At 62.2% G+C, this 56,320-nt stretch carries 53 protein-coding genes, 1 tRNA gene, 1 pseudogene and 1 riboswitch (1 of these 56 cut by a window edge); of the genes and pseudogenes, 27 read left to right on the top strand and 28 right to left on the bottom strand.

The annotated features are described in order from the left end of the window. Together A6V37_RS15190 and A6V37_RS15185 are read right to left on the bottom strand one after the other, a co-directional pair. Window positions 1-461, bottom strand: partial view of a mechanosensitive ion channel family protein gene (locus A6V37_RS15190; protein ID WP_064286109.1) — the 5' portion only. It extends 352 nt beyond the left edge of the window; the window shows 461 of its 813 coding nt (coding positions 1-461); the start codon lies at window positions 459-461; the stop codon falls past the left edge of the window. 223 nt (window positions 462-684) lie between these two features. Then, window positions 685-1,059 carry a hypothetical protein gene (locus tag A6V37_RS15185; protein ID WP_064272531.1) on the bottom strand — a complete coding sequence of 125 codons (375 nt, stop codon included), beginning with the start codon at window positions 1,057-1,059 and terminating at the stop codon, window positions 685-687. Window positions 1,060-1,461: 402 nt separating this feature from the next. On the opposite strand from A6V37_RS15185, the gene A6V37_RS15180 reads away from it, so the two are divergent. Further along, window positions 1,462-2,424 (top strand): SphA family protein, encoded by a 963-nt coding sequence (locus A6V37_RS15180; protein ID WP_064272530.1) that lies wholly within the window; start codon window positions 1,462-1,464, stop codon window positions 2,422-2,424. 183 nt (window positions 2,425-2,607) lie between these two features. Here the strand turns inward: A6V37_RS15180 and A6V37_RS15175 are convergent, their stop codons facing one another. Continuing rightward, window positions 2,608-3,984 carry a DUF1214 domain-containing protein gene (locus A6V37_RS15175; RefSeq protein ID WP_064272529.1) on the bottom strand — a complete coding sequence of 459 codons (1,377 nt, stop codon included), beginning with the start codon at window positions 3,982-3,984 and terminating at the stop codon, window positions 2,608-2,610. Window positions 3,985-4,096: 112 nt separating this feature from the next. After that, window positions 4,097-5,110, bottom strand: a complete 1,014-nt coding sequence (locus tag A6V37_RS15170; protein WP_064272528.1) for an AraC family transcriptional regulator — start codon at window positions 5,108-5,110, stop codon at window positions 4,097-4,099. 158 nt (window positions 5,111-5,268) lie between these two features. Between A6V37_RS15170 and A6V37_RS15165 the strand changes: the two genes are divergently transcribed. Genes A6V37_RS15165 through A6V37_RS15140 form a run of 6 tightly spaced genes read left to right on the top strand, consistent with a single transcriptional unit; the run spans window position 5,269 to window position 11,789 of the window. Then, on the top strand, window positions 5,269-6,825 hold the full coding sequence (locus A6V37_RS15165; protein WP_064272527.1) for a long-chain-fatty-acid--CoA ligase: 1,557 nt from the start codon (window positions 5,269-5,271) through the stop codon (window positions 6,823-6,825). A gap of 36 nt (window positions 6,826-6,861) precedes the next feature. Next, the gene (locus A6V37_RS15160) at window positions 6,862-8,046 is read left to right on the top strand and encodes a lipid-transfer protein (protein WP_064272526.1); all 1,185 of its coding nucleotides are present in this window, start codon (window positions 6,862-6,864) and stop codon (window positions 8,044-8,046) included. Between the two features lie 15 nt (window positions 8,047-8,061). Further along, entirely contained in the window at window positions 8,062-9,261 is a 1,200-nt protein-coding gene (locus tag A6V37_RS15155; RefSeq protein WP_064272525.1) for an acyl-CoA dehydrogenase family protein, read from the top strand. Window positions 9,262-9,277: 16 nt separating this feature from the next. Next, window positions 9,278-10,396 (top strand): acyl-CoA dehydrogenase family protein, encoded by a 1,119-nt coding sequence (locus A6V37_RS15150; RefSeq protein WP_064272524.1) that lies wholly within the window; start codon window positions 9,278-9,280, stop codon window positions 10,394-10,396. 12 nt (window positions 10,397-10,408) lie between these two features. Then, the gene (locus tag A6V37_RS15145; RefSeq protein ID WP_064272523.1) at window positions 10,409-10,861 is read left to right on the top strand and encodes a MaoC family dehydratase; all 453 of its coding nucleotides are present in this window, start codon (window positions 10,409-10,411) and stop codon (window positions 10,859-10,861) included. 34 nt (window positions 10,862-10,895) lie between these two features. Then, complete coding sequence (locus A6V37_RS15140) at window positions 10,896-11,789, top strand: SDR family NAD(P)-dependent oxidoreductase (RefSeq protein ID WP_064272522.1); 894 nt, start codon at window positions 10,896-10,898, stop codon at window positions 11,787-11,789. Window positions 11,790-12,117: 328 nt separating this feature from the next. Here the strand turns inward: A6V37_RS15140 and A6V37_RS15135 are convergent, their stop codons facing one another. The 4 genes from A6V37_RS15135 to A6V37_RS15120 all read right to left on the bottom strand — a co-directional run bounded on the left by A6V37_RS15135 (window position 12,118) and on the right by A6V37_RS15120 (window position 16,846). After that, a complete protein-coding gene (locus A6V37_RS15135; RefSeq protein WP_064272521.1) occupies window positions 12,118-13,239 on the bottom strand; it encodes a porin in 1,122 nt (373 codons plus the stop codon). A 254-nt stretch (window positions 13,240-13,493) separates the two neighbouring features. Next, window positions 13,494-14,240 carry an SDR family NAD(P)-dependent oxidoreductase gene (locus A6V37_RS15130; protein WP_064272520.1) on the bottom strand — a complete coding sequence of 249 codons (747 nt, stop codon included), beginning with the start codon at window positions 14,238-14,240 and terminating at the stop codon, window positions 13,494-13,496. Window positions 14,241-14,395: 155 nt separating this feature from the next. Continuing rightward, complete coding sequence (locus A6V37_RS15125; RefSeq protein WP_064272519.1) at window positions 14,396-15,634, bottom strand: thiolase family protein; 1,239 nt, start codon at window positions 15,632-15,634, stop codon at window positions 14,396-14,398. A 90-nt stretch (window positions 15,635-15,724) separates the two neighbouring features. Then, a complete protein-coding gene (locus A6V37_RS15120; RefSeq protein ID WP_064272518.1) occupies window positions 15,725-16,846 on the bottom strand; it encodes a CaiB/BaiF CoA transferase family protein in 1,122 nt (373 codons plus the stop codon). A 256-nt stretch (window positions 16,847-17,102) separates the two neighbouring features. Here A6V37_RS15120 and A6V37_RS15115 point away from each other — a divergent pair, with 256 nt between their 5' ends. Then, window positions 17,103-17,891: an enoyl-CoA hydratase/isomerase family protein gene (locus tag A6V37_RS15115; protein ID WP_064272517.1), complete on the top strand. Its 789-nt coding sequence runs from the start codon at window positions 17,103-17,105 to the stop codon at window positions 17,889-17,891. A gap of 61 nt (window positions 17,892-17,952) precedes the next feature. Then, a complete protein-coding gene (locus A6V37_RS15110) occupies window positions 17,953-19,305 on the top strand; it encodes a DUF1214 domain-containing protein (protein ID WP_064272516.1) in 1,353 nt (450 codons plus the stop codon). A 175-nt stretch (window positions 19,306-19,480) separates the two neighbouring features. On the opposite strand, the gene A6V37_RS15105 is transcribed toward A6V37_RS15110, so the two are convergent. Continuing rightward, window positions 19,481-20,185, bottom strand: a complete 705-nt coding sequence (locus A6V37_RS15105; protein WP_082902938.1) for a TetR/AcrR family transcriptional regulator — start codon at window positions 20,183-20,185, stop codon at window positions 19,481-19,483. A gap of 297 nt (window positions 20,186-20,482) precedes the next feature. Between A6V37_RS15105 and A6V37_RS15100 the strand changes: the two genes are divergently transcribed. Together A6V37_RS15100 and A6V37_RS42345 are read left to right on the top strand one after the other, a co-directional pair. Continuing rightward, the gene (locus tag A6V37_RS15100) at window positions 20,483-21,628 is read left to right on the top strand and encodes an acyl-CoA dehydrogenase family protein (RefSeq protein ID WP_064286108.1); all 1,146 of its coding nucleotides are present in this window, start codon (window positions 20,483-20,485) and stop codon (window positions 21,626-21,628) included. 52 nt (window positions 21,629-21,680) lie between these two features. Further along, a pseudogene (locus tag A6V37_RS42345) lies at window positions 21,681-21,837 on the top strand (MBL fold metallo-hydrolase); the annotation flags it as partial. Between the two features lie 72 nt (window positions 21,838-21,909). Here A6V37_RS42345 and A6V37_RS15095 read toward each other — a convergent pair. The 9 genes from A6V37_RS15095 to ydfG form a co-directional block, all read right to left on the bottom strand. Next, window positions 21,910-21,985, bottom strand: a tRNA-Lys gene (locus A6V37_RS15095). Window positions 21,986-22,165: 180 nt separating this feature from the next. Then, the gene (ybgF, locus tag A6V37_RS15090) at window positions 22,166-22,915 is read right to left on the bottom strand and encodes a tol-pal system protein YbgF (RefSeq protein ID WP_064272514.1); all 750 of its coding nucleotides are present in this window, start codon (window positions 22,913-22,915) and stop codon (window positions 22,166-22,168) included. Window positions 22,916-22,934: 19 nt separating this feature from the next. Further along, window positions 22,935-23,444 (bottom strand): peptidoglycan-associated lipoprotein Pal, encoded by a 510-nt coding sequence (gene pal, locus A6V37_RS15085; RefSeq protein WP_035552920.1) that lies wholly within the window; start codon window positions 23,442-23,444, stop codon window positions 22,935-22,937. Window positions 23,445-23,476: 32 nt separating this feature from the next. Further along, a complete protein-coding gene (gene tolB, locus A6V37_RS15080; RefSeq protein ID WP_064272513.1) occupies window positions 23,477-24,769 on the bottom strand; it encodes a Tol-Pal system beta propeller repeat protein TolB in 1,293 nt (430 codons plus the stop codon). Window positions 24,770-24,908: 139 nt separating this feature from the next. Further along, complete coding sequence (gene tolA / locus A6V37_RS15075) at window positions 24,909-25,922, bottom strand: cell envelope integrity protein TolA (protein WP_064272512.1); 1,014 nt, start codon at window positions 25,920-25,922, stop codon at window positions 24,909-24,911. Beyond that, a complete protein-coding gene (tolR, locus tag A6V37_RS15070; RefSeq protein ID WP_064272511.1) occupies window positions 25,919-26,365 on the bottom strand; it encodes a protein TolR in 447 nt (148 codons plus the stop codon). Before tolR ends, tolA begins: the two co-directional genes overlap by 4 nt. A gap of 10 nt (window positions 26,366-26,375) precedes the next feature. After that, a complete protein-coding gene (gene tolQ, locus A6V37_RS15065) occupies window positions 26,376-27,053 on the bottom strand; it encodes a protein TolQ (RefSeq protein ID WP_007584943.1) in 678 nt (225 codons plus the stop codon). 156 nt (window positions 27,054-27,209) lie between these two features. Beyond that, window positions 27,210-27,689 carry a tol-pal system-associated acyl-CoA thioesterase gene (ybgC, locus tag A6V37_RS15060; RefSeq protein ID WP_064272510.1) on the bottom strand — a complete coding sequence of 160 codons (480 nt, stop codon included), beginning with the start codon at window positions 27,687-27,689 and terminating at the stop codon, window positions 27,210-27,212. A gap of 82 nt (window positions 27,690-27,771) precedes the next feature. Then, the gene (gene ydfG, locus A6V37_RS15055; protein WP_064272509.1) at window positions 27,772-28,518 is read right to left on the bottom strand and encodes a bifunctional NADP-dependent 3-hydroxy acid dehydrogenase/3-hydroxypropionate dehydrogenase YdfG; all 747 of its coding nucleotides are present in this window, start codon (window positions 28,516-28,518) and stop codon (window positions 27,772-27,774) included. A gap of 238 nt (window positions 28,519-28,756) precedes the next feature. Further along, a riboswitch (ZMP/ZTP riboswitch) is annotated at window positions 28,757-28,865 on the top strand. Window positions 28,866-29,031: 166 nt separating this feature from the next. On the opposite strand from ydfG, the gene glyA reads away from it, so the two are divergent. From glyA to A6V37_RS15020, 7 genes are all read left to right on the top strand, one after another. Next, a complete protein-coding gene (gene glyA / locus A6V37_RS15050; RefSeq protein ID WP_064272508.1) occupies window positions 29,032-30,279 on the top strand; it encodes a serine hydroxymethyltransferase in 1,248 nt (415 codons plus the stop codon). Between the two features lie 6 nt (window positions 30,280-30,285). Further along, entirely contained in the window at window positions 30,286-30,768 is a 483-nt protein-coding gene (gene nrdR, locus A6V37_RS15045) for a transcriptional regulator NrdR (protein ID WP_064272507.1), read from the top strand. Between the two features lie 198 nt (window positions 30,769-30,966). Continuing rightward, on the top strand, window positions 30,967-31,533 hold the full coding sequence (locus A6V37_RS15040; protein ID WP_064272506.1) for a GspH/FimT family pseudopilin: 567 nt from the start codon (window positions 30,967-30,969) through the stop codon (window positions 31,531-31,533). After that, window positions 31,530-31,976: a type IV pilus modification PilV family protein gene (locus A6V37_RS15035; protein ID WP_064286107.1), complete on the top strand. Its 447-nt coding sequence runs from the start codon at window positions 31,530-31,532 to the stop codon at window positions 31,974-31,976. The genes A6V37_RS15040 and A6V37_RS15035 overlap by 4 nt, the downstream gene beginning before the upstream one ends. Continuing rightward, entirely contained in the window at window positions 31,973-32,776 is an 804-nt protein-coding gene (locus A6V37_RS15030) for a PilW family protein (RefSeq protein WP_278185313.1), read from the top strand. Before A6V37_RS15035 ends, A6V37_RS15030 begins: the two co-directional genes overlap by 4 nt. Before the next feature lie 98 nt (window positions 32,777-32,874). After that, window positions 32,875-33,384 (top strand): pilus assembly PilX family protein, encoded by a 510-nt coding sequence (locus A6V37_RS15025; protein ID WP_064272504.1) that lies wholly within the window; start codon window positions 32,875-32,877, stop codon window positions 33,382-33,384. Between the two features lie 11 nt (window positions 33,385-33,395). After that, on the top strand, window positions 33,396-33,824 hold the full coding sequence (locus tag A6V37_RS15020; RefSeq protein WP_423213174.1) for a type IV pilin protein: 429 nt from the start codon (window positions 33,396-33,398) through the stop codon (window positions 33,822-33,824). Between the two features lie 51 nt (window positions 33,825-33,875). Here the strand turns inward: A6V37_RS15020 and A6V37_RS15015 are convergent, their stop codons facing one another. The 3 genes from A6V37_RS15015 to A6V37_RS15005 form a co-directional block, all read right to left on the bottom strand. Then, complete coding sequence (locus tag A6V37_RS15015; RefSeq protein ID WP_064272502.1) at window positions 33,876-34,361, bottom strand: DUF3318 domain-containing protein; 486 nt, start codon at window positions 34,359-34,361, stop codon at window positions 33,876-33,878. A gap of 121 nt (window positions 34,362-34,482) precedes the next feature. Next, window positions 34,483-34,869 carry a phage holin family protein gene (locus A6V37_RS15010; RefSeq protein ID WP_064272501.1) on the bottom strand — a complete coding sequence of 129 codons (387 nt, stop codon included), beginning with the start codon at window positions 34,867-34,869 and terminating at the stop codon, window positions 34,483-34,485. Between the two features lie 132 nt (window positions 34,870-35,001). After that, window positions 35,002-35,304, bottom strand: a complete 303-nt coding sequence (locus A6V37_RS15005) for an ElaB/YgaM/YqjD family protein (RefSeq protein WP_064272500.1) — start codon at window positions 35,302-35,304, stop codon at window positions 35,002-35,004. A gap of 340 nt (window positions 35,305-35,644) precedes the next feature. Here A6V37_RS15005 and A6V37_RS15000 point away from each other — a divergent pair, with 340 nt between their 5' ends. Then, on the top strand, window positions 35,645-36,283 hold the full coding sequence (locus tag A6V37_RS15000; protein ID WP_064272499.1) for a peroxiredoxin: 639 nt from the start codon (window positions 35,645-35,647) through the stop codon (window positions 36,281-36,283). A 137-nt stretch (window positions 36,284-36,420) separates the two neighbouring features. On the opposite strand, the gene A6V37_RS14995 is transcribed toward A6V37_RS15000, so the two are convergent. Next, window positions 36,421-37,611 (bottom strand): acyl-CoA dehydrogenase, encoded by a 1,191-nt coding sequence (locus A6V37_RS14995; RefSeq protein WP_064272498.1) that lies wholly within the window; start codon window positions 37,609-37,611, stop codon window positions 36,421-36,423. 82 nt (window positions 37,612-37,693) lie between these two features. On the opposite strand from A6V37_RS14995, the gene A6V37_RS14990 reads away from it, so the two are divergent. Next, window positions 37,694-38,479, top strand: a complete 786-nt coding sequence (locus A6V37_RS14990; RefSeq protein ID WP_064272497.1) for an IclR family transcriptional regulator — start codon at window positions 37,694-37,696, stop codon at window positions 38,477-38,479. Between the two features lie 50 nt (window positions 38,480-38,529). On the opposite strand, the gene A6V37_RS14985 is transcribed toward A6V37_RS14990, so the two are convergent. Next, complete coding sequence (locus A6V37_RS14985; protein WP_064286106.1) at window positions 38,530-39,363, bottom strand: EAL domain-containing protein; 834 nt, start codon at window positions 39,361-39,363, stop codon at window positions 38,530-38,532. A gap of 305 nt (window positions 39,364-39,668) precedes the next feature. Between A6V37_RS14985 and hmgA the strand changes: the two genes are divergently transcribed. Beyond that, the gene (gene hmgA, locus A6V37_RS14980; protein WP_064272495.1) at window positions 39,669-41,015 is read left to right on the top strand and encodes a homogentisate 1,2-dioxygenase; all 1,347 of its coding nucleotides are present in this window, start codon (window positions 39,669-39,671) and stop codon (window positions 41,013-41,015) included. After that, a complete protein-coding gene (gene fahA, locus A6V37_RS14975) occupies window positions 41,012-42,313 on the top strand; it encodes a fumarylacetoacetase (protein WP_064272494.1) in 1,302 nt (433 codons plus the stop codon). Before hmgA ends, fahA begins: the two co-directional genes overlap by 4 nt. 26 nt (window positions 42,314-42,339) lie before the next feature. Here fahA and A6V37_RS14970 read toward each other — a convergent pair whose 3' ends face one another. The 3 genes from A6V37_RS14970 to A6V37_RS14960 form a co-directional block, all read right to left on the bottom strand. Next, on the bottom strand, window positions 42,340-43,500 hold the full coding sequence (locus A6V37_RS14970; protein WP_064272493.1) for an MFS transporter: 1,161 nt from the start codon (window positions 43,498-43,500) through the stop codon (window positions 42,340-42,342). 79 nt (window positions 43,501-43,579) lie between these two features. Beyond that, a complete protein-coding gene (locus tag A6V37_RS14965; RefSeq protein WP_064272492.1) occupies window positions 43,580-44,746 on the bottom strand; it encodes an MFS transporter in 1,167 nt (388 codons plus the stop codon). A gap of 190 nt (window positions 44,747-44,936) precedes the next feature. Then, on the bottom strand, window positions 44,937-45,761 hold the full coding sequence (locus A6V37_RS14960; protein WP_064272491.1) for a crotonase/enoyl-CoA hydratase family protein: 825 nt from the start codon (window positions 45,759-45,761) through the stop codon (window positions 44,937-44,939). An 89-nt stretch (window positions 45,762-45,850) separates the two neighbouring features. Here A6V37_RS14960 and A6V37_RS14955 point away from each other — a divergent pair, with 89 nt between their 5' ends. Next, complete coding sequence (locus tag A6V37_RS14955) at window positions 45,851-46,468, top strand: plasmid fertility inhibition factor family protein (RefSeq protein WP_064272490.1); 618 nt, start codon at window positions 45,851-45,853, stop codon at window positions 46,466-46,468. Here A6V37_RS14955 and A6V37_RS14950 read toward each other — a convergent pair. Next, complete coding sequence (locus tag A6V37_RS14950; protein ID WP_064272489.1) at window positions 46,465-47,463, bottom strand: 2-hydroxyacid dehydrogenase; 999 nt, start codon at window positions 47,461-47,463, stop codon at window positions 46,465-46,467. The two genes, A6V37_RS14955 and A6V37_RS14950, sit on opposite strands and share 4 nt — an antisense overlap. A gap of 526 nt (window positions 47,464-47,989) precedes the next feature. Between A6V37_RS14950 and aspT (A6V37_RS14945) the strand changes: the two genes are divergently transcribed. The 4 genes from aspT (A6V37_RS14945) to A6V37_RS14930 all read left to right on the top strand — a co-directional run bounded on the left by aspT (A6V37_RS14945) (window position 47,990) and on the right by A6V37_RS14930 (window position 54,667). Then, the gene (gene aspT, locus A6V37_RS14945) at window positions 47,990-49,672 is read left to right on the top strand and encodes an aspartate-alanine antiporter (RefSeq protein WP_064286105.1); all 1,683 of its coding nucleotides are present in this window, start codon (window positions 47,990-47,992) and stop codon (window positions 49,670-49,672) included. Window positions 49,673-49,811: 139 nt separating this feature from the next. Continuing rightward, window positions 49,812-51,494, top strand: coding sequence for an aspartate-alanine antiporter (gene aspT / locus A6V37_RS14940; protein ID WP_064272487.1), 1,683 nt, complete (start codon window positions 49,812-49,814; stop codon window positions 51,492-51,494). 142 nt (window positions 51,495-51,636) lie between these two features. Continuing rightward, window positions 51,637-53,301 (top strand): bifunctional aspartate transaminase/aspartate 4-decarboxylase, encoded by a 1,665-nt coding sequence (locus A6V37_RS14935; RefSeq protein ID WP_064272486.1) that lies wholly within the window; start codon window positions 51,637-51,639, stop codon window positions 53,299-53,301. A gap of 142 nt (window positions 53,302-53,443) precedes the next feature. After that, window positions 53,444-54,667, top strand: a complete 1,224-nt coding sequence (locus tag A6V37_RS14930; protein WP_064272592.1) for a pyridoxal-phosphate-dependent aminotransferase family protein — start codon at window positions 53,444-53,446, stop codon at window positions 54,665-54,667. A gap of 867 nt (window positions 54,668-55,534) precedes the next feature. Here the strand turns inward: A6V37_RS14930 and A6V37_RS14925 are convergent. Next, on the bottom strand, window positions 55,535-56,320 hold a 786-nt coding region (locus A6V37_RS14925), incomplete at its 5' end, for an MFS transporter (RefSeq protein WP_157447877.1).

The raw sequence follows: 56,320 nt of genomic DNA, 5'->3' as shown, positions 1-56,320 counted from the left end.
GTCGTGACGTTGTCCGGCGTCACGATGGTGGTGCCGAACAGGCCGAGTTCCGAGACCGTGCCGGTCACGCCGCCCGCCGTGACAAAATCGCCCACCTTGAACGGCCGTAGCACCTGCATGAAGACACCCGCCGCGAAATGGGCGAGCAGGCCGCCCCAAGCGGTGCCGATCGCGAGGCCGAGGCCGCCGAGCAGAGCGGCGAACGACGTGGTCTGCACACCGAACACTTGCAGGATCGCGAGGATCAGCAGCAAGTTCAGCAGTGCGCCGAGAATCGAGCCGAGATAATGAGCCAGGGTTGGATCGACCTTGCCGTTACGCGACAGCACCTTGCGTAGCAAGCCCGTGATCAGCCCGATGAGCCAGCGGCCGACGATCCACAAGACGATCGCCCCGAGGACCTTGGTGCCGAGGTCGATGCCTCGGGTCATGATGAAGACGCGTACGGTTTCGAGATCCAAAATGTTCCTCGTTAGGTGAGTTGCCTTCGACTGATTGAGTGGCGGTAGCGCAATACAGCGGCAAATGCCCGGGGAGGGCGCAAACGGTAACACTTGATCTTCGGAAGTTATAGGCGACGGCGCGAGCATCCGCAAGGACCGTTCCAGTTGCGTCGGCGGGTTGCCTGGCGGGCGAAGCAGACGGCGTGGCGCAGATATGCGAGGCGATTGCGATTACCGCGATCTACATCGGCAGATGCGACTTCGAATACGGCGAGGTCTGGATGGCGAGCGATTCACCGGGACTGGCTTTCGCGGGGTGCGAGCGGCGTGCAAGTTGGCGCCAGGCGAAAGCAGCAAGGATCGCGAGCAAGTAAGCGCCAGCGCGCTCGAAAAATGCGGTGGGCGTGCTGAACTGGCCGTATTGGCTGCGCGCGTCGGCGAATACGAGAAAGGTCAGCGCGGCATCGAGCAGGAATGCGGTCAACGCCAGCACCGTGAAAACACGCACACCGTTAAGTGATGCATCGGGCATAAGAATATTGCACAGATGGCATGCGGCCAGCACGAAGGCCAGCAAAGCCAGGTTCGAGAAGAGATCGAACAGAAAGTTGGTCATGTCGATGGAATGAAAGCGCAGGGGCTGCGGTGTTGCCAAGGCGTCCGCTTACGCGGAGTCGCAGCGTGTTTCGCTGGACCGGTGGCGATCATTGCACGTCTTTATGTCTCAATAAATGTTCCGATCCGGAGTTCGTTGTTTGTTGTTTATGGCGTTCGGTTAGGTATGCGAATATTCTGAACGAGTGTGAGAAATGGACGGAAGCCCTGCGAGAACATTCTGTGGAGGTGTCGAGATATTCAGCGATTTGAGGAATCGCCATTGTCCGGCGATCTACATAATAAAAAGTCCTACGAAAAGCTGGCAATGATCCCGCGTTACACATACGATCACGGTTACGTTTTAGGCCGCAGTGCAAAGCCGTGACGTTTTTCTGAAATGCCGTAATCCCACGACCTGACCATGGTGCTGATAGTGCTTAAGCGAATCGTTGGTGCTTCCGTTCTCATATTGACGCTGGGATTGCCGTTCGCCGCACACGGCACCGAAGGTGCATTGGGCCGCCCCATCTCCGGTACGAGTGTGATACCGGACGTGGGTGTCGTACCGCCGGAACCAGGGTGGTTCGTGAATCTGGCCGAGATCTACTACGACGGCTCTATCAGTGCGGGACGCCCGGTACCCATTGGCGGGAAGACTACGCTAGGACTCGACGGGCAGATCTCGTTCACTCTGGCAACCTTGCTGAAGGTCTGGGACACCGGCCCTGGACCATGGAACTTCGCGTCGAGCGTCACGCTCCCGTATGCCTGGACCAGCGTTAGCGCGGCACTTGGAGTCGGCAACCGGACAGGAAGCGTCAGGCAGGATGCGTCCGGTCTGTTCGATTTGACCTTCACACCACTAATTGCCGGCTATCATTTTTCGAAGACCGAGCACATATCTTTTAGCGTCAACGTCTGGGCGCCGACTGGTAAGTACGATCCGGGCAACCTCGCCAACGTCAGCCTGAACAACTGGACGTTTATTCCTACGGTGTCCTATACCAAAATCGTGCCGTCGATTGGGATGGAATTCGACGTTACCGCCGGCGTGCAGTTCTACACACGCAATTCGGCGACTGACTACCAGAACGCCCCACTTTTCACGCTGGACATGATGGCGCTGAAGCGCTTCGGCAACGGGGTTGGCGCGGGCCTGATCGTCGGCACGGTCCAGCAGATCGGTAATGATAGCGGGCCTACGGCGGACAAGCTCAATGGCTTTCGGGGCTTTGACTGGTCGATCGGTCCGATCTTGACTTACGACACCAAGATCAAAAAGACCCCGCTCAGCATGACCCTGCGCTGGGTTCCAACCGTGAGTAGCAAGAACCGGCTTTCGAGCACGTCGACAGTGATGGCAACAGCAACCGTGGCTTTCTGATGTTTTCAGATTGATCATCGCAAGCGACAGTCAGGTCGGAACCTGTCCATCGCTTGCATAGGCGCGCAATCCAGTCCAATTGATGCACAACCGCCGTAGTTGCTCAACTCGCAGGCTGCGCCTCTGGGAATTTCCTCATTCAGGTCGTTCTATGTGGACGCCGCATTTCGCGGCGGGAATGCATCACTGCACTTCGGTAACGGCAGGCGGTGCCCATTTACCTTGCTTGACTATGTCCTTCGGCACGTAGGTTCTGAATGTCAACGACAAGCGCTTGCCAGGATCGGTAGGTAGCCAGTTCGTTTCCGGAACGCCCTTGACTGGTTTCGGCCCAATGGCGATTGTCAGCGAACCGTCGCGCTCTTTCGTCAGGTTGGAATAGCTGTTGAAATTGAAGCGATTCAGCGAATTAGGTACAACCCGATAATCTGGAACGCCGACCAGAATCACCGACCAGTAACCGTTGACAACACTGGACGGCAGTCTGTCGGCAGGGAAGCGCATGATGTAACTTTTGCTGCCGTCCAGTGGTTGATTGTTTGCGTCGCCTGCTGGAACAAAGTAGATCACCTCATCGGTCACGTTCGCCCAGATACCCGCGTAATTGGCAACGGTGCGAAGCGAGTAGTTGCTGCCGTAGTTACCGGTTGGCGCGCCGCCAACCCAATGATTGTGAATGGGCCCGCTCCTCGCAAGGGCGTTCTGGACGAAGTCGGGGTCGATCTTGTCGCGCAGGAGCCGGTCAATTTCGGCGCGTGCTTGCGGGCTCGACGCGGCATAGCTGGCAACGTAACGGGCCTGCTGCTGCATTCGCGCGGCAACAGGCGATACGTCCAGTGCGCTCGAGAACACCGCGTCCAGATTGTCAAACGCTTCGGCGCCCAACAGTTTCGCGTTGTCGAAATCGGGGACGTTTGGCGCCGTGGACACGGCGATATTGCCCAAAGGCGTCAGCTTGAACTGTTTCTGTAGTGCGAGTGCGCCATCGCGATCACCTTTTATCTCCACTCGTGCAAGCAGCTTCGCTTTGCTCGAATGAAGTTCTATACGTGCCGCGTCGGGCGGAATCGCCACGTTCGATCCGGGTTTGACCAGAGCGAATTTTCCGTAGGGTTTAGACGGGAACGTTCGCTCGTTAATGTTGGCGATCACCTCACCCCACTCGTCGAGTATCTGCGCGGTGTAGTAGCGTCCCTTGATTTCAGGGACTTCCAACAGTACCCCGGCATGGTCGTCTGTCGCGATCCACGCTTCCAGATAGGCTACGTCGAAATTCGGATTGACGAAATCCGCCGAGCCGAGCGGGTTGTATTTGATCGAGTTCCAGGCAAAGGCGGGCGCTTTGCGATCCATTTGCTCCTGTCGGATCACAAGCAGACGGCCGAGAACATAAACAAATGTGTCGGATACTGTCTGCTCGTCAGGCTTCGCGACGACCGCGGTCTGTTCCTGTGGCACGGCGGCGGTCGCGCCCGGCATGCTTGTCGTAGTCACGGAGGAAGCTACTACAAGGCTGGCGAACACTCGCCGGGCAAAAACATAGTTATGCATAATTTTCATTCAATAGTTGGGGGTGTCATCGCTTTTTAGCCCGACGGAGCATTGTTGGAACTTTTTGAGGAAATGGCAAGCTTTGAAAGCTCGACTCACTGCTGGCAGCGAACGGCCGGAGTTAGCGGCGCCGATAGCAACTTGGCGTACTGCCGGTCCAAAGCTTGAATGCGCGATTGAACGCCGTGGCATCCGCAAAGCCAAGCTCGACCGCCAATTGGGCAACAGGCACTTTGCCGGTGGTCAGTCGCTCGATGGCGAGGTCACGTCGCAATGCGTCTTTCAATGACTGAAATGACGTGCCTTCCAAAGCCAGCCGCCGCTGCAAGGTGCTGGCCGAAACGTGGATACATTTGGCCACCCCATCCAGGTCGAGCCAGTCTGGCGAGCTTTGCTCCAGAATGACCTTCACACGGTCACTGCATGCGTATTCTCCTGGCCGAGGCAGGATGACGTTACCCGGAGCCTGTCGTAGCGTGGCACGTAAGTCGTCTTCGGTCCGCCGTGCCGGTGCCAGAAGGGCGCCGGCGTCGAACCAGACCGCGGTGCATGGCTGATCGAACTGCAGGGGCGCAGGAAATATCACGGAATAGTACGCCGCATAGGCTGGCTGCTCAAATCCGAAGTCGATGCGTTGGATCGGCAGCCGGCCCCGGTTCAACCAGGCCAGCATCAGCCAGAATATCCGCACGAGCATCTCAAGCAGGAAGGTCTCACGGCCGGCCTCGGAATTCCTGGCTTCCAGCGCAAATCCGGATAGTTCGCCATGCTTGACGCAGTGCATGGCGAGATCATGCTGCAGCAGCCGAAACGTATGCGCGCCGCGTCGCAGTGCCACGTCCAGCGAGGGCGCGCCTAGCATGGACCGGCCGATTAGCGCAAAGCTTCCCCGTTGTAGTGGGCGGGAGAGAAAGCCAATACTCTCATCACCCAGTTGCTCGATGAGCAGAGCGCATAGCGCTTCATATTGCTTGGCCGTGATTCTCGCGCCGCTTTCCGCCAGCAGCGCCAGCGGTATTCCGGCCGCGCCGACCAGCGCGGAGATCGCCTCGTCTGACATGGCGCCGCGCTTGCGCGCGCCTGCCAGCGTGCGATGAACAACCAGTATGGGCAGGGTAGGGGGCGTGGTCGGCATGCCGGATATTAGAGCTGATCCGTCGCAGTCTGTCGATCCGGGCCGTCGCGACGAAATGCGGTAATCCACAAAGAATCTGACGTGATTCGCTCTCGCGGTTTGCCGCGCCTCTGGCCTAACATTGGCTCAAGGACAGAATAGATCATTGGAGACACGCCGTGTACTTGACCCAATACCTGCACCGCGCGTTGCAGCAGTATCCCGAGAAGGTCGCGGTGCGGTTTGGCTCGCGCCAGCGCACATTTCGTGAGTTTGCGGACCGCGTCGCCCGCCTCGCCGGCGCCCTTCAGCGCGTTGGCATGGGCGAAGGGGATCGCGTGGCCATGCTGGCACTGAACTCCGATCGTTACCTTGAGTATCTGATGGCGGTTCCCTGGGGTGGCGGCGTGCTCAATCCGTGCAACACCCGCTGGTCAGTTCCAGAACTGGTCTACGCCCTCGAAGACTCCGGTTCCGCCATCCTGCTGGTCGACGACGCATTTGTTCAGGCAGCCGAACAACTCCAGCGCGATGCTGCATGCTTGCGTCAGATCATATATTGCGGAGAAGGGCAGGCGCCTGCCGGCATGCTCGACTATGAAACGCTGGTGCGTGAAACAGAGCCGGTGGACGACGCGGTGCGGCGCGCCGAAGACCTGTTGGGCATCTTCTATACGGGCGGCACGACAGGCTTTCCCAAAGGGGTCATGCGCAGTCATATCAGTATTGGCATCTCTGCACTATCGTTGCTATCGATGGGGCTGTCCGAAGCCGGAGATACGTATCTTCATGCTGCACCAATGTTTCATGTAGCGGACTTTGGCGCGGCGCTGCCTCACTGGATCGTCGGCAACACGCATTCGATCATTCCCGGCTTTCAGCCGGAAGCCGTTCTCAAGGCCATCGAAGCGCATCGCGTGACGAGCACTTTGCTGGTGCCGACCATGATCCAGATGATGGTCGATCATCCGGCAAGCCAGGGGCGCTATGACCTGAGCAGCCTGAAAACCATTGCTTATGGCGCATCGCCTATTTCCGGGTCGGTGCTGGAGCGGGCGCAGCGAGTCTTGCCTGGAGTCGGGCTCGTGCAAGTCTATGGCATGACGGAGATTGGGCCGCTCACCGTGAATCCGCCCAACTACCGGCCCGGGCTGCTTCCGTCGCCCAGCAAATTGACCGCGGCAGGATGCACGGGCAACTGCGTGGAGCTCAAAATAATCGACATACACGGCCAGGAAGTTTCCCGTGGCACCGTCGGAGAGATCGTCGTGCGCGGCGACATGTTGATGCAGGGCTACTGGAACAAGCCGGAGCAGACGGCCGAAGTGATTCGCAATGGCTGGTACTACACCGGCGACGGTGGATACCTTGACGAGGATGGCTATCTCTTCATTGCCGACCGCATGAAGGACATGATTGTCAGCGGCGGGGAGAACGTCTACTCGGCCGAAGTCGAAAGTGCAATTTCAAGGCATCCGGCCATCGCGTCCTGCGCGGTGATCGCGGTTCCGCATGTGCAGTGGGGAGAGGCCGTGCACGCTGTGGTAGTGCTCGCGCCCGGTCAGACGCTTACGGCCGCTGAACTGATCGCGCACTGCAAGACGCTGATTGCGGCTTACAAATGTCCCGCCAGCGTAGCCTTCGTCGAGGCACTGCCTATCTCAGGCGCTGGCAAGGTCCTCAAAGCCACGTTGCGCGAACCCTACTGGAAAGACGTGACGCGCAGCGTTGCGTGAGGTGCCCCTATTCATGCAGTTTTTGCAGAGACTCCCATGAGCCAGAATGTTTATGTTGCCGGCGTCGGTATGATTCCGTTCACCAAGCCCGGTGCCAGTGAGGCGTATTACCAGATGGGCGCGAAGGCGGCTGTTGCCGCGCTCGATGACGCCGGTGTCGGTTACGACCAGATCGACCACGCCTACGCCGGCTTTATGTATGCCGACTCCTGCGCCGGACAGCGCGCATTGTACGAAGTGGGCATGACGGGGATTCCTGTTTTCAACGTCAACAACAACTGTGCGACCGGCTCTACCGCGATATACCTTGCGCGGCAGGCGATCGAGGCTGGCGCCGCCGAATGCATACTGATGGTGGGATTCGACCAGATGGTACCGGGAGCGCTCGAAGTGCAGTTCAAGGATCGCCCTTCGGTGTTCGACCGCTTCTACGCCGCGATCGACGAGAAGCTGGGGGCCAGCGAGGTGCCCGGGGCGCTGCGTATCTTTGGGTCGGCAGGGCTAGCGCATATGGAGCGCTTCGGCACCAGGCTCGAAACCTTCGCAAAGATTCGCGCCAAGGCGAGTCGCCATGCCGCCAATAATCCGCTGGCCGTGTTTCGCAACGTCGTGAGCACCGAAGAGGTGATGGCCTCGCCTATGGTCTGGCCCGGTGTCATGACCCGCCTGATGGCGTGCCCGCCGACCTGCGGCGCGGCGGCAGCGGTGTTGTGCTCGGAGGATTTCGCCAGCCGCCACGGCTTGAAGCGCGATGTCCGGATAGCTGCGCAAGCGATGACAACCGACCGGGCAAATGCCTTCGACGGTGTAGACATGCGCGAAGTCGCGGGATTCAGCATGTCTCGCACTGCTGCGCAGAAGGTCTACGAGCAGGCCGGCGTCGGTCCGCAGGACATCGATGTGGTCGAGTTGCACGACTGCTTCGCTCAAAACGAGCTGCTTACGTATGAGGCGCTTGGGCTGTGCCCGGAAGGTGGCGCAGAGAAGTTCGTCGACGACGGCGACAATACCTACGGTGGCCAGGTCGTCACCAATCCGTCCGGCGGGCTACTCTCGAAGGGTCACCCGCTCGGTGCGACCGGGCTGGCGCAATGCCACGAGTTGGTCAGCCAGCTGCGCTGCAAGGCCGCAAAGCGGCAGGTAGAAGGTGCGCGACTGGCTTTGCAACACAACATCGGCATAGGTGGCGCCTGCGTCGTTACGTTATACGAACGAACCTGAAGCGGGAGATCTCCTATGAACTTTCAACCGGACGCGGGGCTGCAGGCCTTTCGCGCGGAGGTGCGCGCGTTCCTGCTCGAGTACCTGCCAGCGTCATTGCGCGGACAGACGCTGGGCGTGCGGTCCTCGTGCGACGCGATGGCGAGATGGCAGCGCATCCTCAATGACCATGGGTGGGGTGCGCCCTCGTGGACCAGCGAGCACGGTGGCACGGGATGGGACGCTGCGCAATTGCAGGTCTTCGACGAAGAGTGTGCGGCCCTTGGAGCCCCGAAACAGGATGTCTTCGCACACCGCCTGCTTGGCCCGGTCATGAATGCGTTTGCCAGTTCCGAGCAGAGGGCCGAGCACATGCCCGCCATCCTGCGTGGCGAGCGCTTCTGGTGCCAGGGCTTCTCCGAGCCCGGAGCAGGTTCGGATCTGGCGTCGCTGCGCACGCAAGCCGTGCGCGACGGCGACTACTACGTCGTCAACGGCCAGAAGACGTGGACCAGCTATGCCCACGAAGCGGACTGGATATTCCTGCTGGTGCGTACCGATCCCGCGGCGAAGAAACAGGCCGGTATCAGCTTTTTGCTGGTGGACATGAAGACGCCTGGCATCACGGTGCGTCCCATCATCACCATCGATGGCTGCCATCACCTGAACGAAACGTATTTCGACAACGTCCGCGTCCCGGTCGGGAACAGGATCGGTGCGGAAGGCGACGGCTGGAAGGCGACCAAATTCCTGCTGAATAACGAGCATGCCGCCACGGCGGATCTGCCGTCGCTGCTGCGCTATATGCAGGTGCTCAAACGGCTGGCTACCTCCCAGTTCGTAGGCAGTGTGGCGTTGGCGCAGCGGCCCGAGTTTGCCCTTCGCCTGGCACAGATGGAGGGCGAGTTGCGCGCACTGGAAGTGATGGTGCATCGCGTGGCCGAGCTGGAGCGGGAGCAGAGCCCCGTCACGCACGTCATGGGCTCGCTGCTGAAGATCCGGGGCACCGATCTGCAGCAGCGCATGACGGGGCTCCTGGTCGAGTCACTGGGCGACTACGGCGCCGTGGCTTATCTACCTGCCCATGATCATGCTGTCGGCATGGAACCGCTGCCGTGGCAGCAGATGGCGCAGGGCATTGCCACGGAGATGTTCTTCCGTCGCGCATCCACCATTTATGGCGGGACAAGCGAAGTGCAGCGAGGGATTGTCGCCAAGCTGATGTTCCAACTTTGATGCGGGGATACCAGCAATGAAGTTCAAACTCGACGACGAACAGCAGATGCTGCAGGACAGCGTGCGCCGCTTCCTCGACAAGGCGTACACCTTCGAGGCGCGCGTCGCCGCGCGCAAGGGCGGCGCCAGCGCGGGGAATTGGCAAGCTTTTGCCGACAACGGCTGGCTGGCAGCCGCCATACCCGAGGCCTACGGTGGCCTCGGCGGCAGCATCGTCGATACTGTCCTGATCGCCCAGGCATTCGGCCGCAGCCTGGTGGTGGAGCCCTTCCTGGGCTGCGCAGTGCTCGCGGCGCAAACCTTCCTCGTCGGCGCTGGTGCTGCACAGAGGGAGGCGCTGTTGCCCGCGCTGGCCGATGGATCACAGCTTCTGGCGCTCGCATACAGCGAGCCGCAGGCACGCGGCAACCCCGCCGTGGTGGCTGCGCGCGCAGAGGCGATCGGGCCCGGCTTTGTGCTGAGCGGCTGCAAGACGCTTGTGCTCGGCGGCGTGTCTGCCGACCGTTACCTTGTGTCGGCCGCGATCGCGGGCACGCCGGGCGTTTCGCTGTTCCTGGTGGACAAGGCCAGTCCCGGTTTGCAGGTGCGGGCACTGCCTCTGCATGACGGCAGCGAGGCCGCGGAACTGGTCCTCGGCGCCGTGCCGGCGTCACTCGTGGGCGTTGCGGGCAATGGGCTGCAAGCCCTGCGGCACGGGCTCTCGCATGCAGTCGCTGCGCTGTGCGCGGAACTGGTCGGCGCCATGGAGGCCGCCATCGACATGACGGCCGACTACCTGAAGATCCGCCAGCAGTTCGGGGTCGCGATCGGGAGCTTTCAGGCTCTGCAGCACCGACTGGTTGACATGGCCGCCGAAATGGAACTGTCACGGTCGATGCTGTATGCCTTGCTGGCATCGCTGGAGAACGACGGGACGGCTCAGCAGGAGGTGGTCGTGTCGCAAGCCAAGTCGCTGATCGGCCGCCTTGCCAAAAGCGTGTGTGGGCAGGCAATCCAGTTGCACGGTGGCATCGGCATGACGGACGAATACGTCGTCGGCCACTACTTCAAGCGCGCGGTCGTTGCCGACGTGCTCTTCGGCAGCAGCGACCAGCACGACGCCGCATGCGCCGCGGCTCATCAACCGGTGCGATGAATGGAAGCCCCCATGAACAGCTTCGAAAATATCTCCGACCTGCAGCCGTTGGTTGGCCAGTCCATCGGCACCAGCGACTGGCTCGTGGTTGATCAGGCGCGCGTCAACCAGTTTGCCGACGCCACCGGCGACCATCAGTGGATCCACGTCGACATGGAGCGCGCCAAGGCGGGCCCGTTCGGTGGCCCTATCGCCCACGGTTTTCTCACGCTCAGCCTGCTGCCCGGGTTCTTCGCCACGGCGTTCCACATTCGTCATTGCCGCAGAGGTGTCAACTACGGACTGGATAAGGTGCGCTTCATGACGCCGGTGCCTGTTGGCAAGCGGGTGCGCGCGCACTTCCAGCTGCTGGCCTGGGACGCGCTCGAAGGCGGCGCGCAGATGAAGATCGAGATGACAGTCGAACTGGAGAACGCGGCCAAACCTGCCTGTGTGGCCGAGTCCATCATTCGCCAGTATTCCTGAGCATATCGTCAAAGTCGATTCGACAAGGCAAGACATGAGCATCCGATTCGACGGCAAGGTCGCCGTCATTACCGGCGCGGGCGCCGGCTTGGGGCGGCAGCACGCGCTGGCTTTCGCGGCACGTGGTGCCAAGGTGGTAGTGAATGATTTTGGCGGCGGCAGCGGTTCGTCGGCCGCAGCGCAGGCGGTGAGCAAGGAGATCCGTGAAGCCGGTGGCACGGCAATCGCCAATGGCGCGGATGTGGCGGACTACGAACAGGTGCAGGCAATGGTGGCGCAAGCCATGAGGGAGTTCGGCCGGGTGGACATCCTGGTGAACAACGCCGGCATCCTGCGCGACAAATCCTTCTCCAAGATGGACATGGCCGAATTCCGCATGGTGCTGGATGTTCACCTGATGGGCTCCGCGCACTGTTCGAAGGCCGTGTGGGACATCATGCGCGAGCAGAACTACGGCCGCATCGTTATGACCACGTCTGCGGCAGGCCTGTACGGCAATTTCGGTCAGGCCAACTACGGCGCGGCCAAGCTGGGCCTGGTGGGTCTGATGAACGTGATGCATCAGGAAGGCTACAAGAAAAATATCCGCGTCAATACTATCGCTCCTGTTGCAACGACCCAGATGACGGCGGAGCTGTTGCCGGAAGCTGTGCACGCCGCGCTTCAGCCGGAACGGGTCACGCCGGCCGTGCTGTTCCTGTGCAGCGAAGATGCCCCTGCCAGGACGATCGTCTCGGCTGCGGGAGGATCTTTCGCCGTCGCGGCGATGATGGAAACCGCACCGGTGCACTTCGCCAGCGACGCGCTGACACCGGAAGCGATTGCGGAGCGCTTCGCCTCGATTGCCGATTGGAGTTCTGCCCGTTCATACGAGAGCGCCTCGCAGGAAATCCAGCAATTCATCACGCAAGTCACGGGCGCTGCCTGAGCTGCGAAGGCCGTGACGCTGGGGACACGCGCTTCGCTCGGGCCGTGCCGTGTGCCGGTCGCCCCAGCCTCCCGGCGCGTTCGTCGACGAACGCATCGTCGCGCAGGTCGAGTACATGCATGGCGGCGGGCTCCTCAACGCGAGCCGGCTCCCGGCCGTTATGTGGCGGAACGCCTGACGTAACCGCTGACGGGACCACCGCACCACAAAGGACAATTCAAAGGATTTCGGTGGCGCCAGCAGCGTGTGAGGCGCACTGATCGGAGTGTGTCACGCGCTGGCGGCCTCCCCCATCGGAAGGCCGCCACAAAACAAACTCGGGTGAGTATCAGAAGCGGTGCGTCATGCCGACGACAACGAGCGTTTGCGAAGCATCAGGCTCCGTCACTGAAATGCCCGGCCAGCTCGTCGTCGAGCTGCCATTGTTCTTCATGTAACCAGCCCGCGCGTAGAAGCTGGTTCGCTTCGATATATTGTGATCGACACCGAGCTGGAAGCCGACTGCGTTGTCATGGGCGCCGCGCACATTGCGGTGGACGACTGCGGCCTCGATCGAGTCGGCGGCCGTCGCCTGGATGGTCGCACCAAGCTCCGCGGTGCTCAGCGCATGTCCTGCGCCGAGTAGGGCCGCCATCGACCCTGGCGCCGCATTGGCCGGGCGCGTGTACCCATAGTTGAACTGGAGGTTCACGATACCGATCCGATACGCGACTGCGCCGGTGAAATGCTCGGTGCGAAGCAGGTTGAGCGAACGCGGCAGACCCGCGATGGTCTCCTCTCCTGACTGCTGGTTCATGTAGGCCATGGCCGCGTAAAGCCCAGCACCTTGCCAGGTCAGCGCGATATCCATCATGTTCCCGGACGTGGATGGGATTGGCTGTGTGGCTGTTGCCGCGAAACCGTACATTGCATAGAGCTTCGCGCCCGCGACGTCCGGAGATTGATACATCAGCGTATTGCTGATGCGCCCCGGCACAAACTGAGTCGCGAGCGTGTTGTGGTCGGTGGCCGCGGCAAGAATGATCGCCGAGAGTGGCGAGAGCACTTCGTTGCCGCGGAATGGATCGGTTGGATAAACGGCCCAGAAGCTCGGCTGATATTGACGTCCAAAGGTAAGCGTACCGTATTTGTCTTGCTTTAACCCTACCCAGGCCTGGCGATAGAAGAGAGTGGACGAATCGGCGAACAAGCCACCGTTGTTGATTGTAAAGCCGCTTTCCAGGTCGAACACACCCTTCAGCCCACCGCCCAGATCCTCCGTGCCCTTCAAGCCCACCATCGAACCCGTCGAGCCGCCGCTTCGCTCGAAAACCGAACTCTTCCCGCCATTGTTCAGATACTGGATGAACACGTCGGCCACTCCGTACAACGTCACGCTCGACTGTGCGGCGGCGCTGCCCGCAGCGAGCGCCATGGTCGCGGCGAAAATGCTTTTGCTAATAGAACGCATGCATGTCTCCTCTGTGTGTATGCCGCATCCGACAGACGCGGGGTAATGCGAAATCAGGCAGATTCTTCTTAATAGTCGAAACGAATTCTCCTTTTATCGAGAGCATCGAGAATTTTTATATTAAGAGGAATCCTTATAAATTAGATGGCTTATTGTTATCTTGATTGATGCGACGCCAAACTTTCTACTTTGTCTGAATTTTTAGCGAAAACGATAATGACATGTGGGGCATGGCGCGTTGCGCACCACGACGACTAACGCGTTCCGCACTCGATGTCGAAAGTTGTCGCGTTCAGATAGGCGTTTTCGACGATATGCTGGACAAGTCTCGCGAATTCGTCGGGCTTGCCCATACGTTGCGGGAACAGTAGTTTGCCGACGATCGTGTCGGACACTTTCGTCGGCATGCCTGCCGACATGCCCGATTCGAACAGGCCCGGTGCTATCGATACAACGCGAATGCCGTACTCGGCGAGATCGCGTGCTACAGGAATCGTCATGCCGATCACACCGGCCTTGCTTGCGCTGTATGCCGCCTGCCCCATCTGCCCCTGACGCGCCGCGCCTGACGCCGTGTTGATAATCACGCCGCGTTCGCCGGTTTCCTCCGGCTCGTTGGCCGTCATCGCGAGCGCTGCGTGACGGAGCACGTTGAAGGTGCCGGTCAGGTTCACCGACAGCACGCGGTTCCACAGATCGGATGGAAAAAGCTGTCCTTTGGAGATGGTCTTGCCTGGTCCGAGAATGCCTGCGCAATTGACCGCCACATGCACGGCCCCATACGTGCGTACGACGGCATTGATCCCTGTCTTGACACTCCCTTCGCTGGCTACGTCGACCGCGATGCCTTTGATATCCGGCCCGAGTGTTTCTTCGAGCGTCGTGCCGTCGAGGTCGAAGCCGACTACTTTTGCGCCCGCTGCGGCAAGCGCCCGGCAGGTGGCGAGGCCGAGGCCAGATGCTGCGCCAGTGACGATTGCAACTTTGTTTTGCAGATTCATGTTCTTGCCCGGTTGCTGGTTTGATGTGTAAGAGAGAGGTGATCGGCCTCGCGCAGGTGTCGGACTGCGCGCCACTGGCCCTCCCAAAATTTGCCGCGAATCTTGTTTGGGAAGATTTTGAAGTCGCCGCTGCGATCCGCCCCCCCCGTGATGCGTCAGCGCGCCAGAATCGTGATGCAGGCCACCGCTTCCTCAACGCCATACAGGCCGCCGCCGTTCTCTGCGACAGCGATCCGCGCGTTGTCGACCTGACGCGGGCCTGCTTCGCCGCGCAACTGGGTGACGAGCTCATGCACCTGTCCGAGACCCGTCGCGCCGACCGGGTGTCCCTTCGATTCCAGGCCGCCCGACGGGTTGACCGGGATCCGGCCGCCGATTGACGTGTCGCCGCGCTCAGAGATCGGGCCGCCGTCGCCGAAGTCGCAGAAGCCGAGATTTTCGATCTGGACGATCTCGCCCATCGCGGTTGCGTCATGCACCTCTGCTACCGACACGTCCTTCGGACCGACGCCAGCCAGCTCGTACGCGCGCCGCGAAGCCCGCGCGGTGACATGCTGCTCGATGTCGTGGGGGGAGCGGTCCGTTCCGCTCTGGACGACCGAGGCCAGCACGTGGATCGCACGCTTCGCATCGATGTTCAGACGCTTGAGCGCGTCGGCTGTACACAGGATGGCAGCCGCAGCGCCGTCGGACACAGGCGAGCACATTGGCAGCGTGAACGGGTAGGTAATGGGCGGCGCGGCCAGCACCTCTTCCACGGTGTAGGCCACCCGGTATTGTGACAGCGGGTTGTGCACGGAATGACGATGGTTCTTCGCTGACACGGCGGCGATCTGGCGCTGTGTAGTGCCGAAGCGTCTCATGTGCGCGCGGCAAAATGCTGCGTACACGTCCATGAAGACGCTATAGGGCTTTGACGAGGTCGAGCCAGCCGGAATTTCCATGCCTTCGCCGATACGCAACAACTCGGCGTGAATTTCATTCGCGCGCGAAACGTCGAGTGCGCTGTCGAACACGGAGAACATGCGTTCACGGTCTTCCGAGAACATTTTTTCGGCGCCCACGGCCAGCGCAACGTCCCCGGCGCCCGAGCGCAGATGGTTGAGCGCCAGCACAAATGCACTGCTGCCGCTCGCGCACGCATTCTCGACGTTCACTACCGGAATGCCGCCGATACCCATGTCGCGCAGCGCGATTTCACCACGAATCATGTGCTGACCATCCATGTGGCCCTGCGATGCATTGCCATAGAAGGCGGCTTCAACGGCGCTCTTTTCGACGCCGGCGTCCTTGAGGGCCGCTTCGGTGGCGGTGCGCACCAGCGCTTTGATGCTCTGATCGAGCAGCCGGCCGAACCGCGTCATGCCGACTCCGACTACATAGACATCCTTCATGTTGGTTCCCAGATTGTTTAAGGATTGACAATTCGATCGACTAATTCTACTTGTGAGTAGAAATATAGTCGATTGAGTAGAAGTTCATGTTTACCCGGCGTTTTTCGCATTCGCGGAGCACGCGAGCAACTCCGCGTCATGCTCGCCGACATCAGGCACCCCGCGCGTAGGTCCCGGATGCACGCCGTTGAAGACGAGTGGCTGCGCAACGTGCCAGGCGCGACGCCCGCCGCGTTCGTTGACCTCGCGGAACATGCCGCGCGCGCGGAAGTGCGGGTCATTCACGACTTCGTCGAGGCTGTTCACCGGCCCCCAGGGCACGCCCGCCTGGTCGAGCAGCGGTGCCCATTGAGCACGAGGCTTGCGGCGGAGCGCTTCGGTAACGCGGGCGCGAAGTTCCGCTTTGCGCGGAGCGCGTTCCGCGTTCTTCACCTGCGCAATGTCGGTGAGGCCGAGAAGCTCGCATAGGGAAGTCCAGAACCAGTCTTCGTGCGCAATCGACAGTGTCAGCAGAAGGCCGTCCTCGCAGCGGAACACTCCGTAAGCGGGTTGGGCGTTGATTTCAGCCATGCCGAGCCGTCCGCCGTTCATCGCCGGAGAAAGGAACACGCTCATCCACGACACGAGGCCGTCCGTCATCGACACGTCCACGCATTTGCCGAAGCCGGTGCGGGTGCGCTCGAGCAGTGCGGCAAGGCAGCCTGTGACGGCGAACATGGCCGCGGAGAGGTCGCCGATCGCGAGTTCGGGCGGCGCTTCGATCTGGCCGCTGGCCGCTTGGCGGTGCAGCAGGCCCGCAATGGCCTGATACGAGAGGTCGTGCGCGGGCCGGTTCCGATACGGGCCGTTCTGGCCGAAACCTGAAATCGACAGATAGACGATGCGCGGATTGAGCTTCGCGACGTCGTCATAGCCGAAGCCGAGGCGGGCCATCGTGCCGGGGCGGAAACCTTCCATCAGCACGTCCGCGCAAGCGATCAGTTCGCGCAGCGCCGCGCGCCCTGCGTCGGTTTTCAGGTCGACGCCGACCGAGCGTTTGCCGCGGTTGAGCGCGGCGTGAAAGTCGGGCAACTGACGGGCCGGGTCGCCAGCCGGCGGCCGCTCGATCAAGACCACGTCAGCGCCCAGGTCGGCCATTACGAGCGTGGCGAAGGGGCCGGGATACTGTTCGGCAAGACTGAGGATGCGCACACCCTCCAGAGGCAAACTCATGCGTGTCTCCTGTGTCGACCGGAGTTGGCGCTTGAGCGCGTACTTCGGTCGCGTGCGAGGTGGTTGTGTAGCGACCCAGCGGCTCGCGCAATCAATGCGCGTGCGAGTGGCCTGTCGATGCGTCGCGCCGAGGTTTGCTGACGCGCTATATTGGCATATTTTCTACTCGCGAGTTAATATATGTACTTGAAATTTAACGTCGCCTTGAAATTGAGATCCGGCGGCTTGAGCAGAGACGTTTCAGGAGGAAGGCACCATGCAGGAGATGCCCGTTATCGCCGAAGTACGGCAAGGCGCGTTATGGATCACACTGAATCGTCCCGCGGCGATGAATGCGATTACTCCCGACGTGGTTCGGGGAATCGAGTGGGCGCTCGACGAAGCCACGAAACGCGACGATGTACGCGTGGTTGTGCTGACCGGAGCGGGCCGTGCGTTTTGCGCCGGCGCCGATCTGAAATTTGTGCGTGGTGAGCGCGACGGAGACCAGTCGGGTGGGAGCCGGTTCCTCGACGCACTGCTCGCTCTGCTAAACCGTCTGGAACGCTTCCCACGACCTGTCATTGCCGCCGTGAACGGCATGGCGCTCGCGGGCGGCCTCGAACTGGTGCTGTGCTGCGATCTTGTGATCGCGGGGAAGTCGGCGCGGTTCGGCGACGCGCATGCGAACTATGGGTTGCTGCCCGGCGGCGGCGGCTCGGTCCGCCTGCCACGCAAGATTGGCGCGACGCGCGCGAAGTATCTGATGTACACGGGCGAATTTGTTACGGCCGAGGCGATGGAGTCGGCAGGACTCGTCAACCAAGTCGTCGAGGACGCGCAGCTTCGCGCGAGGGTTGACGCGCTTGTGCAGACGATGGCAGCCAAAAGTCCGCTCGGCCTGAGCCGGATGAAGCTGCTTGTGAACGACGGCCTCGAGCAGCCTGCCGAGGTCGCGCTTCGTCAGGAACTGCTGATGATCGCGCTCCACGAACACAGTGAGGACCTCCGCGAAGGACTTGCCGCGTTCCAGGAAAAACGTTCGCCCCAGTTTACCGGCCTCTAATCTGGCCCGGCGGCCGCTTTCGCTGGTACGCTGCGGCCGCCCGCATTTGACGGAGACTAGAATGCACAAGCTTTTTCGCACGGGTGCGGCGATGCTGCTCGCGCTGACCCTGCTCGCGGGCGTCGGAGGTTGCAAGAGCGTGTCGGCTGAACAGCCGCCGGCCGCTGCGATTGATCAGGACGCCGGAGCCAGCGTGAGCGACGCCGACATCGTTCACGCTTACCACTATCTGCTCGGGCGGTTGCTGATCTTGCGCCAGCAACGTCTTGACTTCGAGAAAGACGGATTCCAATGGAACCGCGTCGTGTACCGCAGGCCAGGCGGCGTGCAATGGGCGAACCCAAATCTTGACGTAGTCTATGCCGAAGCGTGGGTCGCACTCGACGAGAAGACCTGCGTGCTGGCCGATATCCCACGTATCGAAGGACGCTACTACACATGGCAGATGCTGGACGGCTGGGGCGAGACGGTGCTCAATATCAACGAGCGCACCTTTGCGCAACGGCCTTATGGCCGCTACGCGCTGTGTTTGAAGGGCGCACACGCGACGCCACCGGCCGGCGCATTACGCATCGATCTGCCGGTCCGGACGTTGCGGATGCTCACGCGTATCGAGTTGGGCGATGACCCGGCGCAGGCTCAGCGTCTTCAGCGCGAATTCCGCTTAACGCCGCTCGGCGAGCCGAAGCTCGAAGCGCCCATCGAGGTGCCGCTCTTTACGAATGCACAGCTGCCGCACGTCGAGGCGTTCGCCTTCGCTGCGCAAATTCTCGACGGCCAGCCGGATCTCGCGCCGCGTATGGACGAGGTTCGTGCGCAGGTCAGGGCGGTCGCTGCGCTAGTGCAATCGGGAGCGCCGGGGCGCGCCCGGGTCGACAGCGTCATCGAACGCGAGGCATTGCCGGCGCTCGCACGCCGGATGAAAGCGCTCGGTCCGGCCGGTAATGGCTGGATTCGGCCCTCGACCGTCGGTCAGTACGGAAGCAACTACCTCGATCGGACGGTCGTTGATCTCGCCGGCATCTGGGCGAATAACCCGGATGAAGTGATGTACTACGCCATGCTGCATCTGGACGGCAGTGCGACCTATACACAAACGTATCCGAAGGATGCGCTGCCGCAGAGTCTCGCTCGCTATTTCTGGTCGGTCACCGAAGTCGACTCGACGCAATATAGGGTGGTGCCGAATCCGCTCGGCCGCTTTCTGCTAAACCGGCAGTCGCGCGTGCAGCCCAACGCGGATGGCTCCGTCACGCTCGCGTTCGGTCCCGCGCGTCCTGACGGCGTCCCCGCAACGAACTGGTTGCCCACGCAGCGCGGCACCACTTACAACCTCACGTTCCGATTATATGGCCCGACGACCGAGGTGGCGGCAGGGCAGTATTTCCCGCCACCATTCGTCCGGCAGCCTTGAGGCGACCCTCGAAGGAAATCACGCGCACGCGGAATTCGACTTCCCTTGAATTGTCCGCGGCATTCGCGTTCGCGCTTTTTCAAGGGGAGGCGCGACATGGATAAATCGGCTCGCTGCCGGCACGTGCACGCAGGTGGTTGGATGCGCGCTGGCTGCAAGGTTGTCTATGGAATGCCTAGGTGGCTTCACTTGAGGACTTGCGCGGGCGGCCGCGGACCTTCGCGGATCCCGCTGCGAGTCCGTGCGATATGAAGTTGACGAACACCTCCGCGATTGCCTCGGGGCCGTACTCGCCTTCCGGATTGAACCAGTTAGGAATCCAGTTGATTGAACCCATCAGCCACGCAACGGCGAGCTTGGGCTCGCAAGGCGCGATCGAACCGTCGTTGATGCCGTCCTGCACGAATTCTCTGATACGCAGATCGAAAGCACGGCGGCGCTTGCGAATGATGTCCTGATGCTCGGGCAGCATGTCGTCAAGCGTGGACACGAAAGAGTGCGAAATGAAATCCCTTGCCATCAGCACGATGAACCGGCCGATTGTCCGCTCGAGCTTTTCCAGACCGGTCTTGCCGTGCTGGCCTTCCTCCAGCGCGGCGTCACCCATTTCGAGCACGAGCATCTGCGTTTCGAACAATAGCTCACGCTTGCCCTTCACGTAATAGTAGAGCGCTGCCTTGGTGACATTGAGCGCCTCGGCCACTTCGTCGAGCGAGGTGTTGTGGAACCCCTTCGTCTTGAATGCTCGACCCGCCTCGCGGATCAAGGCGGTTTTCTTCAACTGCTGCAGGTCTTCGCGCGACGGTAGCGCGTCTTTCCAGCGTGTGGACGACTCTTTCGATTTTCGGGTGCCGGGAGATTTGCGCGCCGTCGATGCCATCGTGGACTATCCCATTATTGATTCAGTGAATCTTACCACGCGGTCGAACCGATGTTGATCGCGCTCTTGCCATGACCGGGAAGGCCCGGTAACGGTCCAGCCCGCTACCGGGCAATGCCTTTTCAGTCAACGAAAGGAAGTTTCAGATTGACAATTTGACTTCGCGGTATAAAAATTTACTCGAAAGTAGAAAGTGCGTTGCGCAGCATGGATTGGTAGCGCGCCACAGGCAGCTGCGACGTTGCGGAACGAGAATTCAGCACGGCGATTGACGCCCCCGGAATACGGAGACAACCCATGGCAGATACATCCGCAGTATTTCTCACCGAGCAACAGATCATGATTCGCGACTCGGCGCGCCGCGTCGCTGCGGAGGTGATCGCGCCGACCGCTGCGGAGCGCGACCGCACGTCGGCCTGGCCGCATACCGAACTGAAGCAACTCGCGGAGCTTGGCTTTCTTGGCATGCTCGTTCCTGAAGAGTATGGCGGCGTGGGTGCGGGCGTTGTCGAATTCTGCCTTGCGCAATATGAATTCGCGGGTGCCGATGCAGGCCTTGCGACGATTCTGCACGTGCATAACTTCACGGCGCTGTGCATCGCGATCCACGGCACGGAGGAGCAAAAGCGCCGCTATTTGCCGGCGATGGCATGCGGCGAGTCAATCGGCGCGTTCCTGCTGAGCGAACCGCAAGCCGGCTCTGACACCGCCGCGCTGCGCGCGACTGGCCGCCGCGACGGCGACTACTACATTCTCGACGGGGCGAAACAGTTCATCTCGAACGGCAGCCAGGCGGGTGTCGCAATTGCCTTCGTTCTGACGAGCAAGGACGCGGGCAAGCGCGGCGCGAGCACCTTCATCATCGACCCGAAGCAGCCGGGTTACACGATCACTCGCATCGAAAACAAGCTTGGCCAGCACACGGCGCACACGGCAGCAATTTCGCTCGAAGGGTTTCGCGTGCCACGTGAGAACCTGCTGGGCGCCGAAGGCGAAGGCTATTCTCTCGTTATGTCCGGGTTGTCGGACGGTCGCATCGGTATCGCCTTTATCGCGGCCGGCGTCGCACGTGCTGCGCTCGACGCTGCTGTCGCGTATGCGAAGGATCGCGAGGCCTATGGCCGCCCGATTGCGGAGTTGCAGGGCGTAAGTTTCGATCTCGCGGACATGGCCGCTCAGGTCGAGATCGCGTACCAGTACTCGCTGCACGCCGCTCGTCTGTGCGCGGAAGGTATCGAATGCTCGAAGGAGGCGTCGATCGCCAAGCTCTTTGCGAGCGAGATTGCAGAAAAGGTGTGCTCGGAGGCTATCCAGATTCATGGCGGTTACGGCTACCTGACGGACTTCCCGGTCGAGCGCTATAGCCGCGATGTGCGTGTCTGCAAGATCTACGAAGGCACGAGCCATATTCAGAAGCTGATCATCGCCCGCAGCCTGATGTAAGGCCGATGCGAAGCCCGCATTGAGGCGCCTCTAAACCATGGGCAGCGATTCGATGTGTGTAGAACCTGACACGCGTTCGCTGCTTGTTTGTCTGCGCGGCGACGCGTCAGCGCCAGGCGGCGCCCGCGAGATCAAGCCCGGCGGTCATCTGGCTGCGCATGCCAATGCCGTTCTCGTTGGATCACATCATCCTGTGGGCGGTACGTGATGCGTGATGGCGCGGGAAAAACAAAGCCCCTACGGCAACCAGTACCGTAGGGGCTTGTTTTTACTGCGATTCTTGGTAGGCCGTACGGGATTCGAACCTGTGACCAACGGATTAAAAGTCCGCTGCTCTACCAGCTGAGCTAACGACCCAAAAGAGAAGCGAAATTATAGCGATAGCCTGTGCAGGCTGTCAACCCATGTCGACCATTCGCGCTACCGGCACTCCAGATAGTGAAAAGCCCGGGTATCACTACCCGGGCTTTTCAGCGAGAGGCGCGCGTGGCCTTGGCATCGGACACTACGCGTTACAGCCAACTGCTCAACCGACGACTACTTGATCTGCGACAGCTTGCTCTGGGCCGACTGCGCAACGTCCGTGCCGCCGTACTGCGCGACGATCTGCTCCAGCGTCTTCTTGGCCGCAGCCTTCTGACCTTGCTCAAGCTGATTGTTTGCAATCGCCAGCAGCGCCTCCGGCGCACGCGGATGCTGCGGGTAGTTCTTCACCACACCTTGCCAGGTCGCCGTCGAGCCCTTGTAGTCGCGCAATGCATACAGCGCGTTGCCGAGCCAGTACTGCGCCGTCGGCTGATAGGGGCTGTTCGGATACTTGGAGATGAAGGTGCGGAACGACGCCGCGGCATTCTTGAAGTCGCCGCTGCGGAACTGCTGGGAAGCCGCATTGAACGATTCAGTTTCACCCGGCTGCACCTCGCCCTGGACGCCGTCCACCGTTTGCTGCTGCGGCTCGAATTTCTTCAGACGCGTGTCCAGATCGGTGTAGTAGTCCTTCTGCTGCTTTTGCAGCGTGGCGAGCTGATTGGCCATATCCTCGTTCTGCCCACGCAGCGTAGCGACCTGCTGATTCAGCTGGTCGAGACGGTTGGACTGATCGAGGATCGTGCGCTGCGCGGCCGACAACTGGCTCGACAGGCTGTCGGTCTTCGTACGCAGATCGAGAATGGCCTGGCGGGCCTGATCGTCGTCGAAGATGCCCGCATGCGCGGGCACAGCCGCGAAGACCGTGCCCGCGACGCAGGCCGCTGCGGCAAACCGCAGCCAGGAGAAACGATGCGTCATTCGGCTCATCACCCGTTACTTACTGTTGGTACACGAGGTCGGCGCGGCGGTTTTGTGCCCACGACGATTCGTCATGACCGGTAGCTTGCGGCTTTTCCTTGCCGAGGCTCACGGCTTCCATTTGCGAGTCCGTCACGCCCATCAGCGACAGCGAACGGCGGACAGCTTCAGCACGCTTCTGGCCGAGTGCCAGGTTGTACTCGCTGGTGCCGCGCTCGTCCGTGTTGCCCTGGATCAGGACGTGACGCTGCGGATGGCTCTTCAGGTACTGCGCGTGTTGCTGCAGCAGCGACTGATAGTCATCTTTGACCGAGTAGCTGTCGAAGTCGAAGTAGATGCTGCGCTTGGCCAGCGGGCTGTTCGGGTCATTCAGCGGGTCGACATTGACCTGTGCGACATCGGTCGGGTTCGGCTGCGTCGAGACAGCGCCACCCTTGTTGGCGTTTTCGTCGAGCTTGACGCCCGAGTGACATGCGGCCAGCGCACCGACCATCAGAACGGCAAAAGCGAAACGAAGCTTGGACATCATTTTGTTACTCTCCTTGTGTTATTGCATCAACGTTATTGCATAAACGGGCCCCAGGACGGCTCGCGTACGCTACCACCCTGAACGGACAGGACCTGCCGAGTGCGACCATCAGTCGATACTGCGGCCAACACGCCACGGCCGTTCACCTCTGTGGCGTAAAGAATGTACTGACCGTTCGCCGCGAAGCTCGGCGATTCGTCATGTGTCGTGTCCGTCAGGCCTGTGGCGGTATTGCCTTGCAGGTCCTGGATATAGAGCTTGAAGCCGCCGCCGACGCGCGAGATATAGGCAAGCTGCTTGCCGTCCGGGCTCACGCGGGGGCTGGTGTTATAGCTGCCCGTGAATGTAACGCGTTGTGCGGCGCCGGCGCTTTCGCCTTGGGCCGACATCTTGTAGATCTGCGGTTGGCCGCCACGGTCGCTGGTGAAGTAGATCGACTGGCCGTCAGGCGAAAAGCACGGTTCTGTGTCGATCGAGCTGCCTTGCGTGAGGCGCCGCAGGCCGCTGCCGTCTGCATTGACGGCGAAAATCTGCGTGTTGCCCGTGCGTGAGAGCGCGACCGCCAGCGTGCGTCCATCCGGCGACCACGCCGGCGCACTGTTGTTGCCCTTCTGATCGGAAACGACCACGCGACGGCCCGTGGGGAGATCGTGGATGTAGACGATCGGCTTCTTCTTTTCAAACGAAACGTAAGCGACCTTGGTGCCGTCCGGCGACCATGCCGGCGAGATGATCGGCTCGGGGCTCGACAGGGCGATATGCGCGTCCTGGCCGTCCGAATCGGAAATCTGCAATTGATAACGGCCACCCGTCTTGATGACGTACGACAGGCGCGTGGCGAACACGCCGCGGCCGCCCATCAGCTTTGCGTAGATGTAATCCGCGACCTTGTGAGCGCTCATGCGCAAGCCGCTTTCCGGGCTCACCAGCACGAGGCCGCCGAGGCTTTCGCCCTTGACCGTGTCATACAGCTTGAAGCGCACTTCGTACTGCCCGTTCGGCAGGCGATTCACGCTGCCCGATACGAAAGCGTTCGCACCCTTGGCCTTCCAGCTGCCCAGGTCGACGGAGTCGGTTTCGGAGACCGGCGTCGAGCCGGCGTCGATATTCGTGAATTTGCCGCTGCGTTGCAGATCCTGGCGCACGATTGTGCTGACCTGCTGCGGCGAGTTCGCTTCATTGGCAAAATTTGCCGTGGCAATCGGAAACTGGGTGGATCCGACGCCTGTCACGAGGACGTTGAGTTGTGCGTTGGCGGCGCCGGCTACGGCGATCAGGCAGGACGCTACCAAAGTCCGCAGGCCTAGCTTGGTCATCAAACTCATGCTGTATGGATTCCCCAAAAACGGTTTTACTAACACTTCAAGACAGCAGAGAGACCCCAAAAGTCCCATTTCGTTCCCCGGCGCGCCCCGCTAGGCCTGGCGCCGGGTCTGCTGTCAACTGACTGTCAAACTGCTGCTATCAACTTGCCGGGCGTAACGTAATCAGGAAGCTGGTCGGTGTCTTGCCATTGATGTCCTGAGGCATCGGATCGGTAAGCTGGACCGCCCGGAGTGCGGCGTCGTCCCATGCCGGGTTGCCGCTGCTGCGCGAGATGGTTGCCCCAAGCAAGGTGCCGGTCGGCGAGCAACGCACGGAGACCACGGTCTCCAGTCCGCTCGTTTCGCCACCCCACGAGATGTGCGGGCGCACCGCACGACGCACCTTATCCGAATACCCAGGCGATGTCGCATTGCCACCCGAGCCACTACCCGTGCCACTCTTGCCAAGCCCATCGCTGGTCGAACTCGTGCCGCCGGCGGAGCCCTGCATCATCTGCGCGAGGCGAGCCCGGCGTTCCGTATCCAGCTTCTTCGCCTGAGCCGCAGCGTCGGCCTGCGCCTTGGCTTTCGCCGCTTTCTGCGCGTCGGCCTTCTTCTGCGCTTCAGCTTCGGCCTGCTTCTGCTGTTCCTGCTGTTCTTTCAATTGCTCCTGCTTTTGCTGCTCGGCCAGTTGCTGTTGCTTGAGCTTGTCGGCCTGCTGCTGTTGCAATTGCTTCTGCTTCGCGGCAGCGGCTTTCTGCGCGGCGAGTTGCGCCGCCTGGTCGGCCGCCAGCTGTTGCTGACGTTTCGCCTCCGCTTCCTGCTGGGCTTGCAGCTTCTGCAGACGCTGCTGCTCCGCCAGCTGCGCCTGACGGGCTGCTTCCTGTTGCTGCCGCTTTTTTTCCTGCAAAGCGATGTCGGCCTGTTCGTCCGGCAGCGGCGGAGCGGGGGCGACCGGCACGGGCGGAGGCGGCGCGGGGCGCGGAATCGCCGTATCCGGCACCTCGGTCCACAGTTCCGCTTCTTCCCCTTCGGGTGTGCTGTTTTGCCAATGAATACCGTGGTACAGGAAGAACCCGAGCAGCAGGTGCATCACCAGCGCGAACACAAAGGCGCGCCCGGTACCGCGTTCACGCGGTGGCTGGAGCGGGTATTCGGATTTCTTGCGGATCATTGCGATTTGACGAGCAATCCAACGCGTTTGACGCCGCGGGCTTTCAGTTCGGACATCACGTTCATCACGGTTTCGTACTTGACCGTCTTGTCGGCGGCGATCACGACAGGCTGGTCAGGGTGCGACTGCGCGCGGTCGGAAATGAAGCCCCGCAGGTCGGCTTTCGTCATGTCTTCCTGTTGCTGCGCACCCGAGTCGTCCTTGTATTTGACGCTCATGTTGCCGTCTGCGCGAATATTCACGATCACGGGCGGCGTTTGCTGCTGTGGCGCGGCGCCGCCGACGGTCGGCAGATTGACAATCGACGGGGCGACGAGTGGCGCGGTCACCATGAAGATCACAAGCAGCACGAGCATCACGTCGATGTACGGCACGACGTTGATGTCGGCCATCGCGCGGCGCGAGCGGCCGCCGCGCATGCTGGAAGGGCGAGAGCCTGCCATCGTGAGCTCCTTAGTGTGCCTGGCGCTGCAGGATGTTCGAGAATTCTTCGATGAACGTCTCGAAGCGGATCGCCAGTCGGTCGATGTCGTGCGCGTAGCGGTTGTAGGCCACCACGGCCGGAATCGCGGCGAACAGGCCGATTGCGGTGGCGGTCAGCGCCTCGGCAATGCCCGGCGCGACGTTTGCCAGCGTGGCCTGCTGCACGTTGGCAAGGCCGCGGAACGCATTCATGATCCCCCACACCGTGCCGAACAGACCAATGTACGGGCTGACCGAGCCGACAGATGCGAGAAAGGCGAGGTTCGCTTCGAGGACGTCCATTTCACGCTGAAACGCGGCGCGCATGGCGCGGCGTGCGCCGTCGAGAATCGCGCCTGGATCGTTCAGGCGCTTTTCCTTGCCCTTCAGGAATTCGCGCATGCCGGATTCGAAAATTCGCTCCAGCGCGCCGATCGTATGGCGGTTGTTCGCCGCGCTCTGATAGAGCGCCTGCAGGTCGCCGCCCGACCAGAAATCGCGTTCGAAACGTTCAGTTTGCGCCCGCGCCCGGCGAATCGCAAACCACTTGCGGAAGATGAAAGTCCACGACATCAGCGACAACAACAGCAGCAGCGCCATGACGGCCTGTGCCAGCAAGCTCGCATTAAGTACGAGAGAAATGATCGATAGATCTTGTGTAGTGTTCATAAAGGTTCGTTTTAACGTCCCGGGAAGGGGGCGTCCGGCTGCAAGGCCACTCGAAGCTTGCCGTGAGCAAAACGGAAGCATCGGCGAAATTGCAAGCCGAACCATGCTTTGTGTTGCTTGATCGATACGAGTTCACTGGCCCCGTAACAACGGGGTTCAGTCATGGTTCGTTGACACGTCGCCGTGACTCACGCCCGGCCCACGCCGCAAAGCTGCAAGAACCTGCGGAGGAATCGCGGCCGGCCGTAGCGCAATGCGGTCGACACAGCCGACGCGGATGGAGCCGGTGGCAAGCAGCGTGTCATTACGCCACGCCTCCTGCGCGAAATCGACCGATGCCCTGCCAAGACGCTCGATCCGGCTGACAACGTTGACGATGTCGTCGAGCCGGGCCGGCGCCCGATAGTCGACCGCGGTGCTGCGCACGATGAAAATTGCACCGGTTTCGTCCGCAAGCCGGTTCTGGTCGACGCCACAGGCGCGCAGCCATTCAGTGCGCGCCCGCTCGAAAAACTTCAGGTAGTTCGCGTAAAACACGATGCCGCCGGCGTCGGTATCTTCGTAATACACGCGGATTGGCCACGTGCAGCCGATTTCGGTGCCGGGCTGGCTGGTCGACATATTCATGCCGCGCATTTTACCGGAACGCACATCCCGAGGTCTGTTTCAAGATGTGCGCCCCGTCTGGCGGGCTTCAGCGGCGATTTCAGCCGGAAATTCAGCCGCGATGCACGGACAACGCGGCGAACGTTTGAGCCACCGGCATCAGCTCGATCGTGTTGATGTTGACGTGCGCCGGGCGAGTGGTGATCCAGTAGATCGAATCAGCGATGTCTTCGGGGGTCAGCGGTTGCACGTTTTCGTACATTTTGCCGGCCCTCGCGTCGTCACCGCGAAAACGCACGTTGGAGAACTCGGTGCCGCCGCACAGGCCCGGTTCGACGTCAGTCACGCGAAGCGCAGTGCCGGCGAGGTCTGAGCGCAGATTCAGGCTGAACTGGCGCACGAACGCCTTGGTTGCGCCATACACGTTGCCGCCGGCATACGGCCAGTTGCCGGCCGCGGAGCCCAGATTGACGATGTGCCCGCGGTTGCGCTCCACCATGCCGGGCAGGAGCGCGTGCGTGACCTGCACGAGGCCCGTACAGTTGGTCTCGATCATGGTCGTCCATTCATCCAGACTCGCTTTTTGCGCAGGCTCGATACCGAGCGCGAGGCCCGCATTGTTGACCAGCACGTCGATTGCAGCGAAACCCGCCGGCAGCGAGGCCGGCACCGCCTCGACGGCGGCGCGGTCGCGCACGTCCAGTTCGTAAGGCAGGAGAGCGTCGCCGAGTTCGTCGGCGAGTGCCTGCAGGCGGTCTTTACGGCGTGCAGTGGCGACGACGCGATGGCCGCCCTTGACAAAGGCGCGAGCGATAGCGGCGCCGAATCCCGCCGATGCTCCGGTGACGAACACGATCATTGCAGTTCCCTGGTCGAGAAGAGAGAAAGGCCCCAAGCCTACTTTCATTGCGGCGCTGCGGCAAGGATGAACCAGTTGCATCAGCGGTTGTGGCAGGGAGGCACCGTGAATTCGGCGCGGACATTTATCAGACGTTTGAATGCCGCGCCGGGCGGCCTGGCCGTCCGCGTGGCGAGCGCCCGCCGGGGCGCCCGGAGGCCGGTTGCCTATTCGATCCTCTTCCAATAAACTAACGCGCTCATCCCTGCGTGACTGGCGATAGAACCGGTTCAAGCAACCGGGTTCAAGGTGGAGCAACCCACCGTGAAGCGCAGGGTGCCGTTTTGCCGTTCGCCTGGGCAGCTGTGATCCGCGCGCAATGATCTGCGCTGACGGTGGCTGTCCTGCCTCGCGTGTGCGGCGTCTCTCCATCCGCCACGTCAGGGCTGGCCTAGCCGCCAGCAGCGCTGCGTACCCTCTACGCAAGATTCGGCGCACGATCCGGTCAACCTGAACACACTCAACGGAATCCGTATGTTTGACAGAGCCCAAAGCACCATCGCCAACGTCGATCCTGAACTCTGGAAGGTCATCGAGCAGGAAAACCGCCGTCAGGAAGAGCACATCGAACTGATCGCGTCGGAAAACTATACGAGCCCGGCTGTCATGGCTGCACAAGGCTCGCAACTCACGAACAAGTACGCTGAAGGGTATCCGGGCAAGCGCTATTACGGCGGCTGTGAATTCGTCGACATCGCCGAGCAGCTCGCGATCGACCGCGTCAAGCAACTGTTCGGCGCCGAAGCGGCGAACGTGCAGCCGAACTCCGGCTCGCAAGCCAACCAGGGTGTGTTCTTCGCCATGCTCAAGCCGGGCGATACCATCATGGGCATGAGCCTCGCGCACGGCGGCCACCTCACGCACGGCTCGCCGGTCAACATGTCGGGCAAGTGGTTCAACGTGGTGAGCTACGGCCTGAACGAAGCCGAAGACATCGACTACGACGCTGCCGAGAAGCTCGCTCAGGAGCACAAGCCGAAGTTGATCGTAGCGGGCGCCTCTGCTTTCGCGCTGCGTATCGATTTCGAACGCCTGTCGAAGATCGCCAAGTCGATCGGCGCGTACTTCATGGTCGACATGGCGCACTACGCCGGCCTGGTTGCCGCGGGTGTGTATCCGAACCCGGTGCCGCACGCCGATTTCGTCACCACCACCACGCACAAGAGCCTGCGCGGCCCGCGCGGCGGCGTGATCCTGATGAAGGCCGAGTTCGAAAAGCAGATCAACTCGGCCATCTTCCCGGGCATTCAGGGTGGTCCGCTGATGCACGTGATCGCCGGCAAGGCCGTGGCTTTCAAGGAAGCGCTGTCGCCGGAATTCAAGGCGTACCAGCAGCAGGTCGTGGAAAACGCCCGCGTGCTGGCCGAGACGCTGGTCAAGCGCGGTCTGCGTATCGTGTCGGGCCGCACCGAAAGCCACGTGATGCTGGTCGATCTGCGCGCGAAGAAGATTACCGGCAAGGCTGCGGAAGCCGCGCTCGGCGCCGCGCACATCACCGTCAACAAGAACGCGATTCCGAACGATCCGGAAAAGCCGTTCGTGACGAGCGGCGTGCGTCTCGGCTCGCCTGCCATGACCACGCGCGGCTTCGGCGTCAAGGAAGCGGAACAGGTGGGCAACCTGATTGCCGACGTGCTGGACAACCCGGAAGACGCAGCCACGATCGAACGTGTACGCGCGCAGGTTGCAGAGCTGACCCAGCGCTTCCCGGTTTACCGCTAAGCCGTTATGCATTGCCCCTTCTGCCGTCACGCCGATACGCAGGTTGTCGACTCGCGCGTATCCGAAGACGGTGCCACGATTCGCCGGCGCCGCCGCTGCCCGGCCTGCGACAAACGTTTCACGACGTATGAGCGGGTCGAGCTGGCGTTGCCGTCGGTCGTCAAGAAGGATGGCAGCCGCACGGAATTCGACCGCCGCAAGATCGTAGCGAGCATGCAACTGGCACTGCGCAAGCGCCCGGTTGCGGCAGACGCGATCGACGCGGCCGTTGCACGCATCGAATACCAGTTGCTCGGCAGCGGCGAGCGCGAGGTGCGCAGCGAGCGCCTCGGCGAACTCGTGATGAACGAGTTGCGCGCGCTCGACACGATTGCCTACGTTCGTTTCGCTTCCGTCTACCGGCGCTTTGAAGACGTCTCCGAATTCGAAGACGTGATCGAAGAATTTCGCCGCGCCACTTCTCCTCCCAAGCCTTCCCGCAAGCGCTAGTCGCTGCCGCACTTCATGTTGCGTTCTGGAGGCTGTTTTCCTCCGCGTTGTTTGGCGCATCCGCATCTCCCGCTTCCGTTGTGGTTCGTCGCGTGAATTCTTGCGCGGGATAGCGTCTGAATGCCACCTGGCCATTCGGCCGATTGTTGAGGTGTTTGCGATTCGCTAGATTGGCTGCATTCTTCGAAACGATCAGGGATGCAGATGAAATGGGATGTGGCCAATCCACCGCCATGGCGCGGTTTCACGCTTGTCGAGACGCTCGCCGTCATCGCGCTGCTGGCGGTCGTCGCGGTGATGGCGACGCCGTCGTTCGTAGCGTGGCACGTGCGCGACCAGGTCGATGCACGCGCAAGAGCACTTGCCTCGACACTGGCCTATGCGCGCAGTGAAGCATTGCGCCGCGGTGCACGCGTCACTGTGTGCCGGATCGATGCGGCACGACAGTGCCTGACCGCGGGGCAGTCGTGCAGCAATGGCGTCGCCGACTGGTCCTGTGGTTGGGCCGTGCTGGTGGAACAAGGCGGCACCCGCGCGCTGCTGCGCGCGCAGCCCCTGCTCGCGGCGGTGAGCATCACTGGGGTGCAGACGAATCTCACGTTCACGCCGCCGGCCGGACAACTGATCGGCACGTTCCGCAGTTTCGACATAGCGCCGCGCTCCCCCGCCAGGGCAACCCAAGGAAACAAATGGCGGCGCTGCATCCACATTGCCGCGGGTGGCCGCGCGCGGATTGTCGAGGGTGCGTGTGGAGCAACCTCATGAGACGGTACTGGCAGATCCCATGTTTGCCCCACCGCGGCTTGAAATGCGGCGGTAGCTCATTGATCGAAGTCATGCTGGCAGTCGCGTTGATGGCGGTCACAGCGTTAGGGCTTATCGCCGGGCAATTGTGGACCGCCCGCGAAGATCGCGCGATGGCGCTGCGCGAACAAGCAGCGTGGATAGCCGATTCCGTGGCGGAAGCGATGTACACGCCCGCCACGGGTGATCCCGCGATCAGGCAATGGGATGCGCGGGCGGCGGCCGTTTTACCCCACGGCCAAGCATCGGTAACCGAAAGCGGCGGGGTGTCTGCGGCCCGTGTGACCTGGGAATCGCTGCGTGACATGCCGCATGCGGACGACGTGATCGACAAGCCAGCATCTTGCGGCGGTGTGGATCTTCCCGTGGGCTCCTCATGCGTTGCACTGGCGTTTGCGAAATGATGCGGCGTTCAAATCCTGCTCGCGGTCATACGTTGCTTGAGTTCGTGATTGCTATCGCGCTGGGGTTAGTCGTGACAGCGGGCGCCGCGTCACTCTATACGACGCAGCGGGCCGCTTTCGATCACGCGAGCGACGCCATGCGGATCCGCGAAGCCGGCCTGATCGCGTTGGCGCTGATTGGCCAGCAGTTGCAAATGGCCGGCTTCGTACCCGCGGACGTTTCAAGCTACAACGGTCCGCCACCGTTGTTCGGCTGCTCGGGTGGCCGTCCGACTGGCGCGGACGACAGTCTGGCCTGTGAAACGTTGCCGAGTCGTTCGGACGGGGTTGCGGTCCGTTACGTGGGTGACAGCGTCTCCACATGGCCATCGGCGACTGGACAGGCAACCGACTGCCTTGGCCAGGCTGTGACAGGCAACCATCCAGTTGCAGGAGGCCAGGGCGTATGGGTAGTGAACCGGTTTTTCGCCAGAGTCAGCGGTTCGACAGGCGAGCCGGAACTTTACTGTGAGGGCAACGGCAAGGCGGGGTCTGCGCAGCCGCTGGTGGAGGGCATCGAGCGCGTGCGGATCAAATATTGGCTGGCCGGAGGGTTAGGAGCAGTCGACGCGTCGTCAATTAGCGTCACTCAATGGGCAAAGATCGTCGCCGTCGATCTGTGTGTCCTCGTACGCGGTGCGCCGCGAGGGCAGCGCTCGCGCTATGTCGATTGCGACGGGGTGACCATTCTTGGTACCGATTCGAGGCCGCGCCAGGCATTCTGGCGGCGCGTGGCGATACGCAATCATGCGGAGGATTAACCGTGACGCAGCGATCAGTTAGCCCGCAGCAAGATCGCGAGGACGGGCAGCGCGCCTCATGCGACGAGCGGGCAGAAACCTTAGGCTGCCTGAGCGTCATGCGACGCAGATCACGTGGCCGTCAGCGTGGCGTAGTTCTGCCAATCGTGCTGCTGATATCAGCCATGATGCTGGCCACGTCTGCCGCGTGGTTTGAATCATCGCTTGCGGCCGCGCGCGGCGCCGCCAACGTGCGCGAGTATCTGCAAGCCTTTCAAGCCGCAAATTCGGCGCTGACCTTATGCGCTCGCAGTGTGGTCTCGTCAGCAGGAATGCAAACGGCCGCGCCGCCGCTTGCATCCGTCGAGCCGGCGCAATGGAAAGTCGAATCCGCCTTCGAAGCAGGCGCTATCGAACCCGTCGCGAGATGGCCCGGATCGCTGCGCGCGCCACAATGTCTGGTCGAGGCATGGCGCCTGGCTACCCGCGCGGACGCCCAGGCGTATTTACTGACGTCGCGCGGTTTCGGCCGGACCAAAGAGTCGCAGGTGTGGCTGCAAATGGAACTGGTGATCGAGGGGGAGAAGATCGAACGTCACTGGCGCCGCGTCGCCTCCCGGCCATTTTGACGGGGAGCATGATGAAGCCGCCGCCATCCGCATTCACGTTGCTCGAACTGGTGATCACACTGGCGATAGCCGCCACGCTGGCGGTGTTTGCCGTGCCTTCGTACCAGCGGCATGTCGTACGAAGCCATCGAATCGATGCAGCGTCCGCGCTCTATCGGGCCGCGCAATTCGTCGAAGGCGCAACAAGCGACAGCGCGCCGGCACTCCCGCCAGGCCTGGATCAGGCGCCGCAGTATGGCGCGCCTGTCTATCGCTTGCACGTGCTGCCCGCAGACCAGGCAAACGGTGGCTACGCGATCGAGGCGGTACCGAGCGAAACCGGTCCAATGCACGACGATCCCTGCGGCATTTTCACACTCGATGCGACAGGGCAGCGCGGCAACAGAAGTGGGGCAAACAGCGTGACGCCGGCAAGCGGCGAGTGCTGGAATACGAGCTAGACAATCAGCGGGGCAGTAAGACGTCGCGAGGCATGACGCCTCAGTAACCGCTCAGTAGCCGTTATCCGGCGAGCCGGCTTTGTCGCCGGTGGAGGCAGAAGCGGCCTTCTCGCGCTTCATCTGCTGCCAGATCCGGTACGCTTCCCACCCGGCGAGCACAAGGCTGCCCCACTTGAGCGCGGGCTTGGCGCCGGCCACGACCGTTGCGCGCAGCGGCTTGGCAAGAACGATCGACGCGATCGAACTGATGAGCGGATATTGTTTGAGGAGCGCGCCGATGCTCGTGGCGTTGAGAATGCCCGCCTTCGAACCGCTGCCTGTGCGCATGCCGGCAAAACCCGGCACGATGAATTTGAGCCAGCTGAAATGCGTGACTGCCTGCCGAAATTCAATGGTCGCCTGCGCGAGTTCCATGCGCTCGACATCCGCGCGCACCAGCAGCAACTCCTTGCGTAGCGCACGCAAATGCGGGGTGCTCAGATCTCTGGCGTGGTGGCGCGTGTTACGGAATGCGGTGTCGGAATGAATCTGGCTCATGGCGTGTCGGCGGCGGTGAAAGTCAGACAGCGGATAAACGTTGCAAATAAGCGCTGCAAATCGCTCGAGGTTCCCAACCTGGGCGCGGAGCGGGCAAAGCACTCCCGTTACGCCCTCGGTGTCACGGCTTGCGGAATACCTCGCGGTCTTTTTCGAACTCGGCGATGGTCGCTTCGAACACCATCGGCGCGTTGCGTAAACTGCTGCGCGCTTTCAGCGCGCAGGCCAGTCCCGCTATCGCGTAGACGACGGTGATGCCGGCGAGCGCCTGCAAGCGATAAGTGTCCCAGAACGCGATGGCGATCAGCGCCGTCAGCGCGATCAGGGCCATCGTGGCGAGCATCATGGCCGCAAGGCCAAGAAATAGCACGCCGAGCAAGCGGTCCTTTTCTTCGGCGAGTTCAATGCCGACCAGTTCCAGCCGCGTTTGCAGTATCGCAAACACGGAACTGAGGATGCGGCGCAACGGACTACGCTCTCCGCGCTGCGATTGTGTTTCGATCGTCATGGCTATGGACGTTGCGCGTGAAGGCCTAACCGGCGCATGCATGCGCCGGGGAAAGCGGGCCGGCCAGGCGTGCGCCGGGCGACTCGATTCGCTGGTGCGCCGGACGCGGGTCGTCCGGCCTCGTCACCAGTCTTACTTGCGATTGATCAACAACCCAAGCAGGATGCCGGCGCCCGCAGCGATGCCGATGGATGCCCACGGATGCTCATGCACGTAGTCGTCGGTGGCGCGGGCGGCCTTCTTGCCTTTTTCGACCACCACGACCTGCACGTCAGCCGCTTTTTCCTTAGCCTGCTTCAGGCGCGTAAGCGCCGTTTCACGCAGTTCCGAAGCGCGCTCGCCGGTGGCACTCGCGGCCTGTTTCAGCAAATCTTCTGCGTCCGCGAGGACGGTTTTGATATCCGACATCAATCTCTCCTTGTTGACTTCCGACATTGACAGCTCCCTTCATATCACGCCACGCGTGAATCGTAACCAAAGAAACGGCCGCTGGCGAGGGTATGGTTCCACTGTCTCGCCAGTTCGCATGAACCGTTCCCGGTTGAAGCATAGGCAAAAAAATGCTCCACCTGCACAACCGCGTCGGCAAAGTTTGCCAAAGATGGAGTTGATCTGTCCCGCAAAGTTTCCACTAAATCGGTGAAAATTACAAAAACGCATAAAGTAGTGACGCGATGTTGGTTCGTCGTGTAACGTCGCGCCCTTATGCTTTGCGTCTGCGGGGCGGCGCGAGCGGTTGCTCGCGCGCAATGTCCAATAACCTTAAAGGATCAACATGAGTTTGCGTCTTGGCGATATCGCACCGGATTTCGAGCAACTGTCGAGCATCGGGCCGATCAAGTTCCATGAATGGCTGGGCGATAGCTGGGGCGTGCTGTTTTCGCACCCCGCCGATTTCACGCCGGTCTGCACGACCGAACTCGGCCTCACCGCGAAGCTGGCTGAGGAATTCGCGAAGCGCAATGTGAAGACCATCGCGCTGTCGGTCGACAGCGCCGAGTCGCACAAGGAGTGGATCAAGGACATTAACGAGACTCAGGCCGCCAACGTCGGCTTCCCGATTCTCGCTGACGGCGACCGCAAGGTTGCTGAGCTCTACGACATGATCCACCCGAACGCCAGCGAGACGTTCACGGTCCGCTCGCTGTTCGTGATCGACCCGAAGAAGAAGGTGCGCCTGACCATCACGTATCCGGCCAGCACCGGCCGCAACTTCGACGAAGTGCTGCGCGTGATCGACTCCCTGCAACTCACGGACAACCATTCGGTCGCCACCCCCGGCAACTGGAAGCAGGGCGATGACGTGGTGATCGTCCCGTCGCTGAAGGACGAGGAAGTCATCAAGCAGAAATTCCCGAAGGGCTACAAAGCATTGCGCCCGTACCTGCGCATGACGCCGCAGCCCAACAAGTAAGCGCGTGATGAGCCACGAAGCGCGCAGTTAGCTTCAGGACGTTAAAAAGCCCGGTCATCGTCATTGATGACCGGGCTTTTTTATCGAGGCAGTACCAATACCGCCGCTCGCGCCGCAAGCGGCGCGTCAGAAGACTTTCAGAAGAACGCCTGGATGCCGGTTTGCGCGCGCCCGAGAATCAGCGCGTGAATGTCGTGCGTACCTTCGTACGTGTTCACCACTTCCAGATTCACGAGGTGCCGGGCGATGCCGAACTCGTCCGAAATGCCATTGCCGCCGAGCATGTCACGCGCGAGCCGCGCGATATCCAGCGCCTTGCCGCACGAATTGCGCTTCATGATCGAAGTGATTTCGACCGCCGCGGTCCCTTCGTCCTTCATGCGGCCGAGGCGCAGCACGCCTTGCAGGCCGAGCGTGATCTCGGTTTGCATGTCGGCGAGCTTTTTCTGGATCAGCTGGTTGGCGGCGAGCGGCCGGCCGAACTGCTTGCGATCCAGCACGTATTGACGCGCGGTGTGCCAGCACGCTTCGGCTGCGCCGAGCGCACCCCAGGCAATGCCGTAACGCGCCGAGTTCAGGCACGTGAACGGGCCGCGCAAGCCGCTGACTTCCGGGAAGCGGTTTTCTTCCGGCACGAACACCTCGTCGAGCACGATCTCGCCGGTGATCGACGCGCGCAGGCCCACCTTGCTATGGATGGTGGGAGCCGACAGACCCTTCCAGCCTTTCTCGAGAATGAAGCCACGGATCTGGTCCTTGCCGTTTTCTTCGAGCTTCGCCCACACGACGAACACGTCGGCGATCGGCGAATTGGTGATCCACATCTTCGAGCCTGACAGCGAGTAGCCGCCGTCGACCTTTTTCGCTCGCGTGACCATGCTGCCCGGATCGGACCCATGGTTCGGTTCAGTCAGGCCGAAGCAGCCGATCCACTCGCCGGTGACGAGCTTCGGCAGGTACTTCTGCTTCTGCGCTTCGGAGCCGAATTCATAGATCGGCACCATGACCAGCGACGACTGCACCGACATCATCGAGCGGTAGCCGGAATCGACACGTTCCACTTCCCGCGCGATCAGGCCGTACGCGACGTAATTCAGACCGGGGCCGCCATATTGCTCGGGAATCGTCGGGCCGAGCAGGCCGAGTTCGCCCATTTCGCGAAAGATCTCGACGTCGGTCTTTTCATGACGGAACGCTTCGAGCACGCGCGGTTGCAGCTTGTCCTGTGCGTAGGCCGCGGCGGCGTCGCGCACCATGCGTTCGTCTTCGGTGAGCTGCTGATCCAGCAGCAGCGGGTCTTCCCAGTGAAACTGCGCGGCCTCGGCCATGACGTATCTCCTGAATCCTGCTTGACGTAAGTTCCGCCATGCGGAACAATGTTTTGCAAACCACGTCCGAGTGTACCACCCCATGACGCCTGTATCCACTCTCTCCGAACCGCTAGACGAACGCAAATTCGTCGTTGCCCTGGCACGCGGGCTGGATCTGCTGCGCGCTTTCAAGCCGGGCGAAACGATGCTCGGCAACCGCGATTTCGTCGAACGCACGGGTTTGCCGAAGGCGACCGTCAACCGTCTCGCCTACACGTTGACCGTGCTCGGCTATCTGCGGCTCGACGAAACCCTTGGCAAATATGCGCTCGACGCCGGCGTGCTGTCGCTCGGTTTCGCGCTGCTCGCGGGCACTGACACGCTCGAACTGGCGCGCCCGCACATGCGCGCCTTCGCGCGCGAAGTGGGCGCGGCGGTCTCGCTCGGCTGCCGTGACGGGCTCGACATGGTTTATCTCGAGACGATCCGCAGCGAAACTGCGCTGACGCTCGGGCTGGCGTCCGGTTCGAAACTGTCGATGTTGACCAGCTCGATGGGCCGGGCCTATCTGGCCGTGCAGCCGGCGGACGTGCGCGCCGCGCTGCTGGTCGAACTCGGCAAGGCTGCCGGCGACGAGGGCGTGGAGCTGGTGGCCGGTGCGGAACAGGAAATCGAGGCCTTTGCCAAGGCGCGGTGCTGCTATTCGTTCCGCGCGTGGCATGACGATGTGAACGCGGTGGCAGTGCCGTTTCGCGAGCCACGAGAAGGGCGCTGGCTGGTGCTGAGCTGCAGCGGGCCGGCTTCGTCGATGGGAGAGGAGGTGTTTCGTGAAAACGTCGCGCCCCGGCTGAAGGCGCTTGCCCGGCGCCTGGGCGAAACGGCTTGAGGCGACGGCGGCAGGGCGCTGCCGCATCTCAACGCGCAGCTGAGTCGCCCTCAGGCCGTCCGGTCATGGTAATGGGCGTTGAACAGCGGCCCTTGCACGAAGCGCACGTCGTACTGCTGCAGCGCTTCGAACTGCGTTTCGCTCACCACACCGTTGAAGATCAGCGGAACCCGCAACCGGCCGGCGTAGCCGACTAACGGCTTGACCATCGCATCGCGCAACGCGATGCCCGCATCCATCTTGATGAAGTCGAGCCGCGCCGTTTCCGACACCGACAGAATTTGTCCGGCATTGGACAGATTGCCGGCCACCTTGAAGCCGTAGCGCTGATAACTCGTGGTCAGATAGCCGAGAAAGGTCTTGTGCGCGACGGCCGCGGCCGGCAGCTCGATCACCACTCGCGACGGGTTCAGGCCGAACGACACCAGGATGGTCGAGAAATGCAGCCCGTGATCGTACTTCACGCTCTTCAGCAGCCGTTCGTGCACGCGCAGAAAGAGCAACCCATGCCGCTGCGCGCCGAAGAAATTGATGGCGTGCAGCGCGCGCGACATCCGGTCGAGCGCGACCAGTTCCTGATCGTCGGCAATCCGGTCGAACGGATCGAAGACTTCGAACGGCGCGGCGTCGAGCCGCTGCGTGACGGCCTGAAACCCGAGTTCATCGCCGAAACGGTCTACGCCTTCTGCCCCGCAGGAGAGCGACTGCGCGAGCGCGTGCACGCTGATATCGAAGATCGGTTCATAGGCGCTGGTGAGTTCAAGGCCGCCGGATTGCGCTAGTGCGACGTCGTGATGCATGCCTTGTCCCATCATCAGGTGCTGGCCGAGAAACGGGTGGTCGGCGGCACGGGCAATGAGGTTGGGGATGGTTGGCAGAATCATTTAGGCGAATGAATAGCAAAAAAGGCAGGCGCGCCAGGCGCTCGGCAACGCGACTCGGTTGCCGCATGCCTTGATGGTAGCAGTCCGGACCGCGATTACATGAACATATTGCTCATAACGTTATCCGCCGAACGCCTGTGCACACGGCCCGTCCGAGGGTTTTTCCGAGGATCTCCAGGGTTTACGTTAATTTCTCTATGCGTAATTCGTTTTACTATACGTAAATTGTGATGCCGCGACATGCCCGCTGTCAGGGCCGCGGACCGCGTGAGTCGAGAAGATTGAGTATCAACGGAGAGCCTTGCATGGATACCCCAACACGTACGCCGAATACCGCCAGTTCGCGGCCCGAGATCGAGCCGGGCTATCAGTCGGGCTTCGCGAACGAATTCGCGACGGAGGCCTTGCCCGGCGCTTTGCCCGAAGGCCGCAATTCGCCGCAGCGCGCGGCCTATGGCCTGTATGCCGAACAATTGTCCGGCACTGCGTTCACCGCGCCGCGCAGCCATAACCGCCGCTCGTGGCTGTACCGGATACGGCCGGCCGCCGTGCATCAGCCGTTCACGCCGCTGCCTTCGGACCGGCTCGTCGCCAACTTTGCAGATGTACCGCCCACGCCGCCCAACCAGCTGCGTTGGGACCCCTTGCCGATGCAGGCCCGGCCGACAGATTTCATCGACGGCTGGGTGACGATGGCGGGCAACGGCTCGGCGGAAGCGATGAACGGCTGCGCGATCCACCTGTATGCGGCGAACCGCTCGATGACGGAGCGCTTCTTCTACAGCGCCGACGGCGAGTTGCTGATCGTGCCGCAGGAAGGGCGGCTCGATATTGCGACCGAATTCGGCCGGCTGGCCGTCGAGCCGTTTGAGATCGTGGTGATTCCGCGTGGCGTGCGCTTCGCGGTGAGCCTGCCGGACGGAGAGGCGCGCGGCTATATCTGCGAGAACTTCGGCGCGCTGCTGCGGTTGCCGGACCTCGGCCCGATCGGCTCGAACGGCCTCGCCAATCCGCGCGATTTCCTCACGCCGCACGCCGCCTACGAAGATCGCGAAGGCGACTTCGAACTCGTCGCCAAGATGAACGGCAACCTGTGGCGCGCGAGCATCGGCCATTCACCGCTCGACGTGGTCGCGTGGCACGGCAATTACGCGCCGTACAAGTACGACCTGCGCCGCTTCAACACGATCGGCTCGATCAGCTTCGATCATCCGGATCCGTCGATCTTTCTGGTGCTGCACTCGCCAAGCGACACGCCGGGCGTCGATACGATCGACTTCGTGATCTTCCCGCCGCGCTGGCTCGCCGCCGAAGATACGTTCCGCCCGCCCTGGTTCCATCGCAACGTCGCGAGCGAGTTCATGGGTCTCGTGCACGGGGTGTACGACGCCAAGGCCGAGGGTTTCGTGCCGGGCGGCGCAAGTCTGCACAACTGCATGTCGGGTCACGGCCCGGACGCGGAGACGTTCGAAAAAGCTTCGCATGGCGATACGTCGGTGCCGAAGAAAGTCGGCGACACGATGGCGTTCATGTTCGAGACCCGCACGCTGATCAAACCAACCCGCTTCGCACTCGAAACCTCGCAACTGCAGGCGAACTACTACGAATGCTGGCAAGGCCTCAACAAACACTTCAACCCGGAGCAGCGATGAACGCATTGAGCGATCTCCAGGCGACGCTCGATCCGTCGCGCAAAAGCTGGATCGAGTCGGCTAACGATTCCACTCAGGATTTTTCGATTCAGAATCTGCCGTTCGGCATTTTCAGCGACACGCGCGATGCCACGCGCCGCGTGGGCGTCGCGATCGGTGACGAGATCGTCGACCTCGCCGCGTTGCAAGCGGAGGGTTTGCTGAAGCTGCCGTCGAAGGCCGACGTGCTGACGCGCGACACGCTGAATGAATTCATCGCGCTGGGCCGCGATGCATGGCGCAGCGTGCGGGTTCAGTTGAGCACGCTGCTGGCGCGCGACACGGCGACCTTGCGCGACGATACGGCGCTGCGCTCGAAAGTGCTGGTGCGCCAGGCCGACGCGCAATTGCATCTGCCGGTGCAGATTCCAGGCTACACCGACTTTTATTCGTCGAAGGAGCACGCGACGAATGTCGGCTCGATGTTCCGCGATCCGAAGAACGCGCTGCTGCCGAACTGGTCGGAGATGCCGATCGGTTACAACGGGCGCCCGTCGTCGGTGGTGGTGAGCGGCACGCCGGTACGCCGTCCTAACGGTCAGTTGAAGCTGCCGGATCAGGAACGTCCGGTGTTCGGCGCGTGCCGCAAGCTCGATATCGAACTGGAGACGGGCTTCGTGATCGGCGCGGGCAACGCATTGGGCGAACCGGTTGCGTGCGCCGATGCCGAGGCGCATATCTTCGGCATGGTGCTGCTGAACGACTGGAGCGCGCGCGACATCCAGCAGTGGGAATACGTGCCGCTCGGCCCGTTCAACGCGAAGACATTCGCAACCACCATCTCGCCATGGATCGTGACGCTCGACGCGCTCGAACCGTTCCGCGTCGCGCAGCCGGTGCAGGAGCCGCAGCCGTTGGCCTACTTGCGCCACGACGGCGAGCACGCCTTCGACATCACGCTGGAAGTCACGCTGCGTCCGCAACAGGCGAAGCAGGCGAGCACGATTTCGCGAACCAATTTCAAGCACATGTACTGGACGATGGCGCAACAACTCGCGCATCACACGGTATCGGGCTGCAATACGCGAGTGGGCGATCTGATGGGCTCGGGCACGATCAGCGGTCCGACGGAGGATTCGTGTGGCAGTCTGCTCGAATCGACATGGAACGGGAGCAAGCCGCTGACGCTGCAAGAAGGCGGCTCGCGTAGTTTCATCGAGGACGGCGACGAACTGACACTGTCCGGCTGGTGTCAGGGCGTTGGCTATCGGGTCGGTTTTGGCACGTGCGTTGGGGAAATCCTGCCGGCGCTCAGCTGAAGTAACGCGCCGCCAGAGTCCGCTCGTTACCCAACCAATTGCGCTGGCGCGCGTCGCCGTTCCCACCAGGCGGCCGCGAGAAACGCCAGCGCGGCGAGCAGCAGCACACCCACCATCGCGTCATTGCCGACACCCTTCATCAGTGCGCCGGCCACCAGCGGGCCGCCGAAACTCGCGGCGCTCCACGACGCGCCCACCAGCGAACTGGCCGATACCAGCGCGACGCCGCGAAAGCGCTCGCCGCAGGCGACCAGCGACAGCGTATAGATCGCGCCCGCCGCCGCGCCGAGCACGTACAGCAGCGGCCAGCAGAGCCACGGCGAACTCACGGCCCACGGCAGAAGCGGCAACAACGCCACGACGATCACGCCGCAGCCGATATGCACACGTTCGCGGCCAAGCCGGTCGGCGAGCCAGCCAATCGGAAACTGCAGGGTCGTATCGCCGAGCAGCAGGGCCGAGGCGAACAACACGGCAATCTCGCTCGTGATGCCGTGCGACATCGCAAAGAGCGGCAGCAGCGAAAGCGCGATCGTGTCGAACAACGCGAAAAATCCCGTGCCGATCACGAGCGCCGGCATTTGCGGCAAGACATGGCGCCAACTGCCGTGCGCCGCCTGATCGTCTTCTGACGCCTGCGGCGTGGTGCGGATCGTAGCGAGCATCGGCAGGGCCAGCAGGAAGATCGCGCCGCAAATCAGGAAGCGCCCTTGCGTGAAGTCGGCGATCTGGCTCACCAGCACCGGTCCTGCCATCTGGAACAGCGTGAAGTTCGTCGCGTAGATGGCGACGACGCGGCCACGCGTGGCGTCGTCGGCAAGCCGGTTCACCCAGGCTTCGCCAATGGTGAAGAGCAGCATCAGCGCCGCGCCGCATAGCACGCGCAGCATGGCCCATAGCCACAGGTTCGAGGTGAGTTGCATCAGCGCGGTGGCGAATGCCACCACCAGCACCGTGCCGACGATCACCTGGCGGCCGCCGAAGCGCGTCGCGATCCAGCCGGCGAGCGGCACGACGATGAGCCCGCCGCCCGCTTGCGCGGCAGTCAGCAGGGCGACCACGTCGGTGCCGTGGCCGGCTTGCGCGAGCGCGAGGGCGGTGAGAGGAAGCGTTGCACCGCTGCCGAGTCCGACAACGGCGACACTCAGGATCAGCGCGAGAAAATCGCGAGTGAAGATGACTTTCATCGGCCGAGATGCTACTACGGGTGCGGATCATTCGCACCTGCGTGCGGACCGCGACGACCGCGGCCCAGCGCCGCGCTTGCTATCCCGTGACGGCCATCCGCTGCGCGCGCCGGTCGATCGAGACCGACCACAGCGTCAGCAGCAACGCGCCGATCGAGGTCGCCACGCCGACCCATGGCAGGGTAGTGAGCGGCGCGCCCGCGCCGATCGCCATGCCGCCCAGCCAGGCGCCTGTCGCATTGCCGAGATTGAACGCCCCCTGGTTCAACGTCGAAGCCAGATTTGGCGCGTGGCTCGCGCGGTCGACGATCAGCATTTGCAGCGGCGGCACGATCGCGAAGGCCAGCACGCCCCACGCGAAAATCGTGAGCATGGCCGGAAGCTCCGCGTGCATCGTGCCGGCAAAGATCGTCAGGATCACGACGATGGCGAGCAGAAACGCCACCAGCGAAGGCATCAGCCGCCAGTCGGCGAGCTTGCCGCCGAGCGTGCTGCCGACCGTCAAACCGAGGCCGAACAACAGCAGCACGAACGTCACCGCATGCGGCGTAAAGCCGGTCACGTCTTCGAGAATCGGCGTGATGTACGTGAAGGTGGAAAAGAGGCTTGCCGACGCAAGCACGCTGATGCCGAGCACCATCACCACCTGCGGGTTCTTCAGCACGCTGAATTCGCGCACGAGGCTCGCTTTCTGCATGTCGATTTTCGCCGGCAGGCACACGGCAAGCGCGGCTGCCGCGACGAGGCCGATGCCCGTCACCGCCCAGAAGGTCGCGCGCCAGCCGACCGCCTGGCCCAGCGCGGTGCCGAGCGGCACGCCCAGCACGTTGGCGAGCGTCAGGCCGGTAAACATCAGCGCGATGGCCTGTGCGCGGCGGTTCGGCGCGACGAGCCCCGCGGCCACCACCGAGCCGATGCCGAAGAACGCCCCGTGGCAGAACGCCGTGACGATGCGCGCGGCCATCAGCACCGCATAGCCCGGCGCGACCGCGCACAGCAGATTGCCGACGATGAACACGCCGATCAGGCTCATCAACGCCTTCTTGCGCGGCATGTTGGCGACCGCGATCGCGACGATCGGCGCTCCGATGGTCACGCCGAGCGCGTAAGCCGACACCAGCATCCCGGCGGCCGGAATCGAGACCGACAGATCGCGCGCGACATCGGGCAGCAGACCCATGATGACGAACTCAGTGGTACCGATTCCAAAGGCGGCGATGGCAAGGGCAAGCAGGGGCAAAGGCATGGTGGCGGAGCGTGAATTGCCGCGACGGCGAGCGCCGCGCGGCCGGCGCGCGTTTTCGGGGCGAGAACGCCTGCGCCGGACAAGGGGTAAACAGTAGGGGATTCTACCTAAGTCAAAGGATGCTTGCTTATTGTTTGGGCAGAAGTTGTTTTTTGCTGAAGCCGTGACGGAGGCAGGCCACGCCGCTGGTTTAGCTTCCCTCGCCGCGGGGATCGAGCATGTTGCCGTGACGGCCGGCGCCGCTGGCGAAACGCGCCGCACCGGCGACGCCTTCTTCGAATACTGCTTCGTAGCCGCCTGCGCCTTCGCGCCGCAAGGCTTCCGCGAGATCCTCAAGCGTGCTGTTTTCCAGCGCGGAGCGGCGGTCGGCGAGCAGCGCCGCCTGCGGAAAGGCAGCCAGTTCGGCGGCCAACTGTTCGGCCGCCTCGCGTGCGGTGCCCCTTGGCACGACGCGGTTGGCGAGACCGAAGCTGAGCGCTTCCTGCGCGCTCACTGCGCGGCCGGTCAGAATCAGGTCTAGCGCCCGCGAGAGCCCGATCAAACGCGGCAAGCGGATCGTGCCGCCGTCGATCAGCGGAATCCCGACACGCCGGCAGAACACGCCGAGCACCGCGTCCTCCTCGACGACCCGCAGATCGCACATGGCCGCCAGTTCCAGCCCGCCCGCGACCGCATAGCCCGCGATCGCGGCAATGACGGGCTTGCTGAAGCTCATGCGCGTCGGCCCCATCGGTCCGGGGCCGCTGCCATCGGGGTGCAGCTCGTTGCGGCGGGTGTCGTCGGCGAGCGCACTCAGGTCAGCGCCCGCGCAGAAGGTGCCACCCGCGCCGAACAGCACCGCCGCGCGCCACGCCGGCTCTGCTTCGAAACGGCTGAACGCGGCGCTGAGCGCGTCCGCGACAGGGCGGTCGACGGCATTGCGACGCGCGGGCCGCTCAAGGACGATCGTGGCGACGCCGATATCCTCATTAGCCTCGATGCGCACGTGGTCACTGATATTTTGCATGGTGGTCATGGGTGTCTCTCTCGCGGCCTCTCGTTCGCCCGTTCGTTTCGGATCCGGCGCAGAATGTTTATGCAAAACAGTTAATACCGTGGTCTGTCATGCTTCTTTCACAATCGGCTCGTAGCGTTAGCGCTCTCTTAACGCGCTGGCGCTTTTTCGCCAGCTTATCGAGCTTGCCTTTGCCCTTGTCCAACTCATTGTCTGCCGCCGCGTCGGCCCTTGCCGAGACGGTCTGGATCGTGCCTTTGCAAGATCATCCATGGTACGACCACGTGCGCCTGAAGCGTGTCTTCGTCACCGACGGCACACGCCATCAGGTCGTGCTCGTCGATGTGCGCAAGCTGCTCGCCTGCGCGGACCGCGACAACACGGATTATGTTTTGAAACCGGTTGCCGAGTGGCATTCGGGCAAGGTGCGCGGCATTCGTGAGTTTCTCGATCCGGACAACCCGCGCATTCCGCAGATGCCCTACGTGACGATCTCGACGCGCCGCGCGCCCGGTCTGCTGGGCTGGTTCGGCCTGGAGCGCGAAGGCGTGGTCGCGTTTCGCAACGGTCAGCATCGCGCCCGTTATCTGGCCGATGCCGGCGCGCGCTGGTTCCCGGTCGAGGTGCACGAGCGCGAGGCTGCCGTGCTGCGCGAATGCTGCGGCGCGGCGGACGACGCACGCACGGCAGTGCGCGTGGTCGCACCGAGCGGCAACAGCGACATCTAGCCGGGTGAACGCACCACGTTGCGTGGTGTGCCGGCTTGCCATGCCGCAACGTTCTCGAGCGTGGTCTGGGCAATCTCGCTCATTGCCTCACGCGTGAAAAACGCCTGGTGCGCGGTGACGATCACATTCGGGAACATCAGGAGGCGTGCAAGCACGTCGTCCTGCAAGGGCAGATTCGAGTGATCCTCGAAGAACAGGCCGCCTTCTTCCTCGTAGACGTCGAGCCCAAGGTGGCCCAGCTGGCCGTCTTTCAGGGCGCCGATCAGCGCGTTGCTTTCGACGAGGCCGCCGCGGCCCGTATTGATCAGCATGGCGCCGCGCTTCATCTTGGCGAGCGCGGGGCCGTCGATCAGATGGTAGGTGTCTGGCACCAGCGGACAATGCAGGCTGACAATGTCGGACTCGGCGAGCAGCGTGTCGAGCGGCACGTAGCGCGCACCGAGCGCGAGCAGGTCGTCTGCGGGCGTACCGGGATCGTAGGCCAGCACCTGCATGCCGAAGCCCGCCATGATGCGGCCAAACACGCGGCCGATCATGCCGGTGCCGACCACACCCGCGGTCTTGCCGTGAAGGTCGAAGCCGAGCAATCCGTGCAGCGAAAAGTCCCCTTCGCGGGTGCGAGCGACGGCACGCGGCAGGCGCCGGTTCAGCGCCAGAATCAGACCAACCGCATGTTCCGCGACCGCATGGGGCGAGTACGCCGGCACGCGCGCAACCGCCATACCCAAATGTTCGGCCGCGGCCAGATCGACATGATTGAAGCCCGCCGAGCGTAGCGCGATCATGCGCGTGCCGCCGGCGTGAAGCCGCCTGAGCACCTCCGCGTCGACGTTGTCGTTGACGAATGGGCACACCACGTCATAACCCTGCGCAAGAATGGCCGTCTCGCTGTCGAGATGCGACTCCTGGAAATGCAGTTCGAAACGATGCGCGGCGTTGGCTTCGGTGAACGTGTCGCTGTCGTACTGGCGGGTGCTGAACAGGATCATGCGCATGTCGTGCTCCGAAGAGTGCCGGCCGGCGCAGGGAAGCGAATTCGCGGCGCGGCGCGGTGTGCGAAAAGACAGGCAGGCCAGTATAGGTTATGCATTGCGCGCGAAGTAAGGCACCAATTCCTTTCACCTTTGCCGATGATCATTTTTTGCGAAGATAAATAAAAAGAGGTAAAAATAACATTGACAGCCTCGCCGAACTGCAATATCTATTAAAACGCGGTTCAAAAAAAGCATGTTCGATCATGCTGCAAAAGCGCTTCATTAGCAGTCTGGGTTTTTTATGGCGCCAGGCATCTTCGCGAGGAAAGAGTGACTGTCGAGCTATCAGCAGCCAGTGCTATCGTTGCGGCGCGGCAAATCATCCTAGGCGCGAATTGCGTCATCCCATTGCAATAAATTAAGTTTTCACTCAATCGCCCTATCGATTGAGTAATGCGTGCGGCATACATGGCGAAATTAATCTATTCGATTTTTCGAAGGATTTTTGCCGTCTTTTGCTAATTAATCCGTCAATCGGCGAGCCAACATGATAGGTGAGTTGCTGAGGTCTCAACCAGAGATCGCGCTATTCGCAAGCCTTGCTATCGGATATTTCATTGGTTCGTTCCGCGTCGGGCCGGTCCAGCTCGGCGGCGTATGCGGGACGTTGATCGTTTCACTATTGTTGGGACAGACGGGCGCGCGCCTTGCCCCCGATTTGAAGAACATCGCATTTGCCCTGTTCATCTTTGCACTTGGCTTTACCGGTGGACCGCAATTCTTCGCCAATATCGGACGTGGCTGGCGCTATGGCCTGCTATCGGTGGTCGAGATCGTGTCGGTGCTGGCGCTCATCATGATCGCGGTGGTCGTCATGCGGCTCGATGCCGGTACGGCGGCCGGCTTGCTGGCGGGCGCCGCAACCGAGTCGGCGGTGATCGGCACGGCCTCCGAGGCGATCGCCAAGCTCGGTTTCGGCGAAGCGCAGACGCTGCGCCTGCAGGCCAACGTCGTGACCGCGTACAGCGTGAGCTACCTGTTCGGTCTGATCACCATCGTGCTCTTCACGAGCCAGTTCGCGCCACTGCTGCTGCGCGTCAATCTGCGTGACGAAGCCGAGCGCGTATGGCGCAAGCTCGGCGGCGACGGTGCGTTCGGCGACGGCCAGCAGGCCGCCGCGCCGGCGCTCGTTGGCCGCGCGTTCGGGGTCGGCGCGGCCGCCGGCATGACGATCCGCGCGTTCGAACAGCAGTACCGCTCCAACCTCACCGTCGAACGCGTCCGGCGCAACGGCGCGGACGTGCCGGCCGACCCGCAACTGACCCTCACGCCCGGCGACGTCATGCTCGTGGCCGGGCGGCGTGAAGCGATCGTGGCCGCGGCCAGCAGCCTCGGCGCGGAGGTGGACGGCGCGGACTTCGGCCAGGTGACCGTCGAGAAACTCGACGTCGTGCTGACGCGCCGCGACGCGCACGGCCTGACGGTCGCCCAGATGCGCGAACGGGCCGCACCCGGGGAGGGGCGCGGCGTCTACATCGCAGCCGTGACGCGGCTCGAGACCACGGTGCCTGCGCTGCCGGGCACCGAGCTCAATCGGGGCGACGTGCTGACGCTCATAGGCGCGAAGGCCGCTGTCGAGCGGAGTGCGCGGCGGCTCGGCTACATCCTGGTCGCAACCCAGAAAACCGACTTTGTCTATCTGGGCCTCGGCGTGCTGGTCGGCATGGCGATCGGTCATCTCGGCGGCCGGATCGGCGGCGTGTCGATCGCGCTCGGTACGGGCGGCGGCTGCCTGTTGTCGGGCCTGCTATTCGGCTGGATCCGCTCGCGCTATCCGCTGGTCGGCTCGCTGCCTTCGGCGGCCGCGCAGATTCTGAAGGATTTCGGTCTGGCCACGTTTATCGCGGCGGTGGGTCTGTCGGCGGGGCCGGACGCCATCAAGCTCGTACGCGAGTACGGTCTCGCATTGCCGTTGGCCGGGATTCTGATGGTGCTCGTGCCGGGCCTGCTGTCGCTATGGATCGGCCGCATGTTTCTCAAGCTCGAAACGCCCATGCTGCTCGGCGCGATTGCCGGCCAGCAGTGCAGCACGCCGGCAATTAGCGCGCTGGTGGGCGTGACCGGCAATTCCACGCCGGTAATCGGCTACACGATCACGTACGCACTCTCGAACATTTTGTTGCCCTTGATGGGGCCGGTGGTGGTCGGTCTTGCCGGGAAATTCGGCTAGGCGGGCAGATGGACCGCGCGTGGCGCGACGCCACGTGCACGTGATGCGGCAAGCCACTTGTGGAGCGCGACACGATCGGGCCTCACCGGTGTGTGCGGGACCCAGTACTCAGTATTTCAAACTTTCCAGCGAGGGCGCGATGGACTGGCTACACCATATCTTTCAGAAATCCCCCGAGATGGCGCTGTTTCTGTCGCTCGCGGTCGGCTACTTCATCGGCCAGATCAACTTCGGCAAATTCCAGCTGGGCGGCGTGGGCGGTTCGTTGCTGGCCGCGGTTGTCATCAGCCAGGCGGGTGTGACGGTCGACAACGGCGTGAAGTCGGTGATGTTCGCCGTCTTCATCTATGCGGTCGGCTATGACTCCGGCCCGGGCTTCTTCAACTCGCTGAACCGCAAGACGCTGCGTGAGATCGCGATGGCCGTTTTTCTCGCCGTCACCGCGCTGATCACCGTGGTGGTTTGCGCGAAGCTGTTCCACCTGAACAAGGGACTGGCGGCCGGGCTCGCGGGCGGTGCGCTGACGCAGTCGGCGATTATCGGCACGGCGGGCGACGCGATCGCGCGTCTGGGTCTGCCGGCCGATCAGGTCAAGTCACTGCAATCGGACGTGGCGATTGCCTACGCGGTGACCTATGTGTTCGGCTCGCTCGGCGCGATCATCGTGTGCGTGAATATCCTGCCCAAGTTCATGGGGCAAAGCTTGCGCGATGCCTCGATCGACGCGGAACGCGAGCTGGCCTCAGGCGCACCGGCACGCGCGCCTGGCCAGGTTCTCGCGTTGCCGGAGCTGGTGGGGCGCGCGTACAAGATCGACGTCAGCGCCGGCAAAACGGTGAAGGCGGTCGAGACGCAGCATCAGGACTATTTGACGATCGAGCGAATCAAGCGCGACGGCCAGCAACTCGACCCCACGCCCGATCTGGTGCTGAAGGCCAATGACGTGGTGCTGGTGGTCGGCCGCCGTGAGGCGGTGGTGGAATTTGGCGCGAGCGGCGGCGAGGTTGCCGCTGTCGAGGACGTGGGCGTTGTCATGCAGACACGCGACGGCGTGTTTACGCGCAAAGGCATGAACCACACGACGATCGCCGCCGCGCGGGAAGTCGTGGATCGCGACTTGCGCCACGGCGTCTACATCCAGAACATTTCGCGCGCCGGCCAGCCGTTGCCGATCCTGCCGGAAACCAAACTGGAGCACGGCGACGTCATCACCTTTTACGGCTCGCCGAAAGACACCAAGCGCGCTGTCGATGCAGCCGGCTACGAGCTGCCGTACAGCAACAAGACCGACTTCATCTATATGGGCGTGGGCCTCGTGCTCGGCTTGCTGATCGGGCTGATCGTCCTCAATGTCGGCGGGATTCCGCTCACGCTCGGCTCGGGCGGCGGCTGCCTGCTTGCCGGCCTGCTGTTCGGCTGGATGCGCGGCAAGCATCCCATGTACGGCGTGATGCCCACCGCGGCCTCGCAATTGCTGAAGGACTTCGGCCTTGCGGCCTTCGTCGCGGTGGTCGGCCTGAACTCCGGCTTGCAGGCCGTGGTCACCGTCAAGCAAAGCGGCATGACGATCTTCCTGCTCGGGGTGTTCGTCACGTTGTTTCCGCTTCTGCTCACCATGCTGTTCGGCCGCTACGTGCTGAAGTACAACAACGCGGCCATTCTGGCAGGGGCGCTGACAGGGTCACGCAGCGCCAATCCGGCATTCGGCGGCGTGCTCGACAAAGCTGAAAGCGCCGTGCCGACCGTGCCGTTCGCGATCACGTATGCGATCGCCAACGTCGCGTTGACGCTACTCGGGCCGCTCGTGGTCGGTCTCGTTTAGCGCCCGCCCTTACCGATCGGATTGACTGGTCACACTCATCGGCTTCACTAATCGACTGTATTCATTGACATCATTTACGCCGGCGCCCCTGGGCGACTATCGCCACGCCGGCGTCTTTCACTTGCTCATTGGAGAACGCATCATGGCAAAAGAGAAAGGCGACAAGAAACAGGCGGATATGGCACAAGCAGGTCTGTCCTCGCTTAGCCCGTTCGAACTGAAAGACGAACTGATCAAGGCCGCCGGCGGTGGCGCCGTCGAGCGGCCCGCCAACGCATCCATGCTCAACGCCGGCCGCGGCAATCCGAACTTTCTCGCGACCATCCCGCGTCACGGCTTCTGGCAACTCGGTCTCTTTGCGATGCGCGAATCGGAGCGCTCGTTCGCGTACATGCCCGAGGGCGTGGGCGGGTTCCCGCGGCGCGACGGTCTGGAGGAGCGCTTCGATCTGTTCCTGCGCGAAAACAAGGGCGTGCCGGGTATCGACTTCCTGCGTGGCGCGGTTTCTTATGTGCGCGACCAACTGGGACTCTCCGCCGGCGACTTCCTGTATGAAATGTGCGAGGGCATTCTCGCCTCGAACTACCCGGTGCCGGACCGCATGCTCAAGCTGTCCGAAATAATCGTCGGACAGTATCTGCGCCGCGAGATGATCGGCAATCATCCGTTCGTCGGCGAGTTCGACGTGTTCGCGGTGGAAGGCGGCACCGCGGCCATGACCTACATCTTCAACACGATGCGCGAGAATCACCTGATCAAGGCGGGCGACACGATCGCGCTTGGCATGCCGATCTTCACGCCGTACATCGAAATTCCGCGCCTGAACGACTACCGCCTGAACGTCGTGAATCTCGACGCCGATGTGGCCAACGGCTGGCAGTATTCGAAGAAGGAACTCGACAAGCTGCGTGATCCGAAGGTCAAGGCGTTCTTCCTCGTGAACCCGAGCAACCCGCCTTCGGTCAAGATCAGCGACGAAAGCCTTCAGTACATTGCCGACATCGTCAAGGAGCGCCCCGACCTGATTCTGCTGACCGACGACGTGTACGGCACCTTTGCCGACGACTTCGTGTCGCTGTTCGCGCTGGCGCCGAAGAACACCATTCTCGTGTACTCGTACTCGAAGTATTTCGGTGCAACGGGGTGGCGTCTGGGCACGATCGCGACGCATCGCGACAACGTGCTCGACCGGCTGATTGCCGAGCTGCCGAAGGACGCGAAGAAGCAGTTGCACGAGCGCTATGAGTCGATCACGACCGAGCCGGACAAGCTCAAGTTCATCGACCGCCTGGTGGCCGACAGCCGGACCGTCGCGCTGAATCACACGGCGGGCCTGTCGACGCCGCAGCAGGTGCAGATGGTGCTGTTCTCGCTGTTCTCCCTGATGGATACACCGGACGCCTACAAGAACGCGCTCAAGCGTCTGATCCGCAAGCGCAAGCAGGCGCTCTACGAGGAAGTCGGCATCACGTTCGAAGACGACGATCCGAACCAGGTCGACTACTACACGATTCTCGACGTCGAGTACCTTGGCGAGCGGGTGTATGGGCGCGAGTTCGTCGACTGGCTGTTGAAGAACACCGAGCCGTCCGAAATGCTGTTCCGCCTTGCGCGTGAAGCGCGGGTCGTGCTGCTGCCGGGCCGTGGGTTCGGCACGCAGCATCCGTCGGGACGCGTTTCGCTCGCCAACCTGAACGAGTCCGACTACCGGAAGATCGGCCGCGCCTTGCGCAAGCTGATGGAAGAGTATGTCGAGCGGTTCAACGCGGCGACCGGCAAGAAGCTCGACAAGACCAAGGTGAAGTGACGGCACCGCGCGGCGGTGCATCGTCAAAAAACTTGCACAATCGCGCGGATCGGTGAATGATCGGACAGGCGGCCTCGCCAGCGTCATTGCTGGCGGGGCCGTTTCCGTTTCGCTCCAGCGTCCTGACATTCACGTACTGATCATGCCGACTTCATCCTTCACACCTGAATCCTCCGCAGTGCCCTGTCCGGTTGTCGAATCGCTCGACGCCATTCTTCCTGAAGAGCCGCTCCTGATGATGGGCGCCGGCCCGGTGCCGATTCCCGCGGCTGTCGCCAAGGCCAACACGATCGTGATCAATCACCTCGGCGGGGCGATGGTGAAGGTGATCGGCCAGGTGAAGACCATGGCGCGCTACGTGTTCCAGACGCAATCGAAATGGGTGCTGGGTGTGGCCGGACCCGGATCGGCCGCGATGGAGATGGCGATCTCCAACCTCGCCTGGGAAGGCACGCGCGTGCTCGCCATCAAGAACGGCTTTTTCAGCGAACGGATGGCGGAGATGGGCCGGCGCGTCGGCGCGCAGGTGAGCACGCTCGAGGTTGCCGACCGCTCGGTCGCGAGTCTCGAGCAGATTGCCGAGGCGATTCGCCGCGAGCGTCCCGAGATCGTGACGGTGGTGCAGGGCGAGACGTCGAACACGGTGTGGAACTACCACCTGAAGGATATTGCCGCGCTGGCGAAAAGCGCGGGTGCGCTGGTGATCGTCGATGCGGTGTGCACGTTGAGCACGATGCCGCTGGAAATGGATGCGTGGGGTATCGATGCGGTGATTACGGGCGGGCAGAAGGGCTTGTCGTCCATTCCGGGGGTGTCGCTGATCGCGTTTTCCGATGCGGCGTGGGCGCGGGTCAAGGGGCGCACCGCGCCGAATGCTCATTGGTGTCTGGACGCGTCGCTAGCGGAGAATTTCTGGCACAACGCGGGGTATCACTATACGGCGCCTGTTTCTGGTGTTCTGGCTTTGCATGAGGCTTTGCGGCTCGTTTGTGCCGAGACGCTGGAGAAGCGGTTTGCGCGGCATCTGAAGTGTTCGCTGGCGTTGCAGGACGGGGTGGCGGCGATGGGGTTGAAGCTCTATACACCTGCGGCGTGCCGGTTGAATTCTGTGGTGGGGATCGAGGTGCCTGCCGGGCTGAGTCCTGGTGATGTTTGTTCGCATATTTCGCGGCAACATCAGGTGGAGATATCTGGGTCGTTTGGATTGCCCATTGTTCGAGTTGGGCAGATGGGGGAGCAATGTCGCGAGCATAATCTTTTTCGGACTGTGCATGCGCTGGGGAGGACGATGGTGGATCTTGGGGTTGGGGTTGATTTGCCTGCTGGGGTGGCGGCGCTTGAGCGTGCGTTGTCGGAGGGGAAGTAAGGGGTTTTTTGCCTGCGCGGCGGTTTGTCTGTGTTCTTTGCGGTGTTGGGCTTTTCTTGAGTTCACGGTTTGCTGATGTTTTTGTGTTGGCCTTTCCTTGAATTCACGGTGGTCTATTGGCGTTGCCCCTGTGCGGGGCGGCACCTACTTTCTTTGCCGCGGCAAAGAAAGTAGGCAAAGAAAGCCGCTTCCCACCGCTAACCATTAAGCGGAGCCCCTGGCTTGGAGGGGGTAGTGGCACATCTGGAATCGGTGCTCCCGCACACTCCGCCCTGGTGACAAGGCCGTCATTCTTCCCGCCTTGCGCTGCGCGCTCGCCGGAACGGTCTGCCAGGCACACCGGTGGCTTTGCCGCCGCGTAGCGGGGCCATCGGCTTCGCCTCGGCGGGGCGCTGTAACAATTGGTGGATTGGGGCGAGTGTTCCGAAGCGCCCGTGCACCAGCAAGCCATTGGGCTGAGGAAACACTAAGTGATTTGAGGAGGACTGCCGTTTAAGGGGGCGTGTCGCTGACGCAGGGATAGACTGGCCGCTTAGAAGTACTACGAATGGACAACTTGGCGAGTGGTTGAAGAACTACCGCGACGGCGCGCGCAGCGCCGCCGGAAGCATGACGGCCTTGTCACTGACGCGGAATGTGCGAGCGCACGGATTCCAGATGTACCACTGCCCCCTCCAAGCCAGGGGCCCCGCTTAAGAATTTGCGGTGGGAAAGCGGCTTTCTTTGCCTACTTTCTTTGCCGCGGCAAAGAAAGTAGGTGTGCCCCGCACAGGGGCAACGCTAATAGACCGCCGTGACTTCAAGGAAAGGCCAACACCGCAAAGAACACAGACAAAGCGCCGCGCGAGGAAAACCCCCTACACCCCCTCAAAGCGCCGCAGGCAAATTCCGAACCTTCGCATTCCTCAAATAAAGAAAAGCAGAAAGCCCAACAGCCAGCGCCGCCGCAACAGCGGCAAAGAGAAACACCGACCCATACCCAAACTCCCCGGCAATATACCCGGCCAACGGCCCGGTAATCCCCAGCGAGAGATCGAGAAAAACAGAATAAGCCGACAAGGCCGCCCCCCGGCTAGCGGGCGGCACAAGCCCCACCGCTTCAACCCCAAGAGCAGGAAACACCAAAGCAAACCCAAACCCGGTCAACGCCGCTCCAGCAAGCGCCACATGCGGCTCAGGCGCGAGCCACAGCATCAACAACCCGGCACACTCAAACGAAAACGAAACAATCGCGACCCGAAACCCGCCATAAGTCTTGATCGTATTGGCAAACAGCAACCGCGCCCCAATGAACAGCGTACCGAACACCGTCAACGACAACGCCGCATTCGGCCAATGATTCGCGGCATAAAACAACGTAATGAACGTAGCGATCGACCCAAACCCGGCAGAACCCAACGCCAGCCCGATCCCATGCGGCAACACCCGCGTAAGCACACTCCGGTACGACATCCGCTCACCATGCACGATCGGCACCGGTGCCATCGGACGCGCCAGATAAAAGCCGAGCGCCGCCAGCAGAATCACCAGAATCCCCAGCGCGGCAAACCCAACCGAGCGCTCGATCGCCACGCCCAGCGGTGCACCGACCGCCAGCGCGCCATACGTCGCAATGCCGTTCCACGAAATCACCCGGGCGTTGTTGCTCGTGCC

This window comes from Paraburkholderia ginsengiterrae, assembly GCF_001645125.1.
Lineage (GTDB): Bacteria > Pseudomonadota > Gammaproteobacteria > Burkholderiales > Burkholderiaceae > Paraburkholderia > Paraburkholderia ginsengiterrae.
This window is presented reverse-complemented; position numbering and strand designations above follow the sequence as displayed.

Coding starts and splice junctions, on each gene's coding strand:
- A6V37_RS15185 (WP_064272531.1), bottom strand. CDS start 1,059: ATGACCAACTTTCTGTTCGATCTCTTCTCGAACCTGGCTTTGCTGGCC.
- A6V37_RS15180 (WP_064272530.1), top strand. CDS start 1,462: ATGGTGCTGATAGTGCTTAAGCGAATCGTTGGTGCTTCCGTTCTCATA.
- A6V37_RS15175 (WP_064272529.1), bottom strand. CDS start 3,984: ATGAAAATTATGCATAACTATGTTTTTGCCCGGCGAGTGTTCGCCAGC.
- A6V37_RS15170 (WP_064272528.1), bottom strand. CDS start 5,110: ATGCCGACCACGCCCCCTACCCTGCCCATACTGGTTGTTCATCGCACG.
- A6V37_RS15160 (WP_064272526.1), top strand. CDS start 6,862: ATGAGCCAGAATGTTTATGTTGCCGGCGTCGGTATGATTCCGTTCACC.
- A6V37_RS15155 (WP_064272525.1), top strand. CDS start 8,062: ATGAACTTTCAACCGGACGCGGGGCTGCAGGCCTTTCGCGCGGAGGTG.
- A6V37_RS15150 (WP_064272524.1), top strand. CDS start 9,278: ATGAAGTTCAAACTCGACGACGAACAGCAGATGCTGCAGGACAGCGTG.
- A6V37_RS15145 (WP_064272523.1), top strand. CDS start 10,409: ATGAACAGCTTCGAAAATATCTCCGACCTGCAGCCGTTGGTTGGCCAG.
- A6V37_RS15140 (WP_064272522.1), top strand. CDS start 10,896: ATGAGCATCCGATTCGACGGCAAGGTCGCCGTCATTACCGGCGCGGGC.
- A6V37_RS15135 (WP_064272521.1), bottom strand. CDS start 13,239: ATGCGTTCTATTAGCAAAAGCATTTTCGCCGCGACCATGGCGCTCGCT.
- A6V37_RS15130 (WP_064272520.1), bottom strand. CDS start 14,240: ATGAATCTGCAAAACAAAGTTGCAATCGTCACTGGCGCAGCATCTGGC.
- A6V37_RS15125 (WP_064272519.1), bottom strand. CDS start 15,634: ATGAAGGATGTCTATGTAGTCGGAGTCGGCATGACGCGGTTCGGCCGG.
- A6V37_RS15120 (WP_064272518.1), bottom strand. CDS start 16,846: ATGAGTTTGCCTCTGGAGGGTGTGCGCATCCTCAGTCTTGCCGAACAG.
- A6V37_RS15115 (WP_064272517.1), top strand. CDS start 17,103: ATGCAGGAGATGCCCGTTATCGCCGAAGTACGGCAAGGCGCGTTATGG.
- A6V37_RS15110 (WP_064272516.1), top strand. CDS start 17,953: ATGCACAAGCTTTTTCGCACGGGTGCGGCGATGCTGCTCGCGCTGACC.
- A6V37_RS15105 (WP_082902938.1), bottom strand. CDS start 20,185: ATGGCATCGACGGCGCGCAAATCTCCCGGCACCCGAAAATCGAAAGAG.
- A6V37_RS15100 (WP_064286108.1), top strand. CDS start 20,483: ATGGCAGATACATCCGCAGTATTTCTCACCGAGCAACAGATCATGATT.
- ybgF (WP_064272514.1), bottom strand. CDS start 22,915: ATGACGCATCGTTTCTCCTGGCTGCGGTTTGCCGCAGCGGCCTGCGTC.
- pal (WP_035552920.1), bottom strand. CDS start 23,444: ATGATGTCCAAGCTTCGTTTCGCTTTTGCCGTTCTGATGGTCGGTGCG.
- tolB (WP_064272513.1), bottom strand. CDS start 24,769: ATGAGTTTGATGACCAAGCTAGGCCTGCGGACTTTGGTAGCGTCCTGC.
- tolA (WP_064272512.1), bottom strand. CDS start 25,922: ATGATCCGCAAGAAATCCGAATACCCGCTCCAGCCACCGCGTGAACGC.
- tolR (WP_064272511.1), bottom strand. CDS start 26,365: ATGGCAGGCTCTCGCCCTTCCAGCATGCGCGGCGGCCGCTCGCGCCGC.
- tolQ (WP_007584943.1), bottom strand. CDS start 27,053: ATGAACACTACACAAGATCTATCGATCATTTCTCTCGTACTTAATGCG.
- ybgC (WP_064272510.1), bottom strand. CDS start 27,689: ATGCGCGGCATGAATATGTCGACCAGCCAGCCCGGCACCGAAATCGGC.
- ydfG (WP_064272509.1), bottom strand. CDS start 28,518: ATGATCGTGTTCGTCACCGGAGCATCGGCGGGATTCGGCGCCGCTATC.
- glyA (WP_064272508.1), top strand. CDS start 29,032: ATGTTTGACAGAGCCCAAAGCACCATCGCCAACGTCGATCCTGAACTC.
- nrdR (WP_064272507.1), top strand. CDS start 30,286: ATGCATTGCCCCTTCTGCCGTCACGCCGATACGCAGGTTGTCGACTCG.
- A6V37_RS15040 (WP_064272506.1), top strand. CDS start 30,967: ATGCAGATGAAATGGGATGTGGCCAATCCACCGCCATGGCGCGGTTTC.
- A6V37_RS15035 (WP_064286107.1), top strand. CDS start 31,530: ATGAGACGGTACTGGCAGATCCCATGTTTGCCCCACCGCGGCTTGAAA.
- A6V37_RS15030 (WP_278185313.1), top strand. CDS start 31,973: ATGATGCGGCGTTCAAATCCTGCTCGCGGTCATACGTTGCTTGAGTTC.
- A6V37_RS15025 (WP_064272504.1), top strand. CDS start 32,875: ATGCGACGCAGATCACGTGGCCGTCAGCGTGGCGTAGTTCTGCCAATC.
- A6V37_RS15020 (WP_423213174.1), top strand. CDS start 33,396: ATGAAGCCGCCGCCATCCGCATTCACGTTGCTCGAACTGGTGATCACA.
- A6V37_RS15015 (WP_064272502.1), bottom strand. CDS start 34,361: ATGAGCCAGATTCATTCCGACACCGCATTCCGTAACACGCGCCACCAC.
- A6V37_RS15010 (WP_064272501.1), bottom strand. CDS start 34,869: ATGACGATCGAAACACAATCGCAGCGCGGAGAGCGTAGTCCGTTGCGC.
- A6V37_RS15005 (WP_064272500.1), bottom strand. CDS start 35,304: ATGTCGGAAGTCAACAAGGAGAGATTGATGTCGGATATCAAAACCGTC.
- A6V37_RS15000 (WP_064272499.1), top strand. CDS start 35,645: ATGAGTTTGCGTCTTGGCGATATCGCACCGGATTTCGAGCAACTGTCG.
- A6V37_RS14995 (WP_064272498.1), bottom strand. CDS start 37,611: ATGGCCGAGGCCGCGCAGTTTCACTGGGAAGACCCGCTGCTGCTGGAT.
- A6V37_RS14990 (WP_064272497.1), top strand. CDS start 37,694: ATGACGCCTGTATCCACTCTCTCCGAACCGCTAGACGAACGCAAATTC.
- A6V37_RS14985 (WP_064286106.1), bottom strand. CDS start 39,363: ATGATTCTGCCAACCATCCCCAACCTCATTGCCCGTGCCGCCGACCAC.
- hmgA (WP_064272495.1), top strand. CDS start 39,669: ATGGATACCCCAACACGTACGCCGAATACCGCCAGTTCGCGGCCCGAG.
- fahA (WP_064272494.1), top strand. CDS start 41,012: ATGAACGCATTGAGCGATCTCCAGGCGACGCTCGATCCGTCGCGCAAA.
- A6V37_RS14970 (WP_064272493.1), bottom strand. CDS start 43,500: ATGAAAGTCATCTTCACTCGCGATTTTCTCGCGCTGATCCTGAGTGTC.
- A6V37_RS14965 (WP_064272492.1), bottom strand. CDS start 44,746: ATGCCTTTGCCCCTGCTTGCCCTTGCCATCGCCGCCTTTGGAATCGGT.
- A6V37_RS14960 (WP_064272491.1), bottom strand. CDS start 45,761: ATGACCACCATGCAAAATATCAGTGACCACGTGCGCATCGAGGCTAAT.
- A6V37_RS14955 (WP_064272490.1), top strand. CDS start 45,851: ATGCTTCTTTCACAATCGGCTCGTAGCGTTAGCGCTCTCTTAACGCGC.
- A6V37_RS14950 (WP_064272489.1), bottom strand. CDS start 47,463: ATGCGCATGATCCTGTTCAGCACCCGCCAGTACGACAGCGACACGTTC.
- aspT (WP_064286105.1), top strand. CDS start 47,990: ATGATAGGTGAGTTGCTGAGGTCTCAACCAGAGATCGCGCTATTCGCA.
- aspT (WP_064272487.1), top strand. CDS start 49,812: ATGGACTGGCTACACCATATCTTTCAGAAATCCCCCGAGATGGCGCTG.
- A6V37_RS14935 (WP_064272486.1), top strand. CDS start 51,637: ATGGCAAAAGAGAAAGGCGACAAGAAACAGGCGGATATGGCACAAGCA.
- A6V37_RS14930 (WP_064272592.1), top strand. CDS start 53,444: ATGCCGACTTCATCCTTCACACCTGAATCCTCCGCAGTGCCCTGTCCG.